The organism is Synechococcus sp. A15-60 (assembly GCF_014280095.1).
Lineage (GTDB): Bacteria > Cyanobacteriota > Cyanobacteriia > PCC-6307 > Cyanobiaceae > Synechococcus_C.
Map to the genome: position 1 here is coordinate 1,872,406 of NZ_CP047933.1, position 56,115 is coordinate 1,928,520.

Sequence of the window (56,115 nt, forward strand, 5' to 3'; positions counted from 1 at the left end):
CGACGTGCATGCGCTGACCGCGCGTCTGCTGCTCGATAAAGACACGGTGAGCGCCGACGAGCGACGACTGGGCAAGACGATCAACTTCGGTGTGATCTACGGCATGGGCGCCCAGCGGTTTGCCCGTGAGACCGGCGTCAGTCAGTTGGAAGCGAAGGAGTTCCTCAGCCGCTACAGGGAGCGCTACCCCAAGGTGTTTGCCTTCCTAGAACTGCAGGAGCGCCTGGCCTTGAGCCGTGGCTACGTGGAGACCATCCTGGGACGGCGACGGCCTTTCCACTTCGACCGCAACGGTCTGGGCCGTTTGCTGGGGAAAGACCCCATGGAGATCGAACTAGATGTGGCCAGGCGCGGCGGCATGGAGGCACAGCAGCTGCGCGCGGCCGCCAATGCCCCCATCCAGGGCTCCAGTGCCGACATCATCAAGCTGGCGATGATCCAGCTGCAGGCGGCGATCGAGCAACAGGGGCTACCTGCCCGTCTGTTGCTGCAGGTGCACGATGAGCTGGTGCTGGAGGTGGATCCTCAAGTGCTCGACACCACACGGGAGCTGGTGGTGTCCACCATGGAAAAGGCCGTTGAACTCAGCGTTCCGCTCGTGGCCGAAACCGGTGTCGGCGCGAACTGGATGGAAGCGAAATAAAGGTGTTGGGCTGATCTGTCGCACCCATGCGACATGCGATCCAGCCCCAAGCTCCTTGCCCCTCGCCAACAACCATGGGTAACGACCTTTCAGGCTGTGAGCGATTCATACGACAAGTTTGGAGGGACGGGCCGTAGTCTCCATTCAGTGTCTGACCAGGCCTGTGTCGCTGCGCCTCACCAACAGTCTGAGCAACCGGACGGAAGCGTTCAATCCACTGGAAGAAGGCAAGGCAACCATCTATTGCTGCGGTGTCACCGTTTATGACCTTTGCCACCTTGGGCATGCTCGCAGCTATATCAACTGGGATGTTCTTCGCCGCTATCTCATTTGGCGCGATTATGACGTCACATTTGTTCAGAACTACACGGACATTGACGACAAAATACTGAACAAAGCATCAGCAGAAGGAACCTCGATGGAAGAGGTCAGCGAGAAAAATATTGAGGCCTTTGAAATCGACATGGCCAGATTAAATATTCTCCCAGCCGATAAAATGCCACGAGCCACACGTTGCATCCCAGAGATTCATACATTGATCAAAGAACTTGAAGACAAAGGAGCTGCTTACGGATCCGATGGCGACGTCTACTTTGACGTCTCCAAAGCAAAAAACTATGGCCAGCTCAGTGGCCGAGACCCCAATGAGCAACAGCAGGGCGCTAGCGGTCGCACCAGCGGAAACGAAGAAGAGCGAAAACGCCATCCATTTGATTTTGCGCTATGGAAAAGCGCCAAAGATGGCGAACCCAGCTGGGAGTCACCATGGGGCCCTGGACGCCCCGGATGGCACATCGAATGCTCAGCGATGGTTCGCCAACAATTCGGCAAAACCATCGATATCCACCTCGGTGGCGGTGACTTGGTGTTCCCACACCATGAGAATGAAATTGCCCAATCAGAAACGGCCAATGATGCTCCTTTAGCACGTCTTTGGATGCACAACGGCATGGTCAACGTGGGCGGCACAAAGATGTCGAAATCGCTTGGCAACTTCACAACCATCCGTGCGCTTCTCGACAGCGGTGTGTCATCTATGACCCTGCGGTTGTTCGTGCTTCAGGCTCATTACCGCAAGCCCCTTGACTTCACAGCGGATGCCCTTGATGCCGCCAACACTGGCTGGAAAGGCCTCAACGCCGCACTTGGCCTTGGTGAGCTGTTCACACGACCCCTTGGATGGCCCCAATCGGAACCGTTGGCTTCAGGTGCCGTGAAATCTGAAGTTTCAGTCGATAGTGAAGTCTTGCTCAGCGCCAAGAACCGTTTCGTCGAAGCCATGGACCAGGACCTCAACACATCAGGTGCCCTGGCAGTGCTGTTCGATCTGGCCAAGCCTCTGAAAGCCCTCGCTAATCGTCTGGATCGTGGCGATCAGGTCGATCACACCAAGGACGATTTGGATGAACTCCTAAAGCGTTGGCGTTTATTGAGAGAACTTTCTGGAGTGTTAGGCCTCCAATTGGAAACCGCCGCTGCCGATACAGCGACCAACCAGATCGATGATGGTGGCGAAATCGAGGCTGCCATTGCTGCACGCAAGCAGGCCAAGCAGAACAAAGACTTTGCGACTGCAGACCGAATTCGTGATGACCTCACCGCCAAGGGCATCGAACTGATCGACAAGCCCGGCGGGATCACCGAGTGGCGACGCAGCTGAGCTCTAGCGCTGCTTTCCAGCCATCATCGCCTCGATCTTGCGAATGCGGACCAGGGTCGTGGTCCACACCTCGAGTCGGAAACGCTGATCACCCAGCGCGGGGTCTGCGGGATCGGCAGCGTCAATCCAAGCCTGGAGTTCAGCCAGCTTGGCGTCCGGATCCTCCCGGGCTTCAAAGGCATCCCAGAGCTCGCGCTCCAACTTGGCCCGCTCGATAAAATTCCAGCGCTTGAGCCAGAGCATCCTGTTGGTGTGCATCAGGGCCCTGTCTACCGGATTCTGCCGACACAAGGTCTAAGGTCCGCAGCGTTGGTGCTTCAGCGCATGCAACCGGAGAGTCTGTCCAAAGCCATCCAACTGGCCGTCGCGCCAGTGTTCCTGCTGGCGGGCATCGGCGCGCTCTTGAATGTGACCTCTGGTCGTCTCGTGCGGGTCGTTGAGAATGCATGCCGAGCCAAGGAGGAGCTCGAGTCTGGACAGACGGTGGATGACAGGGAACGCTCCAGCTACCGGAAACGAGCCCAACTGATCATTCGAGCGATTGAATTGCTCACGGCGGCCCCCCTGTTGATCTCCGGCGTGGTGGCCGTGATGTTCCTGAGCGTGATCAGCCGCCTAAACCTCACGCTTGTGGTGGTGCCCATGTTCATCGCGGCCATGATCTTGTTGATGGTGGCGTCGATCTGCTTCCTGCGTGAGGTGCGTCTTGCATCGGTGCACCTACGGCGCGTGCTCTGAATGCCGTTTGGGGATCAAGCCTGCCCCGTCCACTACCGGGGAACATACGTCCACTTGCCGATGAGATCCACAACACTGATCAACAAGCCTGCGGCGATCACCAGAGGCGACACCCAGCGCAGGAAAAACAGAATGATCCCAGCCCTCGCGGGAGGTGTGATCCCACTGTTCTTGAGATCCTCCAGGAAGCTTCGCGATGCAAACCAACCCATCAGCACCGCGATCAGCAAACCACCAGCAATCAACAGGACGCCCCCGAAGAGGTCATCCATCGTGCCGAGCACGTTGAGATCGGTGGCCGCCGGCAAACCGACGACAAAGATCACAGCCGCACTGACCCAGGCGGCGTTGCGACGACTCCAGTTGCAGCGGTCCATCAGGGCCGCCACGGGCACTTCAAGCAACGACACCGACGAGGTGATCGCAGCCAAATAGGCGAGGGAAAAGAACGTCACCGCCACAATCCTCCCGGTCAGACCGATGGACCCAAGCCCCGTGGGCAGAGATAGAAAGATGGTGCCGATCGTGGATCCACTGACGGCATCGCCCAGGCCGAAGCTGATCACCACCGGAAAGGTGAGCAGGCCAGCCAGCAGACCCACAGCAGTATCCAGTCCGACGACGGCGACCGCTTCCGAGGGAATCGGTGCTTTGCGATTCAGATAGGCCGAATAGGCCAGGATTGCGCCAATCCCTGTCCCCACCGAAAAGAACGCCTGTGTGAAGGCATTGCGGATGGTGGTGATGTTGAACAACTCCTGGCTGTCCCAACGCAACAGAAACGTGCGGTAACCCTCCGCCGCGCCGGGGAGAGAACTAGCCCAGACCGCCAGGACCACAAGCAGCAGAAACAACATCGGCAGAGCCATACGTGAGAGGCGCTCAATTCCTGCCTGCACACCGGCCGCCACCACCACCGCAGTGAGCAGCATGCTGACGGCCTGTCCGGCGATCGCACTCTGGCCGCCACTGATGCCCGCGAAGAACAGCTCCGCCTCCCCCATGCTGCTGGGAAGTCCCACCTGCAGCGCGTGAAGCAGGGTCTGACCCGTCCAGCCCATCAGCACGCCGTAGAAGGCCAAGATTCCGCAAGACACCACCACAAACAGCCAGCCCATGGGCTGCCAAGCGCGCCCAGCCGCTTGCACGGGCGCCAACAACGGACTGCGGCCCGTGCTGCGACCCAACACCATCTCGGCTACCAGCACTGGCAGACAAATGGTCATCACAATCAGCACGTAAAGCAGAACGAACGTGCCGCCCCCACCCTGTGACGCGCGGTAGGCAAATCCCCAAAGGTTGCCCAGGCCCACGGCACTGCCCGATGCAGCCAGCACAAAGCCCAAACCCGACTGCCAGGACTCCTTCTGCGCTGTGGCCATGTACCTAGAGACCGTGTTGGGGAAAGTTTGCCAGCAGCCGGAATTGAAATGGGAGGATGGCGGCACTTGCCGGATTCCGTGTGAAAGCCATCAGCGTGCTGGGCTCCACCGGCTCAATCGGCACCCAGACCCTCGAGATCGTTCAAGATTTTCCGGATCAGTTCCGGGTGGTAGCCCTTACGGCAGGCAGAAACCTGGCGCTGCTGGTGGAGCAAATCCAGCAGCACAATCCCGAAGTGGTGGCCTTGGCCGATGAGGCGCTCCTCCCTGAGCTCAAAGAGCGACTGAAGGCACTGCCAGCCGACCAGCAACCGCAACGACAGCCCCATCTGGTGGGTGGCCCTGACGGATTGAACACGGCTGCGGCCTGGGACACAGCAGATCTTGTGGTCACCGGCATCGTGGGCTGTGCAGGCCTTCTGCCCACACTGGCGGCCATCCGGGCTGGCAAAGATCTTGCACTGGCCAACAAAGAGACGCTGATTGCCGCGGGGCCCGTGGTGCTGCCGGAACTGAAAAAAAGCGGCAGTCGTCTGCTGCCTGCTGACTCCGAGCATTCCGCCATTTTTCAATGCCTTCAAGGCACGCCATGGGCCGAAAATGCCCGACTCTCCACGGGTGTGCCCACGCCCGGACTGCGCCGCATTCAGCTCACTGCATCAGGAGGAGCCTTTCGCGACTGGAAGGCCGCTGATCTCGAGAAGGCGACTGTCGCTGATGCAACCTCCCATCCCAATTGGAGCATGGGGCGAAAAATCACCGTCGATTCCGCTTCGTTGATGAACAAGGGTCTCGAGGTGATCGAGGCGCACTACCTCTTCGGGCTGGATTTTGACCGCATCGAAATCGTGATCCACCCCCAAAGCATCATCCACTCGATGATTGAACTGGCTGATTCTTCCGTGCTGGCCCAACTGGGCTGGCCCGACATGAAGTTGCCGATTCTCTACTGCATGAGCTGGCCCTCACGCCTGGAAACCCCCTGGAAGCGTTTGGATCTTGCCCAAGTTGGGCAGCTCACATTCCGCGCACCGGATCCCGCCAAATACCCCTGCATGAAGCTGGCCTACGCAGCGGGACGTGCCGGCGGAACCATGCCCGCGGTGCTGAATGCCGCCAATGAAGAAGCAGTAGCCCAGTTCCTCAACGAGAGGATTCACTTCCTCGACATTCCTGACCTGATCGAGGCCGCCTGTGAACGCCACAAGAACGATCGAGTGGATGCACCGCAGCTTGAGGATGTGCTGGCTGTTGACCAGTGGGCTCGGCAAGCCGTGCGCGAACAGGTGAGCCGTGGCACCCAGCGCATGACAACAGCCTTTGCTGCGTGACCACGACCCGCGCCATTCGACCGTTGGTCAGCCACCACCTGTTGCTCTGCGCGACACCCACCAAGGCCAAATGCTGTGACCCCAACGTGGGCGCGCAGAGCTGGGAAGCCCTGAAGCAAGGAGTGCGTGAGCTGAATTTGGAATCACCAGAGCGCCCACAGGGCATCGTGCTCCGCACCAAGGCCGACTGCCTGAGGATCTGTGAACAGGGCCCCGTACTCTTGGTCTGGCCCGATGGCATCTGGTACGGCGGTGTCACGCCCGAACGGGTACGCCACATCCTTGAGGAGCATGTGATCCAAGGCCAGCCCTGTGAAGACTGGGTGATCCGGCGTAGCCCCTTCAGCACTCCGGCATCGGACTGAGCTGTCTCAACCAAGACGCGGCGATGCGGTCTGACCAGCAGCCGGTGTTCAGAGCATCGCCAGGCGAATGAAACCCGTTGTGGCCACCCTGACGGGTCAGTAGCACCGACAGCGGCTCCGGCCCGCCCTGCATCAAAGGCTCGAGCACGGCGCTCACTTGTTCTGCAGCGGCAGCAGGCACCCATGGATCGTCGAGGGCCTGAAGCAGGAGTGTGGGGGGAAGCGTTCGTCGATCCTTGAGCAGTTGAGTCAGCGGCGAGGCTCCTTGGTAGTAAGCATCGACGCTAGAAAAGCCCCAACGCGGTGCTGTGATCGCCGCATCAAAGGCACGGATTGACCGGGGCGGTTCACCACTGAGTTGCCGCTGCTCCTGGGCACTGACGCCGAAGGGGTCCGCCAGCGTCTGGCGCACGAGACGCTGCAGAAGCCAACGCTGATACACGCGATTGCGCGGACGTTCGATCGAGGCGCTGCAGGCGGCAAGATCCAAGGGACTGCTAGCGCAGAACAGACCATCCAACAGCGGGGCATGGCTTTGCCAACCATGCGTTGCTCTCTCCTCAACGCTGGCCATGCAGGCGTTTAGCAGCATGGTGCCCCCCAGGGACACCCCGGCACCCAACAGGGGCACTGGCCGTGCTGGGGCAACCAATTCAGCACACAAGTGGCGCGCACGTTGGATCACTGGCAGAAGATCACTGTTGCAACGAGCTGCGTAGGTACCACCGGCAAGATGACGGCCGGGATCTGCGCCGCGCAGATTCAGCCTGAGCACGGCAAAGCCATTGGCCTGAAGGGTGAGGCCAAGACGCCTCAGGCCCTCACGCCGACTGGAGCCGCCAAGACCGTGTAACAGCAGCACCAGCCCTCGGGGCGGTGCACTTGGCAAGTCGGAGCTGGGATGCGGGCGATCCAGAAACGCCAGCAACGCGCCAGCGGCGGCAGCACCACTCGCTAACGCAGGAACAGGGATCGCGATGGGTTCGCCACGGTCAGGTGGAAGCGCTACCGGGCGGAGCGTGTCTCGCAGAGTCTGAAGGTCTCCACCGATCCAAGGAAAACGCTGTTGATAGGGAACAACCCCCAGCTGCCTCAACAGCTGGGGGTTGTCTGGACGATTCACGTGCGAAGCCTTCAAAAGCCGGATGGAATCGCGCTGATCACTTCTTGCTCACACCGAGCTCTTTGAGCTCACCAAGGAGATCACCGAGCACCTTCTTGGCATCACCAAACACCATGGAGGTGTTCCCCAGTTCAAACAAATCGTTCTTGATGCCGGAGTAACCGGCACTCATGCCCCGCTTCACCACAAACACCGTGCGGGCCTGCTGCACGTCGAGCACAGGCATGCCGTAGAGAGGCGAATCGGGATCGTTCTTGGCCTGGGGATTGACCACATCGTTGGCTCCGAGCACGAGCACCACATCGGTGGCCGGGAACTCCGGGTTGATCACGTCCATTTCCTTGAGCTGCTCGTAGGGCACATCAGCTTCTGCAAGCAACACGTTCATGTGACCCGGCATGCGACCTGCCACCGGGTGAATGGCGTAGTCCACCTGAATACCAGCCGCTTCAAGCGAACGAGTCACTTCCCGCAGCGTGTGCTGAGCCTGGGCCACTGCGAGGCCGTAACCAGGCACGATCACGACGCGCTCCGCCGCCTCGAGGGTGAGCGCACACTCCTCAACACTGCAGCTGGTGATATTGGTGTATTCACCACCACCGCCACCGGAGGACGCACTGGCGCCGAGTGCACCGCCGAACAGCACCGAGACCAACGAGCGGTTCATGCCGTTGCACATCACCTGCGTGAGGATCAGTCCCGCTGCACCGACCATGGCGCCCGCCACGATCAGCAGCTGACTGCCCACCACGAAACCGGCCGCAGCAGCGGCCACACCGGAGTAGCTGTTCAAGAGCGAAATCACCACGGGCATGTCAGCGCCGCCGATCGGCAAGGTGACTCCAACACCCAACAGACCCGAGGCCACCACAAGCAGGGTCAGCGCCTGGGTGCCGCTTCCATCGGCAATCAGCTTGATGGCAGCAACAAGAGACGCCACGGCGAGCGCGATGTTCACCGCATGACGGGCCTTGCTCTGCATCCAAGCTGGGGTGGACAACCAGCCCTGGAGCTTGGCCATCGCCACAATCGAGCCCGTGAATGTGATCGCACCCACGAACACAGAGATGGCGATGGACACCACGGCCACCAGCCCGAACGCATCCAATTGCTTGGGGTAAAAGGCAGCAGCGAGAGCCACCAGCAATGACGACATGCCCCCGCAGCCGTTAAACAAGGCCACCGTTTCGGGCATGGAGGTCATCGGCACCCGCTGCGCGGTGATGGCACCACAAACCCCACCAACGGCCGTGCCGATGATGATCCAGATCCAGGCCGCTGCACTGATGCCAGACGTCCCGAAGGAGTTGATCAACAACCCGAGAACAGCCAGGCCCATGGCCACCGCAGCCAATTGGTTGGCGCTGCGAGCCGAGCGAACTTTGGAGAGACCCTTGATCCCGAGAGCCAGCAGCAGAACCGCCACCAACTCAACGGCGTATTTCAGAAAATCCATCAGCGGTTCTCCTTGCGGGCGGGCTTACGGCTGAACATGGCGAGCATGCGATCGGTGACCAGGAAGCCGCCGATCACATTGAAAAGAGCAAATCCCAGTGACACCGAACCCAGAATCAACAGAACAGGGTTGTCACCGGAACGGATGATGGCGGTGAGTGCAGCCAGCACCGTGATGCCTGAGATGGCATTGGCGCCGCTCATCAGAGGTGTATGCAGGGTGGGAGGCACCTTGCCGATCAGTTCGAGGCCCAGGAGGCTGCCGAGCAGCAGCACCCAGAGGAACTCCACAAAGCTTGTATCCATCAGTTGGCTCCTGGGGTGAGAACGTCACTGCGACGGATGGTGCCGTCCTGACTGATCAGGCATCCGGCAATCAGCTCGTCCTCCGTGTCGAGGGTCAGCTGTCCATCGCTGAGGGTGGGCTGAAGCAGAGCCAGCAGATTGCGTGCGTAGAGAGCGCTGGCGTGATTGGGCACGGTGCAGGGCAGGTCATTGGCACCGATCAGCTTCACGCCATTGCGATTAACCGTCTCGGATGGAACCGTGTCGGCGCAGTTGCCGCCCTGGGCCACCGCAAGGTCCACCACGACCGATCCCGGACGCATGCGATCCAGCATGTCTTCACTGATCAGGCGCGGTGCACGGCGACCCGGCACCTGAGCTGTGCAGATGGCCACATCCGCTTCGGCCAGCTGATCCGAAAGCTGCTGACGTTGTGCAGCCAGGAACGCATCAGAGGCCTGCTTGGCGTAACCACCGGACTCAGCGGGCTTGTCCTCCATTTCCGGAGGATCGATGAAGCGGGCACCGAGGGACTCCACCTGCTCTTTCACAGCAGGTCGGATGTCGCTGACATACACAACAGCACCAAGTCGTCGTGCCGTAGCCACGGCCTGCAGACCGGCCACACCGGCGCCGAGCACCACGACCCGAGCAGGTTGCACGGTTCCCGCCGCTGTCATCAACATCGGGAAATAGCGGTCGAGCGCTGCCGAAGCGAGCAGCACCGATTTGTAACCAGCGATGTTGGCCTGGGATGACAACGCATCGGCGGACTGAGCCCGGCTGATGCGAGGTAACAGTTCGAGAGCCATAGCTGAAAGGCCACAGCGCTTCAGGGCTCCGTCTAGCTCGCTGTTGGCGTAAGGCGCCAGCAATCCCACCAGCAGTGCACCTGAGCGCAAACGCCCCAAGGCATCAGCTGTTGGGGATTGAACGCACAACAACGCATCCGCTTGAGACCAGGCAGATGCGTCTGCGACGGGCACCAGCTCGGCACCGCACTCGGAGTACGTTTCATCGAGATAACCGGAAGCCAGACCCGCACCCTGTTCGAGCACGACCCGGCAACCGAGCGCCGTGAATTTCTTGACGGTTTCCGGAGAAGCCGCAACGCGGGTTTCGCCCGCTGCGCTCTCCACCGGGATCAACAGATTGGGCAAGATTGGGATGCCGCCGACCCACGACAGATTACGAGGTCGCCTGAACAAGAGCCTGCATCTTTTCTGAAGATGCTTCTCCACCACTGAAGCTTTGGCTAAGGAGAGGGTCCTGTCTTCAGCAGCATGGGACTTACTGCAATCGAATGTCCGGACGGCGTCTGCCATAGCCACCACGGCGGTCATGCCGTGGAACGTCAAGCCATGGAACAACTGCTGGCCGACCACGGCCGCGAATGGTGCGAAAGATTGGCGGAACGCATCTACGAAATGTCGGTTGACACCTTTTCACAAACGGTGATGCCGAGCCTGCATGCGTCAGGCTGGCAGCGCCGTCATTTGGACTGGGAATTCAAGCTTCAGGAGCTGGATTCCGAACCGGATCGAACGCTGGTCGACGGGATCATCAATGCCACGGAAAGCTTTCTGCGCAGCAGTGAAGTGCATCGACTGTTCATCCAGGAGCTTGTTCAAGGGACTTTTGACGAAGCATCCGACGATCACCTGCGTAGTGAAGCAGTGCGTGAGTTGATCGAGCATGAGATTCTCACCTTGCTGGAGGAGAAGCGCGATGTGCTGACAGAACGTCTCAGCGCTCGGCTTCTGGAGCGGGCCGGAGGACGGATGGATCGCGCTCAGCAGGCCGCTCAAGACGGATTCATGGATGTGGAACGCCTGCTCTGCAATCACACGGAAGCTCTCTGAATTCCGCTCGCTGACGTCCACCCAAATCGTTGTCAAATCGAGGAGACGCTTCAGAAGATCGGCTGAAGCTCCTCCTCGATGGCGATTGCCTGCCCGGGCAGGTCCTGGCGACGCAGCCACCGAACGCGGAGAATCATGGGATCCAGGTCACAGTCAAGAGTCCAGCAACGCTCCAGGCATCGGTGGGACTCAGGTCCGGAGGATGATCGGGTCCGACATCTGGCCATGGCGGCACGGTCGCGAGACCAAGGGGCGATGGTCGGAAGGTAAAGGTGGCGCAGACGTTTGAAATGGTTAGAAAGACCTAACTTTCAGCGTCGCTATCGACACACCGTCTTTTGCCCTTGGCGCCAAGCCCCAAGGTCACTCCATTCGCCCCAGGGAATGGCAGCAGCAGCTGACTCAGCTGCTCCGCAGACGGCTGCAACCCGAGATACATGCAGCCCGGGATGTGCTGATCCATGCGGGTCCTGGAGCAGGCAAAACACTGGGGGCCTTGCTGGCGTTCCAGGCGATGCAACAGGAACAGCGACTCGAGCACATCCTGGTCTTCTGCCACCGCACCTCCATCCTCAGCCAGTGGCAAAGCGCCGCAGCTCGAGTGGGACTGACGCTCGAGCTGTGGTCGGGACCGAATCAGCTGAACAGTGAAGCTGATGGCTGGCTCGTCAGCTATCAGGGAGCCGGTCGACAGCAGCAGGCGTTGTCAGCCGAACTCCAACGATGGAACGCGGAAACACTTCTGGCCATCGCGGATGAAGCCCATCACCTTGGCGTCGACCCTGATGAACCGGATGGGCCCGTCTGGGGTCAAAGCTTTCTGGAACTGAGTAGCCGTGCGCGGTTGCGCCTCGGCTTGACCGGCACCCCCTTTCGCGCCGACAACCTGGCCTTCTGTGCAGCCCGACGGGTGCGCGTCGAGGAACAGGGACAACTGGTGGAACAGATTCATCCGGATCTTTCCGTTGAACCGAGGGAACTGATTGCAGCAGGAGATGTTCGACCCCTGGAGTTCCGCTTTCAGGACGGCTGGGTGGAGCACGGCCAGGAGGGCATCCCAGACCGAGAGGTCTCACCGTTGTCGGCCGAACAGCGTGAAAGCTGGCGAGCTCGCAATCTGCGCCGCGCCATTCGTTTATCCGATCGCAGCAGCATTGCGCTGCAACTGCTGCTGCGGGCCCGCAAACAACTCGAGAAGGTGCGCAACAAGCACCCACGCGCCGGCGGTCTCGTGATTGCACGCGATATCGAGCACGCGCGCGCCATCACCTTGCTGCTGGAGGAAGAGGGCGACCGGGTGGATTTCGTGCACTCGCAGGACCCCGATGCCGCTGCACGCTTAAGCGGCTTTCAGACCGGCCCGGCTGACTGGTTGGTGAGCATCGACATGTGCGCAGAGGGCTTTGATGCCTCTCGCATCAGAGTGGTGGCCTACCTCACCACAGTGGTGACCCGCAGCCGGTTCGTGCAGGGCATCACGCGTGCGGTGCGGATGTGCGGCGAACGGGCAGGCCTGGAATCCATTCCACGCGAACCCTCGTATGTGTTTGCGCCAGCAGATCCACTCCTCATGCAGTACGCGCGCAGCTGGTCGCTCTCTGAGCCTTATTGCATCGCCGTTCCGGCAGTGGGTGACGATCAAGACCGGACCGACAACGGAGGCTCCTGGCGAGGGCCGAGCTTGCCGATGGAGGCGGTTGAGGATGGAGCCGGAGCAGTCATTCGCATGAAAACTCCGGAATTACCCAGATTTTTGCAGCGTTGAAAACATTTGTGCGCCAAAAAAAATGCGACGTTTAGCGAATTCAGGGCTGATGACGACCCATCAGCAATCAACCTGGCCACCATCTGGGAGACCGTCATGGATGCAGCTCTTGAACGTCGCGTCAGCGTTGCCACCTGCTGGGCATCCACCCGGATCGCTGTTCTCGACAGCGCTGAGCGCTACGAGGATAGTTACGCGCTGACCGAAGAATTCCGAGAATGGATCACTTGCCTTGGGGAACATCCAGAGCTGCTTGAGGACTCAGTGATGAGCGTTCAACAGGCTCCTAACAAAAGCAAGCACCAATACTTCGGCACTGCATTTGAGGACAGCTAAGAATCTAAAGACAATATTAAGCGCTGGAAGTCGAAGCTCCACGCTCTTCGTTTACTTTTACTCACCAATAAGGTCTTTGCGGTTTCAAGGCCTTGGCTCCCGGAGCCGACCGTCGCGGCCTTAGAGTTAACTCATAGTCACTCCGCATAAGCCATGGCGGTCGAAAATCTGGTGATTGTGGGGTCTGGACCCGCCGGATACACCGCTGCGATCTACGCCGCACGAGCCAATCTGAGCCCCTTGCTGATTACAGGATTCCAGCGGGGAGGCATTCCTGGTGGACAGCTGATGACGACCACGCACGTGGAAAACTTTCCCGGCTTTCCGGACGGGGTGTTGGGTCCTGATCTGATGGATCTAATGAAAGCTCAGGCCAGTCGCTGGGGCACTCGCTTGCTGGAGGCCGACGCTGATGCCATTGATCTGAGCCAGCGCCCCTACCGCATCCAATGCGATGGCCAGACGATCGAAACCCATGCTCTGATCATCGCCACAGGCGCCAGCGCCAATCGCTTGGGACTTCCCAACGAGGAGCGCTTCTGGAGCCAGGGCATCAGTGCCTGCGCCATCTGCGACGGAGCCACCCCTCAGTTCCGCAACGAGGAACTGGCCGTTGTGGGCGGCGGTGACTCGGCCTGCGAAGAAGCTGTCTATCTCACCAAATACGGCAGCCACGTACACCTCTTGGTGCGCTCGGATCGACTGCGTGCAAGTGCCGCCATGGGTGATCGCGTCCAGGCAAACCCTCAGATCACGGTGCACTGGAACACCCAGGTGCTGGACGCGACCGGAGACGATTGGCTGAAAGGCTTAACGCTGCTTCGCCGCGATAGCGGCCTCGAAGAGCACCTTCCGGTGAGCGGCGTGTTTTACGCCATCGGCCACACGCCCAACACAGACATCCTGGAGGACCAGCTCAAGTGTGATTCCAAGGGTTATCTGATCACCCAGCCAGGTCGGCCTGAAACCTCGATGGAAGGCGTGTTCGCCGCTGGTGATGTGGCTGATGCTGAGTGGCGCCAAGGCATTACGGCTGCCGGGAGTGGCTGTCAGGCCGCCCTTGCAGCCGAACGGTGGCTCAGCCACAACAACCTGGCATCACTGGTGACACGGGAACAAACCGAACCCGCCTCGGCTGAGACACCGCAAGCAACGGTTGAAACCACCGAATCCACCTACGACCCTTCGGCCCTTTGGCAGAAGGGCAGCTACGCCCTGCGGAAGCTGTATCACGACAGCACCAAACCCTTGCTCGTGGTGTACACCTCTCCCAGCTGTGGTCCATGCCATGTGCTCAAGCCACAGCTCAAACGGGTGTTGGATGAACTCTCAGGCGCTGCACAAGGGATTGAAATCGACATCGAAGCCGACCAAGCGATCGCTGAACAGGCCGGTGTGAATGGAACTCCAACCGTGCAACTGTTCTACGACAAGGAACTGAAGCAGCAGTGGCGTGGCGTCAAGCAGCGCAGCGAATTCAAGGATTCGATCCAATCACTGCTGGTCGAGCGCTGAGGCTCAGCGACGGCGTGGACCACCGGGACGGTTGCCACCCGGACGACCACCGGGAGCGCCTGCATTGCGTTCCCGGTAAGTAATCCGACCACGGGTGAGGTCGTATGGGCTGATCTCAACCAACACCTTGTCGCCGGCTAGCAACTTGATGCGGAACTTGGTGAGCTTGCCAGCAGCACGGCAAAGGCATTGGTGACCTGCGGGCTGCTCCAGAGTCACTAGGTAGAACCCATTGCCCTGTTCTTTCTCGATCACACCCGAGGTTTCAATCATGCGCCGGCGTTGACCTGACAAAACACAGCAACATTTTAGAAGGCCATCCGCTCCCGAATCATCCCCATGCGCAAGGTCATCTCCCTAGGGTCACGCAGCGCAACGACACCGCGATGATTCTTCCTCCCCTTTCCATGGATCTGGGGCTTCTGATGATTTCCATCGGTGCTGTCAATCTCTGGCGAGCCCGTCAGAAATCCACCTAATCTTCGAAGAAACGCCTCATCACTGTGTCCGAGTCAGCCCTTGCCGCATTTGCTGCCCTTGTGCAGTCCGACTCCCAGGTTCGCGAACAGGTGCGTCAAGCTGCCACCCCAAAGCACGTGGTGGATCTCGCGAAAGAGCAAGGTCACGAGTTCACTCAGGCAACGATGATGAAAATGCAGGCTGATCGGATGCAGCACCTGCATGACGATCACATCAACGATGCCTCCAGCTGGGGTGAAGCTCTGTTGATTTGCTTCGGTGATCACTCCTGACGCTTCTTTTGCATAAGCCCTTCGGGGTTCTGAGCCAGTTCACATCAGAACCAAACAGTCGCTGGGATTCTCTGTCTGATTGGGTTGACGTCCCTGGGGTCTACCCGGCCGGCCGATTGGATGCAGACAGTGAGGGGCTTCTATTGCTCACAGCCAACGGCCGTCTTCAACAACGCTTGACGGATCCCCGGTTCGGTCATTGGCGCACGTATTGGGTGCAAGTGGAGGGAACACCGATTCCCTCTCAACTGGAGGCACTGCGCCAGGGCGTTGTTGTTCAGAAACAGCGCACGCGACCAGCGCGCGTTGAACCTCTGACCACCGCATGCTGGCAAGCATTGCCAGAACGCGAGCCCCCGATCCGCACACGGCGAAGCATTCCAACCACGTGGCTGAAGATCAGCCTCACCGAAGGACGCAATCGTCAGGTCCGGCGCATGACAGCCACCGTCGGGCTGCCCACCTTGCGGCTGATTCGCCACAGCGTGGACTTGATGGATGGCGGCCCACCACTCAGCCTGGACAACCTTGGTTCAGGAGAATGGCGAGCCGTCACTGCCAATGAACAGGATCGCCTGATGGCTCTGCTCAAGCGGCCGGCAAGGCACCGATCAACGTCACAGCCCTGAATTCAATCCCCTCCACAACCCGCCAGGGCTGATCGGAGCGATCGGCGTAGGTCACATCCTCAAAACCGAGTGCACGGAAATCAGCCAAGAACGCCTCTTCTTGCCAGGCACCACTAATGCAACCGCTCCAGAGCTCTGCATCCCGCTGCAAATGATCGGGGACGGGTCGATCGCAGACGATGTCGCTGATCGCAACACGACCACCCGGGCGCAGCACTCTGCGGATGTTGTGCAACAGGGATGTCCTCGCCGAAGGATTCACCAGGTTGAGCACACAGTTGCTCAACACGACATCGACACTGGCGGTGGCGATTAGCAGTTCGCCTGCAGCCGTGGGTGCATCCAATGACTCAATGGCCCCTTCAACAAAGCGAACATTGTCGTAACCCACCGTTTCGGCCACCACCGGAGCAGCTTGACGCGAAAGCGCCAGCATGTCGGCGTTGCGATCCACACCGATCACAGCACCGGATGGGCCCACAACCTGAGCACAAATAAAGGCATTCTTGCCACTGCCACTGCCGAGATCGAGAACGGTGTCACCGGGCTTGACCCATCGTGTCGGATCCCCGCAGCCGTAATCACGCTCCACTACCGCCTCAGGAATGACGGCAAGCAGAGAGGTGTCATAGGCAACAGGCGTGCAAAGACAAGCCTCCTGCTCTTGCGCTGCCGCGCCGTAACGCGCCTCGACAGCCTGCGTCTGATCCAGGGATGGACCACAACATCCTTCGCTCATCAGCTCAGTACCTCCTGCAATTCACGCACGGTCGACCATTGACCGTAGTAGTAGTTGGCGCTGGCACGGCGGTCGTTGTCCTCCAAGCTGTCGAAGGCATCGAAACCGATGCTGCGCCAGAGGTCATGACCACAGGCGCGATCGAGCTCGGTTTCCGCTTCACGAGCGAGGTTGTCGAGACGACGCTGCAGATTTTTGACTTGAGCGGCGGACATCAACAGGGAGCATCAGAACGCCACCTTAACGAAAACCAGTACAAATCAACTAGACGAATTGGCGAACGCTTGGATCAGAATGGCAATTTTTTCTTGGCGTCCTTGTCGAGATCGGCCTCCATGGCGCGTAGGCGCTTCAAGATCGTGTCGTAGTACTCGCGGATGTACTCCTCCAGGCCCGTGATCTCTTCCGGATCAATCTCAAAACTGGTGTAGGTCTCGTCCATCGGGGCACTCAAGCTTCCCCCGCCACCCGTCACGGCCGCGAAAGCCAAACGCTCTGCCACATTCACCGCAGGCTCAAAGAAGGAGCAGATCCCTGCCGTGAGATCCAGTAACGCGGGGGGAACACGAAACACGCGGGCTGATTTTCCGGAGGCCAGCTCACAGAGCTGAACCACCTCACCGGTGTTCCATGCCTTGGGCCCCACCACTGGAAAGGTTTTGCGAATGGTGTGGGGATGATCGAGAGCAGACACAGCAAATCGCGCCATGTCCTGGGTGTTCATGTAAGCAATTGAGGTGGGACTGCCGCTCACCCAAACGGTCTGGCTCTCGAGAACGGGGATCGCAAACTGACTGATGACGCCCTGCATGAAGGCAGCGCCTTGAAGCACGGTGTAGTCCAGCTCGGACTCCCGGAGCAGCTTCTCGGTGCAGTACTTGATGTCCATCAGAGGAACATCACGGTGCTTGTCCGCATCCAGCAGCGAAAGGAATACGAGGCGCTTCACGCCCGCGCGTTCACAGGCTCTCAGCAGATTCAGCTTTCCGTCCCAGTCCGTCTCGTAGATGCTCCTGGGGTCGTCCGGGCGACTGGTGGCTGCATCGATAACGGCGTCGACGCCATCCAGGGCGTAGTCAAGACTCGCCGGCTCTAACAGATCACCGCGGGTGAGCTCGACCCCCCATTCCTGAAGGAATGAAGCTTTCCTGGGGGTGCGCACCATGCAACGAACGTCGTGCCCCTGATCGAGAGCCCTGCGGGCGATCTGCCGACCCAGGGTTCCCGTTCCACCAACCACCAGGACCTGCATAGGCTCTCAAAGGCAAGGTGGGAGCTTAATGGTGCTCCCTGCACAAACGAGGATCAGTCTTTCTGAAGCTTGAGCAACAAGGCACCACCCGCTAAGCCCACGGGGATCAGCACCCAAAAAATTGCTGCTGTTCCGAAAATCTCCGAGGCCATTGAGCTGGGGTCACGATCGACACCCATTTAAGGCCCCTCAGCCGCCAGATCGACGCACTGCTGTAACAACACGGCCAATGGCGCATCCGTACGCAGCTGTCCTGCCATTACGCCACTCGCGTGGGCATGGTGCCCCTGGGTCCGCAAGGCCGCAACAAGCGCCGCCAGCGCAGGCGGTCCGCCGATGCCAAGACGCTTGGCCAGTTCTGCCGTGGACCAACAGCAAACAGGCTGCCCGGCATCCTGCTGGAGACGCTGCAGCAAGTTCCGGCCCGCTGGCGAGAGTGATCCAGGCAGCAGAGGATCAAGATCGAGCAACGCTTGCAACTGCAACGGTGACTGCAAAGGACCGGTCCAGAGCGGCCCCGTCACCGCCCAACGGCCCAAACCGTCCTCGCAGGCACAGGATCTCCAACCGGAGAGCTTGAGCAATGACTGCACTGACTGATCACCGCAGCGCTCGCACCGCGCCAGCAGACCCAATTGCTCCTCCTCCCGTGCTGAGGCCCGATGCCGCAAGCGCACCGCCAGTCGAAAGGTGCGGCCATCGCTGAAACAGGCAACTGGCTCAACACCGCGGCCCAGCAACCAAGCCTCCCGGGCAATCGCGGCCAGCTGCAGCCGCAGCGCCAGTTCCCAACTCGCAGGATGGGCACGCGCCGCTGCGCCAAAGCGTCGGATCGCGGCTGAGCGGTCATGACCGGTGGGTGAACGTCCATCCGTGCTGGCCACGATGAGCACACCGCCAAAGCGCAACACAGCCAGGGCCGACTGCAGCAGCACATTCGGGCAGCCAAAGGCGTCGAGATCGACCAGATCAAAGAAGCTCTGATCGAGGTAGGCCTGACGCAAGAGCCGTTCAGCAGCCAAGTGGCTCGTGCGCAACGTCAACCCTGACGCGCTGCGCAGTGGCTGAAGGTTTGCCGCCAGCAGAGAACCCCGGTCAGGATCAGCGTCATTGACCCACAGCTCCACCTGTTGTTGAGCGATCTGCAGGGCCTCCAGCCCCCAGCGCAGGCCTCGGATGCCGCAACCGGCCATCAAATCGAGCCACCGCAGGGGCCGCTGCGCTTGAGAGACCTGCAAGGCAGCCAGAAGCACCGAAAGATCCCTTGACGGACGCGATTCCCGACGAAAGAAGCCGTCGCCGATCTGCAGGCAGGCTGCCCCTTCGCGATAGTGAAGATCCGGTGATTTCAGCGCGTGCAAGCAACCGCTTTCCAGCCTGCCTCCATGGGTGCCGACTGGGGTGAAGCGGGGGAGTGGAACTGGATGGGCATGCGCTGCCACTGGCGCGTGCTGGGACCTGCGGATGCACCCGCGATGGTGCTGGTGCATGGGTTCGGGGCTAGCAGCAGCCATTGGCGCCACAACGCCCATCCGCTCATGGAGGCGGGCTACCGCGTGTTTAGCCTTGACCTCCTTGGTTTCGGTCGCTCCCATCAGCCTGGGCTCAGCGCCGGATGCACCCTCAACAACCGCCTCTGGGCGCTTCAACTCGCGGCCTTTCTGCGTGAGGTGGTCCAGAAACCTGCCGTACTGGTGGGTAACTCACTGGGAGGCCTAACAGCACTGACAACAGCAACCCTGGCTCCGCAGCTTGTCCAAGCGGTTGTGGCGGCACCGCTGCCAGACCCGGCCCTGGTTCAACCCGCTCGCCAGCGTCCACCTCGCTGGCTGCGACGCCTGCAAAGGGTGTTGGTGCGAACGACGTGTCGGTTGCTCCCCCTCGAACTGATTGTTCCCTTGATCAGTCGCACACCGCTGTTGCGTGTTGGACTCCAAGGTGCCTATCAACGCTCAATCCGCGACGACAAAGAGTTGCAGCGGTTGATTGCCCAACCCGCACGACGGCTATCAGCCCCACGCAGCCTGCGATCGATGAGTGTGGGCATGGCCCTACGCCCTCCACAGATGACAGCACCCAGGTTGCTGGAACGTTTGCGAAACCGACACGATGCCCCTCCAGTGCTGCTGCTGTGGGGACGCCAGGACCGTTTCATCCCTTTGCTGATTGGTGAAAGCGTCCAGCAGCAACACCCCTGGTTGGAGCTGAAGGTGCTCGAGAACACAGGCCATTGCCCCCATGACGAGACGCCGGACGCTTTCCATCAAGAGCTTTTGCACTGGCTGGACCGTAATTTGGGTGAGACACGACGCGCATCCGGGATCGAGCACCAGGCATGAAGCACACCTTGTCGGTCCTGGTCGAGGACGAATCTGGCGCTCTCAGCCGCATAGCCGGCCTGTTCGCCCGCCGAGGGTTCAACATCGACAGCCTGGCTGTCGGACCAGGCGAAGAGGCTGGACGCTCACGGCTAACCATGGTCGTCGAGGGCGACGAACAGACCGTCCAGCAAATGACCAAACAGCTGGACAAATTGGTCAACGTGCTTCAGGTGCTGGATCTGTCTCAACGGCCTGCCGTCGAGCGTGAACTGATGCTGATGAAGGTGTCAGCACCGGCACCGCAACGCAGCGGCATTCTTGAACTCGTTCAGGTGTTCCGCGCCAAGGTGGTGGATGTCGCCGACGACGCGCTCACATTGGAAGTGGTGGGTGACCCCGGAAAATTGGTGGCTCTGGAACGTCTGATGGCTCCTTACGGCATCATCGAGATTGCGCGGACCGGCAAGGTCGCGCTTGAGCGTGCCTCAGGGGTGAACACCGAATTGCTCAAAGCCTCCATCAGTGGCGGGCGCGTACCCGCCTGACGGACATCATCGCTGGGATCAGATTCAAAGACCGGGCGTCAGAACCGTCGCTTTGATGATCGTGTCGTCCTGTCGGATCGCATCCACCACATCAAGCCCCTCGGTGACGCGACCGAACACCGCATAACGGCCGTCCAACTCAGGAAGAGGCTTGAGTGCGATGTAGAACTGCGCACTCGCTGAATCCGGCGCCTGAGAACGCGCCATGGCCAGAGCTCCACGCTCATGGGTCAGGGTCAGCTGCAGCAGTTCACTGGGATTGCTCACCACACGGCTGTAGCGCGGACGCTCATCTCCGCTGAATGACAATTCCAGGGGAATGAAGCGGGCCTGACCGGAGGAAGGGTCGATGAAGCTTCCTGTGCCGTATTGGCTCTTGGGTGTGGAGGCGTCACTGGAGGCCGGATCGCCGCCTTGAACGACAAAAGGGACGGGTTCGCGCACGACGCGATGAAACACGGTGCCGTCGTAAACGCCCCGTTTGGCCAGATCCAGAAAGTTGCCCGCAGTGACTGGGGCTGCATCACCGTCGAGTTCCAGGGTGATCGCACCTTTGCTGGTGGTGATTTCCACGGTGGCCTTCCCTTGGAGGCAAGGAGTGGATGCCTGTTCACAGCCCACCGGGATGGAAGCCGTGGTCTCGGCGGCGCAGCTCACCAGCAACGGAAGGCAGAGCGCCAAAGAGAAAAGAGCTTGAAGCGATTGCCGAACCACGTTGCGATCAGAGTCCTTCAAGATTGACCCCCAGAAAACGTGCCAGTTCAGCACCGTCTTGCTCGAGCTGCGCCAAGGGGAGAGGCTCACCGACGCGGGTCAGCGGCATGTCACGACGGCCTTGGACTCGCAGGGACACCCGACGGCGGGTGTTGAAACCATCACGAACCTCCACCTTTACGGCCTGGATGTCCTTGATGGGGATTTCAACACTGATGGGGCGGCGGAACCCGCGACGCGAAATGGTCACCAGCCCGGCTGACTTATCAAAACGGTTGGAACCTGCGCCCACATCAATGGCGATCACAGACCATAAGTAAGTGGCCAACAAGGCAGCAGCGATGCTGTAGAGCCCCATCACCAGTCCTTGGGGAACGAACACCAAGCCCGCAGGGTGCCCCAGCGGGAGCAGATCACGCCCGAGGTAACTCGATAGAGAAGCGAACAGAAATCCAACACCGCCAATCGTGACCATGGCAGCCACTAAGACGTTGGAAAGTCGCCGGGAACCGACAACAGGTTGTTCGAGCAGATCAGCGGCCATCACAGCCCGGAAGCAGCGCCCATTGTGACCGCTGAAGCGTTGCGAGTGGCGATGTTGCGCAGCACTGCCACAAACCCTGTCAAAAAAGCGGAAGAAACCCCGAAGAAACGCTCGGATACAAGCGATTTCAGGTGAAGGAATTCAGCCCCGCAATGCCCGTCGAGATTGTTAAGGTCGCCGGGTATCCCACAGCCTGCGGGCAACCGCACCGTTCTCCTCTCATGACGATCGCTGTAGGACGCGCGCCACAGCGGGGATGGTTTGACGTCCTCGATGACTGGCTCAAGCGCGACCGCTTCGTTTTTGTCGGCTGGTCCGGCATCCTTCTCTTCCCGACGGCCTATCTGGCCATTGGTGGCTGGCTGACAGGCACCACCTTTGTCACCTCCTGGTACACCCACGGCATCGCCTCGTCGTACCTGGAAGGTTGCAACTTCCTGACTGCTGCTGTTTCAACCCCCGCTGATGCGATGGGTCACAGCCTCCTGCTGCTTTGGGGCCCTGAGGCCCAAGGCGATTTCGTGCGCTGGTGTCAGCTCGGCGGCCTCTGGGCCTTCGTGGCACTGCACGGTGCCTTCGCTCTGATCGGCTTCATGCTGCGTCAGTTCGAAATCGCACGTCTGGTCGGCATTCGTCCTTACAACGCCATCGCCTTCTCCGGTCCGATTGCGGTGTTCGTCAGTGTCTTCCTGATGTATCCCCTCGGCCAGAGCAGCTGGTTCTTCGCGCCCTCCTTTGGTGTGGCCGCGATCTTCCGCTTCCTCCTCTTCCTTCAGGGCTTCCACAACTGGACCCTGAATCCTTTCCACATGATGGGCGTCGCTGGCATTCTCGGCGGTGCATTGCTCTGCGCCATTCACGGCGCCACCGTGGAAAACACCTTGTTTGAGGATGGCGAGCAGGCCAACACCTTCAAGGCGTTCGAGCCCACCCAGGAAGAAGAGACCTATTCCATGGTCACCGCCAATCGCTTCTGGAGCCAGATCTTCGGGATCGCATTCTCCAACAAGCGCTGGCTGCACTTCTTCATGTTGTTCGTGCCTGTGATGGGCCTGTGGACCAGCTCCATCGGCATCATCGGTCTGGCTCTCAACCTGCGCGCCTATGACTTCGTGTCCCAGGAAATCCGCGCTGCAGAAGATCCCGAATTCGAGACCTTCTACACCAAGAACATCCTTCTGAATGAAGGTCTGCGTGCCTGGATGGCACCGGCTGATCAGCCGCACGAAAACTTCGTCTTCCCTGAAGAGGTTCTGCCCCGTGGAAACGCCCTTTAATTCCGGTCTTATCGCCACTGGCGGTAAAGACCTCGACTCCACCGGTTACGCCTGGTGGTCTGGTAACGCCCGTCTCATCAACCTGTCCGGCCGTCTGCTGGGTGCCCACGTGGCCCACGCTGGTCTGATGGTGTTCTGGGCCGGAGCGATGATGCTCTTCGAGGTGAGCCACTTCACCTTCGATAAGCCCATGTACGAACAGGGATTGATCCTGTTCCCCCACGTCGCAACCCTCGGTTACGGCGTTGGTCCCGGTGGTGAGGTCACCGATCTCTACCCCTTCTTCGTTGTCGGAGTTCTGCACCTGATCAGCTCCGCCGTGCTTGGCCTCGGCGGCTTGTATCACGCCCTGCGTGGTCCGGAGATTCTGGAGAATTACTCCACGTTCTTCTCGCAGGACTGGCGTGACAAAAACCAGATGACCAACATCATTGGTTATCACCTCATACTTCTGGGTGTCGGCTGCCTGCTGCTGGTCTTCAAGGCCATGTTCTTCGGCGGCGTTTATGACACTTGGGCCCCCGGTGGCGGTGACGTCCGCTTGATCACCAACCCGACTCTTGACCCGGGTGTGATCTTCGGTTACCTGTTCCGCGCCCCCTTCGGCGGCGAAGGCTGGATCATCGGTGTGAACTCCATGGAGGACATCATCGGTGGCCACATCTGGTTGGGCTTGACTCTGATCTTCGGTGGCATCTGGCACGTGATCACCAAGCCTTTCGGCTGGGTGCGTCGCGCCTTCATCTGGAACGGTGAGGCCTACCTGAGCTACAGCCTTGGTGCTCTGAGCTTCATGAGCTTCATTGCCTCGGCTTACATCTGGTTCAACAACACGGCCTACCCTTCGGAGTTCTACGGCCCCACCAACGCCGAAGCTTCCCAGGCTCAAAGTTTCACCTTCCTGGTGCGTGACCAACGCCTCGGCGCCAACATCGGCTCCGCCATGGGCCCCACAGGCCTCGGTAAGTATCTGATGCGCTCCCCTACCGGCGAGATCATCTTCGGTGGTGAAACCATGCGTTTCTGGGACTTCCGTGGCCCTTGGCTTGAGCCTCTGCGTGGTCCCAACGGTCTGAGCCTCGACAAGCTTCAGAACGACATTCAGCCCTGGCAGGTTCGTCGTGCTGCTGAGTACATGACCCACGCTCCCAACGCGTCGATCAACTCTGTGGGCGGCATCATCACCGAACCCAACTCGGTGAACTTCGTGAACATCCGCCAGTGGCTGGCTGCAACACAGTTCGTGCTTGCTTTCTTCTTCCTGGTGGGTCACCTCTGGCATGCCGGCCGCGCCCGTGCTGCTGCTGCCGGTTTCGAGAAAGGGATCGACCGCCAGGCCGAACCGACCCTCGCCATGCCCGACCTCGACTGATCATTCCGATCAGCCGATTCAGTTCCTCAAGCGATTGTCATTCACCCTCGCCTCAAGGCGGGGGTTTTTTATTGCAAGCCACGACCGCTGATCAGCGCACCCACTCCAGCCAACAGAAAATCGACTTGCTGCACAACGTGCTGGGGCGATGGCTGGAGTCCGGTGGTGTTTCCCTCAGAAACCCATATCCATGAGGGTGTGGCTCGCCGGTGGTTCATGGCGTTCTTGACCAGCCGAGGGCGGCGCCTGACCAGCATCAGCTCGACTCCGCTCTTCACTGGACTGCATGAAGTAATCCTGTTCAGCAGACAGATTCAATGCCGCTGAACTCGACTCTGTGGAATGCACCGACAACGGCTCCATTCCCGAAGCGTTGAGGGCCAGGGTTCCTGCGAGCAACAGTGCACCCGTGACCGGGAGAAGACAACGAAGCATGGCCAAAAGTGTGAGGAGGGGCCTGCCTTCGGATTAGCTACGGGCGTCAAAAAATGGCAATGCCGTTGCCGGCGGTGCGTCATGGCACAGACGACAACCATCGCCGCAACAGCGGAAGACTCAAACCGATCACATTGGAGTAGCAGCCATCAAGGCGCTCCACATAACTGCCACCACAGCCTTCAAGAGCGAAGCCTCCGGCACATTGCAGCGGCTCACCGCTGTTGACGTAAGCCTCAATCTCCTGATCGCTGAGGTCAGAAAACAGCACGCGGGTTGTCACGCAGGTCAGCTGCGGACTGAAGGAAGCGTTCGAGGCCGGTGCAAGCAGGCAATGCCCGGTGTGCAGCTCCCCCCAGCCGCCGCGCATGCGGCGCCAGCGCTCGGCCGCCTGTTGGGCATCCGCCGGCTTGCCGAACACCACACCGTTGAACACCAGCACCGAGTCGCACCCCAACACAACGGAGATGGCTGTGTCTGCCAGCTGCGTCGCCACCGCTTCCGCTTTCGCCTTGGCCAGCAGCTGAACCAACGTGGTGGGGTCCGAATTGTGGATGGTGGACTCATCCACACCGCTGACCTGCACCCGATGAGGGATGGCCGCTTGCTCGAGCAGACGACGTCGTGCCGGAGACGCAGAAGCCAACAGCAGCATGGAGCCCTCAATTCAGGAAGCTGACCACGAGAATGGCATTAACAGCCTTCACCAGGACCGGTCGCGTGATCCTTCAGGACCCCAGTGAGTTAACGCGGCACGCTCTGCAGAGAGCCCGTCAAGCCGTTCGTTGCTTGCCATTTCAGCGCAACTTTTACCGTCACCTGGAGTCGGGTGCCATGAGCAGTGGCGAACTGGTGGCTCTCGACGACTGGCCAGCCATGACGCGGCAACGGCTCAATGCCAGCCAGACCGAGGATCACCTGATCTGGCTGATTCAACTGGGGGTTCTGCGCAGGGAAGTGGATGGGCAGGGCCTGACCGAACGGGTGCGACTCACGCCGCTCGGCAGGGATGTGCTGATCAACTGGCCGGAGTCCATTCCCTCAGCTGGATTGACCCACCGACTGTTTCACTGGTGCCGCCGCCACCGCCCCAGATGGTGAGAGAAGTCCAATCGACAGCACGGACTGCAAACGATCATCACGAGTCACCTGATCGATCAAAGCAAGGCCGATTCCGGAGAGACCGGTGAAGCACCCCGGAAGCAACACGTTGCTGCCAGAGGTACCGAAGCATCGATACGATCCACCAAGACACCTTGCTCGAGCAATGGACTGATTTACCAGCCGCGACGAGCGCTCGATAGCCGCAGAGCGCAACGCCGCAGGCAACTGATCAGCCCAGGGCCCCTCCGCCACGATCCGCAACAGAGAGGCATTCCCCATCGTTCCGCAACAGAGGTGGTCCATCTCGGTAAAAGGGAACGCGGTCAAGGTTTGAAGGGCCGTGGTCATCTCGTCCAGGCAGATCGCATCCCAGAGAGGAGTACCAAACAAACAAGCGCGGCTGAGGGCAATGCCGGGTGCACCGTGGCACCAGGAGGTCATGAAGGTCGAGGGCTGGTCAGGTTTGTAGTCGCGATAATCGGGCCAATTGCCATGGTCGGCATCAAAACGCTCCCGCTCATAAGCCAAGGCGCGCGACGCCCCCTCGATGAAACGGGATTCACCCACACGCTGGCCAATCTTGACCAGCGCGGCGGCGAATCCGGCGGTGCCATGGGAGAACCCGAGCAGGGGGTGACGATCTAAACCACCCAAGGACCACCCCCCTTCCTCCTTTTGATGCAGCAGAAGCTGATCGCCACAGAGCAAAGCGCACTCCAAGGCTCGCGCCGAACCGTTCTCCAGAAGCGGGCCGATGAGACCAGCGACGCCTCCGATCACATCAAGGGTGAGATCAGACCGAATGTGATCTGGCAGCAGGGCAGAAATCAACGACGACTCCAGCTCTTGAAGCGACTCGCGAAGGTCTTGTTCGCTGGAGGCCGCCAGTTGCTGAAGACAAAGCAACGTGCCTCCACAGCCGCTCAACCCCAAGGCCTGATCGCGCCACCAACGCAAACGCATACCATCACGATTGGACTCCCCCATCTGCAGGAGGGGAGGCATCAAGGCCTTCAAGAGGTCAGACCGGGCAGCGTCTTCAGGGAAATGGGCCGCCAGCAGGGCGACTCCGGCCGTCCCGCCATAGAGCGAATTACCGACGGGGCCGAAGGAGAATTTTTCGCCATCACTACCGAGATCTATCCCCAACCAATCGACCAAGCCGTCGGCATCTCGGATGGCAATCTCTGCCAGACCATCCAGCAGGCGACCTGCTTCTAAACGCAACTGCTCAGGCGTCAAGACGGCAACATCAATCTCTTCGAGCGCGGGTGCCACCTCCTGCCAACCGTCCTCGCGGGTGACACGCGCGCGACTGGTGCCACGAATCAGCTGCTCCTGAAACTGAACCTCTACGGCATCCAACGTCTCAATCCGTTGCCGACTGGATTCAAGGCCACTGGTTTCAATGAAGTTTTCAACAGGTGCGAATCCATTGCTTAGGGGGAGGTCGTTGCCGTCGATTGCATGCACAAAAAAGGGAATATCAAGCCTTTCCATCTGGCGCACTTCCTCATCGAACACCGGCCAATGCTTGGGCTGATCGGTCGCCATCAGAAAACTGCGACTGAGCTGCTCCAGCACCAATCCCTGGCTCAATGGTGAACGCAGGGCCGCGGGCTCCAGTTGTTGACGCTGCAACGCGAAATAGACGCGGGTTGCCCTCAGCACGATGCGCCGCGGAAGACCACGGAAGCGTTCGAGCACACCGTTGGATCCGATCCAGTGATCACGGGTCTGTTCAAAAGCAAGGCACTGTTCACGAAAGCCTTCACAGAACACCTCGAGATGCCTGTTGAGCCCATTGGTTTCACCAAACCCCACCGGAAGGCTTGTGGGCACCTCAGAAGGGACCATGATGCGACCGGCCATCATTCCATCGCTGTTGAGACCCAACCAACCGGCGCTCTTCATGGTGGTGGAGGCGGGCGGAGCGATGCCAAGCGCACTGATATCAACAGCAGTCCGAGCCTGACCGATAAACATCCAGGTAGGCAGAAGACCAGAACGAAGAATGGAGTTCTGACAGCGTTTCTGGAGATCCGACTGATTCAGAGTGGTCTGATACTCCGACGCATCACTGATGTGATCCGTTAGTTCGGCCTCCAGGAGAGTTTCCGTGTCAATCAACAACAGCTGATCACCACAAGCGATCAGGTTCTCGTGATGACAATCGGTACAACCGAGGAGATGCAAGACGGCCGTCAGACGACCCGCATTGCGATAGAAAAGCTTGAGTTCATCCTCTCCACGACAGAGACGATGTTCCACAAACTCCATGTAGCCGTAGTCATCACCGCAGTGAATGCTCAGTCTCCTCAGGGGGGGCAACGCAGTGTTGCGATTGAGATGGTCAAGAGCTTGTTGATACGCAAGGTCAACCCCCATGTCCTTGGGTTTGTAGACCAAGCGTGATGTGCTGTCGCCATCCGGGGTCGCAAAGGTCAGAACACTGACCGCCTGCCCTCCGTTATGGGGGTCACTCAAGCCCTGCTTGATGTGGATGAGTGCAGCCGTGGGTGCAATGCCGAAGGTCTGCTGCAAGGGGGCGACATCCGCATCAATCCTGCGCAGCATCCCTTCGTTGGACTGGCGCCAAAACAGGCACACCAAACCGAGATACCGGCCCAGCACCGGGAAGGTCTTGAGCAAACCGTCCAATCCATCAGCACGATGGTGCCGAATGAAGCGCTCGTAGTACTCGCGCACCGGTGGTCCCTGACCATCGCCTCCCGCACCGAGGTGGGCCAGAAGCATCACACCAGGAGGTCGCAACAGGTTGAACTGCTCAAACAGCACCTGCTCAGAGACGCTGCAGAGTCGGCTCAAGAGTGATTGACCTAGAGCCTGAAAAGCGCCGTCGTTGAATGATCGCGTCTGCAAATCGGAAAGGCTGTCGCGCAGCCTGGCCACAGCATCGTCGACAACCGGCAGCCAGAGGTCTTGAAACGGAAGCTGCTGCGCGTCCGAATCCTCAGCGACGTAGGGATGCAGGGCACGATCGGGATCGGATCGCAACGCGGTCTGCAGCGCCTTCAGTTCATCCCACCAGGGTTCAATATCGGCTGCTTGTTCAGGCTTTGAGGCACGGGCCAAGACGCGAAGCAAGGTGTCCGCATCAAGGCCTGACCAAGCAAAGCGACGCGACAGCTTGTGGTCTTCTTGAGGTGCGATCGCGTCGAGCCAAGTTTGACCGAGGCCTTGCTGAAAGCCGTTGAGGTCATCACAGCTGACCGCTGAGTCGTTCGCTGGATTCTTCTCCGCTTGCAGTAGTTGATGCAAGGAAGGCCATATCTCCTTCTCGGATATCAGCGTCACTGACCTTTGGACATCATCTGCGCAAGGTAGCCGTACTCGCACAATTCATCCCAGGTGCCATTTTCGGAGATTTCACCGTCTCGGAGCACCAGAATTCGATCGGCATCTTTGATCGTCGCCAGCCGATGCGCAATGCTGATCCTGGTGATTCCAAGGGATTGAACAGTGGCATTGATGCGCTGCTGCGATGCAGGGTCAAGAGCACTGGTGGCCTCATCCATGATCAACACCTGAGGCTGATGGATCAGAGCTCTGGCGATGGCGATGCGCTGCGCCTGTCCTCCCGACACATTACCCGCACCGTCCATCAGAAGAGTCTCAAGTTTCATCGGCATGGCCTCCACCTCATCAGCCACGGAGGCCGCGCGTAATGCCTCCCAGATCGTGTCCTCATCGAGCGCAAGGCCTCCGCAGACAACGTCGTAGATCGAACCACCATTCAGATGTGCCGTCTGCAGCACAACGCCAAGTTGTCGTCTGTAGTGCCGAATCGAAAGCTGAGGCAGTGGAATGCCATCCACCAACACTTCACCGGCTTGGGGATCAACAAATCCCAGGAACATGCGCACCAACGTCGACTTGCCACAACCGCTGGGGCCGGTGATCACCGTGTGTTCACCCGGAGTGATCTCAAAGCTGAGATTGCGCAGAATGGGCCCAGACGCTCCTGGGAAGGTGTAAGTGACATCGCGAAATCGATAGTGCCCTTCCACCTGATGGTGCACTGCGTCAGGTTCATAACCGCGTTCCACCTCTGCATACAGAACGGGCTCTGCCCGTTTCCACAGAACGCTGGCACGTCCAAACGTGTTGGCCGTGAGGTTGGCCGCCTGGGACAGCGATGCATTGAACCCCGAAAAGGCAGCATTAAACGAAATAAAACTCACCAAAATAGCTTCGAATTCGGCCGAGCTACTGGCGTTGGCCAACAACCGATGGGTCACCACCGTGAACATCATCAGCGAGGCCAGAGGGCTGACCAAGGTTCCGAACATTTCAATCCCGTCGCTATAGATGTTGCTGCGCAGCTGCAATAGTGCATAACGATTCACTTCCTTTAACCAACGAAGCAGCACGAAGGGCTCGGCCGCGGCACTGCGGATCTGGGAGAGTCCGAACACAGACTGAAGCGAGAAATTAGTAATCTCTGCGCCTGTCTCCAAGAGTGGTTTTTGCAGTTCAATGTCACGAATGGTGAGAACCAGCAGCCCCAGCAGTGAGACCAGGGTGAACAATGCGGCCCAGATCGCCAACTTGCTGTCGTAAACAAGCATCAAAATGAAATAGCCGAGGCTGAAGACAGCTGACAGCAAGGTGGAAAGGACGCCGCTGCCCAGCACCTGACGCAATTGACTAATGGAGTTGGCACGTGATGCGAGGTCACCAGTGGTGTATTGCGAGACAAATCGCATCGGCAAACGCATCACGCGGTCGAACACAGCGGTTTGCAACCTGAGATCCGTGATGCTCTCGATCCGCAACATCATCATCGTCTGCAGATATTGCGCCGCGGCCACACCAAAGACCACCACAAGCACAATGGCCAACCCCTGCAATAACAGAGCGCTGTCGTTTTCCGGCAAGACACGATTCACCAGAAGATTGGTGAACACCGGGATGCTGAAGTGAAAACCCATCACCGCTGCCGATGCCAGCACCAAGGCCCAGATAGCCCTCAATTCGGTATCGAAAGCAAACGAAATCACGCGGAGAGGTCCGGTGACCTTGGCAGGCAACGACGGATAAATTTCGAAAGCATCACCATCGAGGCGCGCTGATTTCGGAACGGGCCAGCGTTGATCCCGATCAGCGGAATAAAACCAGTTGCGCCCTTGATCACGGAACAGCGCCAGCGCTTCTCCGGAGCTCTGATCGTGAACGATCAACATCGGGAATTCACTGCTCCAAGGCTCGCGCGGTGGATCCACACGGCGATGGTGAATGTCGTTGTGATCGAGCTGAACACTGATGTCGGCATCAGGGATGGCAATCAGAGGCCGCCATGGAGCCTGCAGATGGCGCAGACAGAAGCCAATCAGTCGCAGCTCGTGCTGCGGTAACAGATCCTCGCTGGACTGCAACAGGAGATCGCTCTCCAGAGCATCCACCTGCTGGAGCGCGCGCCGACGGGCCTCGCTCATGGGATCACCTCCATTGACTCGCGACGTTCGGCAGCCACGAGTTTTGAAAATTCACTCAGAGGATCCTCCAGAAGCCGCTCAGGATGACCACGCTCGATCACCTGGCCCTTGGCCAGAACAAGCACCTGGTCACTGGCCAGAGCAGCATCAAGCCTGTGCGCAACGCTCACCACCGTGATCCCCCGCTGCTGAACGGCATCAAGAACCCTTCGCTGACTGAGGTTGTCGAGGGAACTGGTGGCTTCGTCGAGCAACAGGATCGAAGGTCGGCGGATCAAGGCCCGGCAGATTTCCAGGCGCTGCCGTTCGCCACCACTGAGATCACTACCGTTGTCGCGCAACTGCCGCTGAAAGGCATCGGGATGACCAGTCACGGTCTCCAGGAACTGGGCATCAGCCGCGGCTTCTTGCAGATCTTGATCGGTGTACTCGGGGTTCCAAAGCGTGATGTTGTCGGCGATGGAGGCGTTAAACACGAACACCTGTTGAGGCACGTAGGCGATGCTGCCCCGCACGAGCTGATCATCCAACTGTTCCCACGTCTTGCCATCGAACAGAATTTGACCGTCCAACGGGTCCAAGAGCCCGGCAAGCATCCGGATCAAGGTGGTCTTGCCGGATCCACTTCCTCCCACAAGGGCCAGGCGTGACCCCGCAGGAACATCGAGATCCAGTGATGGGAGGAAGGGCGGATCAATCGCATTGAATCCATAGCTCACACCTTTGAGCGTGATCCGACCCTGAAGACGTTGATCGTGATCAAGCGTTGACTCAAGACCTATACGCGCTGATTGGAAGCTGCGCACATGGGGGTCATCGGCTGTGGACGTGAGATCCACCAGGCGGCCAAGATCACCGATCAGTCGCTGAAGCGTGGAGCTCAACTGCGGCAAGGTGGAAATCGGAGCAATCAACTGTGCCTGCAGGAACTGAAACGACACCAACAGGCCAAGGGACATGCGTCCCTGGATGATCAACACCCCGCCCAATGTGATCACCAGGGCCGACAGCAACAGGGTGGCGGTACTAGCACTGATGCTTGACCAGGCGAGCTGCGCGCCAAGCAACTGGTTTTGCTCGACGACCGAACCGAAATTGCCCTGCCACTGGCTGAGGAAATCAAACTCAAGTCCAGACGCCTTCAGCGTTTCAATCGTGTTGATACCTTGCAGCGCTCGGCCCTGAGCTTTGCCCTGTTCAATCGCGAGCTTGCGGTTGGCGTCGTAACGCTGAGCCGTCAGCCACCAGTTGAGCAGCAGATTGAGGGCGAGAACAACCGCCACCAACATGGTGAGCCAGAACGAGATCAAGCAGCTCACCACCAACAACAACAGCGCAGCCCAGGTGCTCACCAAGAACCGCAGCAACTGCGCCACTACCACCTGGGTGGTTTGCATGCCGAGCAGCATCCGCGACGACAATTCGCCGGCCATGCGCACCTGAAAAAAGGCCCACGGCACCGAGAACAGCTTTTCAAACAGTTCAGCGGTGAGCTTCTTGGAAAGCAGCAGCTCCAGGCGCCTCAGCACCACAAACTGCACTGCCATCAGGATCAGCCACATCAAGCAACTGAAGGCCAACAGCCACACAATGGGAATCCCGAAATAGAGCCGCTCCTCCTGGAGGAAATCCGTAATGAAGGATGCGGTGAGACCCGCCACCAGCAGATTGGGCACGAGGAGGGCCGAGGCCACCACCATCAATCGCAGCAGCTGGTTGCGGTAAGGAAACAGCAGGCCGGGCAGCATCCACAACGGCGAGCGATCTTGACCGCCTCGATGGAAATCCGAACCTGGTGAGAACTCCAGCACCACGCCGGTGAAATGATCGAGAAATTCCTCCATCAGAACGCGCACGCGTCCTTGCGCTGGATCGCTCAGAAACGCGTGCGTTTGGTCGAACCCCTCGACCACAAGGAAATGATTGAAACCCCAGAAGATCACGCAGGGAAACTGACCTTGAAGCATCAGCTGCTCACCGGAGCAGCGATAGGCCTTGGTTTGAAGCCCGTATTGACGGGCGGCTACCAAGACACGCTGGGCATTCGAACCGTCGCGATTGATGCCACAGGCACGACGCAGCTCCGTCAAGGGCACAATGCGGCCGTGATAGCGAAGGATCGTTGCCAAAGAGGCAGCTCCGCATTCGGCTGCCTCGTATTGCAGAACCGTTGTGGCCTTGACCCGTCTTGATGTTGCACTGGCCATCAACGGGCCCCTTGAGTCGCTGAACGGTTCGACGGTGAAGGCTGGCCCAAGATTTCCTCCGACCCATCTCGCGTTTCCGGCGGCACGATCCCGAACCAGCGGCGCAATCGTGGAATCACCAATGCGATGGGGGCGACCTGACGGGTCGTAATCGCCACGGTGAGCTGATCGGCTGTTTTAGGAGCAAAGGGGGGATCCCCTTTGGAATTCCAGACGTAACCAGCACGGTTATCGCGTTGATCGGTGACGGAGCGCTCGAGCTCCACCACGGCCAGTGTGGGACTGGGTTCACGCTTGCGGATCACGGTCGCTAGTTCACTCACACCCAGACGCGCTTCGAGCTCCTGATCGCCGCTGGGTAATTCAGCCAGCTGCACCACACGCCCTTGGATACCGCCCACCTCGGAGCGACGCATCCCCACCGGTGTCACCAACACCGACATCCCCACGGCGACCTGGGCTGATTCGCGAGCCGAAAGAAACACAGGCACGCGAGCAGGGTTAGCCAGCGATTCCCGGCTCAGCAGGAGGAGTGAATCACCTTTGGAGACTCCTTCACCATCATTGGGAACAACCTGACGGATGTAGACATCGTGATCAGCAAAAATCAAACCATTGGAGATCATTTGAGCCAATGACCGTCGCAGCTTGATAGACGACTGCTCCAATTGGGCTTGAAGATTGGCAAGCGAATCTTGATTGGAAAAAATCTGGGATTCGAGATTATCGACCTCAGCTTGATTTTGAAGAATGGTGGGTTTACTGACATATCCCTTTGCAGCAAGAGCTTGCATTGAATTAAAAAACGCCTGACGACTCTTCAATTCTTTCTCAAGAATCGTTTGCTTTTCTGCCAGGGTTTTTTGTTGAACTCGAGTGAGAACACCCACAGAGGTGAGGGTGTCGAGCTGTGACTGCAATGCCTCTTGCTCTTGAAGAGATTGCAACCACATCAGCAGCGTTCCTTGTGCATACGACGTCTGGCCAGGCACCACAGCATCGGAGCTCAATCGCTGCCGCGATTGTGAGGATGCATAGGAACGAAGAATGCTGCGAGACAGCTCCATCACTTCGGCATTGGACAGTGATTCCGGCTCACGTTGAAACCGCAAGGCGTCATCAGCCCAGTCATAGCTGGCATCTGCAAACGTCCATCGCGCTCTGCCATCGACGGCAGCACGAACACGATTGATCACACCAACGGGCAAAAGAACGCCCGTGCCAGTGACCTCGATCGGAATTCGTGCCAGCACCGACCAGAGCACACCAACGCATGCCAGAACCACCCCAAAACCAAGGGTGAGACGCAACGGTGGTGACAACACAACGATTGGATTTTGTTTGTCTCCCGACTGATGGCGTTTCCGCAGGGCGCGTGTTTCAAAAATCTGTCTCATCGCAACCGCTGCTCTTGTTCACGCACCAACGCACCACTGTCTCCAGGCCAGGTCGCCGAGAAGCGGTACAACTCGGCGACGGCCTTGTTGTAAGCCAGGGTTGCCTGTGAAAGTTGCTGCGATGACGTTCCCCACTGTTCAATTGTTTGCACGATGGTGGTGATGTCACCAACACCGATGTCAAAGCGTGCACGTGCAGCCTCTTGTGCCGTCAGAGCTGCTTGATACGCCATCCGTGCACTGTCAACAGCCACCTGAGACGCCTCATAGTCGCCGTAACTGGAACGGATTTGCTGAACGGTCTGCAGACGATTTGACTCAGCCACGGATCGCTTCTGCTCAGCTTGAGCGTATTCGGATTGGGCCTGGGCTGCATCAATGCCGCCATCGAACAATGTCCAGTTGAAGCCGATGCCAACAGCACCATTCCATGTTTTCAACCCCGACTGAGCAAACGTGGTGTCACGACCAGGGACCCCATTGATCACACCACTCTCCAGCCGAAGGCTTCCCGTGCCCACCACCTGAAAGACGGGAAGGTATTGATTCATTTGCGCGATCCCACTCCACTGCGCCGACTCCGCAGCAGCAAGGCTGGCGAGGATCTCCTCACGCAACCGCGTGGCACGGGCAATGGTTTCCGGGAGTGGAACCATCCAGCTGTTGTAAAGCTTGGCCTTCTCCGCGGGCAACACCAAGCTGTCGTCCGGCAACCCGAGCTGGCGGGCCAATTGAGCGGCTTCTGTGATGTACGACTGCGTGAACGAAACCAGCTGATTGAGTTGATTAAACAGCTGGGACTCCGTCTGGGCCAGATCCAAAACGGTGGCCAATTGAATTCCATAACGGGCTCTGATCACCTCCATCTGGCGACGGTTGATGTCGTAAATCTGCTGGAAATCAGTAATGAGCTGACGGGTACTCTGCAGGGTGTAATAAGCAGTCTGGATCTGCAGGATCAGATTTCTGGCGCTGACATCAAACAACAGCTTCTGTTGACGCAGTGCCTCTGAAGCGGCATTGATATTGGGCTGCCGCGTGGGATCGATGAAGCTCCAGGACGCGGTCGCACCCGGCTGCAAAACGGCCGTGGTGGTGAATTGCTTCACCTGGCTTGGTGCGTTCGGAGCACTACCGAGAGTCGAGATCACCTGCTCCTGTTGTGAGTTGTAGAAACGCTGGATGTAGGTATTCGCGTTTAAACCAACGAATGGCGAGCCATTGGAGAGCTCAAGCGTGGGATACCACTGACGTTGCGCGGCGATCAGTTGCCACTCGTAGTCCTGAATCGTGCGAAATGCAGCGACAAGATCAGGGTTATTGCGCAGTCCCAGCTCAATCGCCTCCTCAAGGGAGACCTTCCTTGAGGAGGCATCAACGCGAGCCCGCAGTTGCTGAAGCTTCTCGACTAAGGCATCAGCCTTCTGCTCGTTTGCTCGAGGGTCTCGCTGATCCAACGCATGCGGCTCCGCTTTCAGAGGCGTCAAAAAGCCTGTAAGCAAGGCGAGCACCAAAGGAAGCAGAGCCGCACGCTTCACCGGCATTGGTCAGCGTGCCCTCACTCGACAACTGCCCGTATCGAACCACAGGTTTTTCAGCTGTCGAGTCTGTGATCACGTGCCATTCACGACGACGCAAAGCGTCGATGGGTGGCTTGCGATGCTCAACATCAGCCGATCGCAGCAACCCATTCGAATGAGCAGCCCCTCGCCAGCCCCCCTGATGGTGCTTGGCACCAGCAGCGGTGCCGGCAAATCGTTGATGACAGCTGCCCTGTGTCGCGTGCTCAGGCGGCGCGGTGAACGTCCGCTGCCCTTCAAGGGCCAGAACATGAGCAACAACGCCTGGGTGGACCAAGGCGGTGGCGAAATGGCCTATTCCCAAGCACTCCAGGCCTGGGCCGCTGAGCTGGAACCCGATCATGCAATGAATCCCGTGTTGCTCAAACCGCAGGGCGACTCGACCAGTGAAGTCATTCACCTTGGGGCTTCGGTCGGGCAGTGCCGTGCTGAGCACTACTACCGCGACTGGTTTCGCCCAGGCTGGGTTGCGATTCGCAAGGGTCTGAGAACGCTTCAGGAGGCGCATCCAGGCGGACGCCTGGTGTTGGAGGGAGCTGGTAGTCCGGTGGAGGTGAACCTGCAGGCACGCGACCTGACCAATCTCCGCCTGGCGCAGTACCTCCGAGCCCATTGCCTGCTGGTGGCTGACATCGAACGAGGGGGCGTGTTCGCCCAGATTGTGGGAACGCTGCAGCTTCTGAGGCCAGTGGAACGTCCTCTGATCCGCGGGCTTTTGATCAATCGTTTTCGTGGCCGCCGGGAGCTCTTCGACGAAGGCCGCCGCTGGCTGGAAGCCAACACTGGCTTGCCGGTGGTGGGCGTGATGCCATGGCTCGATGAGCTGTTTCCCCCCGAAGATTCGCTTGATCTCCTGGAACGCCGCGGACGCAAACGCGCCGCTGAGCTGGACATCGCCGTGCTCAAGCTGCCATCACTGAGCAACTTTTCCGACCTGGACCCCCTAGAGGCGGAGCCGACGGTTCAACTGCGTTGGGTCTCCCCTGGGGACTCGCTTGGCACCCCCGACGCGGTGGTCATTCCAGGCAGCAAACAGACCTTGCGGGATCTAGCCAGCTTGCGCCGAACCGGCCTCGATGCCGCGTTGGTTGATTTCGCCATGCAGGGAGGAGAGGTGTTCGGTATTTGCGGCGGCATGCAGATGATGGGCGAATCTCTGCAGGATCCGGACGGGCTTGAGGGCGAGCCTCACAGCAACACGCCCAGCGGCCACGAACCAGGATTAGCGCTGCTGCCCATTCGGACCGTGTTCGGCGGAGCCAAAGCGCTGCGACAACGTCAGAGCCCTGCACTTTGGCCACCGCAGATGCCGCCGCTCCGATTGGAGGGATTCGAACTGCACCGGGGACTGACCGACGTCTGTGGTGACTGCACACCACTTTGCGGCGACGAAGAACTCGGGTGGATCAAGCACCACAACGGCCAGGCTGGAGCCGCCGCAGGAACGTACCTACACGGAATCTTCGACAACGGTGCCTGGCGTCGTCGTTGGCTGAACCGGTTGCGACGTCGACGCGATCTGCCCGAACTGAACGAGGATCAACCCCATCACAGCCGACAGCGTGAAGCACTGCTCGATCGTCTCGCCGATGCGTTCGAGCAGCATGTGAATCTGGACCCATTGCTGTAATCCCCCTTGAGCGCCAGGCCCCCAAAGGTGGAGATTCACTGGCCGAATGGCCGTCGCAGCGTCTGCTGCCAAGGAGAGGACTGGCTTCAGGCGGCGCAACAGGCGGGGATGCACATCCCAACCGGGTGCCTTGGTGGCAGCTGCGGTGCCTGCGAGATCGAAGTGAACGGAACCGTGGTGAGGTCCTGCATCAGCACCGTGCCTGCGCCAGCATCAGGCCAGCTGAGGGTGGAGTTGGCCACCGACCCCTACTGGTGATCACCTCCTCCACATCAAGGCCGCGTTCTCTCCTGTGGTGGAGTCTGCGCGCCCTGCTGGCCGGCGCTGCAGGAGGGGCGATGGCCGCCGTGGTGGTGAGTCTGGCCCTCACCGTGCAGCATTGGATCTGGGGTGCTGCTGTGCTGCAAGGTCTCCCCAGTGAGCGTCCGTTGCTCTGGTGCCTGCTTTGGGCGGGCGGGATCGGCCTGATGTTGAGCCTTTTGCAACGGCAACAGCTGGACCGCGGCTTGCCTGAAATGAAAGAGACCCTGGCCCAGTTGCGAGCACCTGAAGGACTGAACACGCAAAACGGACTCACCCAACTGCTTGGAGGAGCGCTGGTGCTCGCAGGTGGCGGCACTTTGGGCCCGGAAGCACTGATGACCCGTCTGGTGGCCGTGGGCAGCCATCAGATCTGGAAGGGTGCCGATCGCACTCTGGTGGCAGCCGCGATGGCGGGCTCTCTGGGCCTGTTCCACTCACCCCTGGTGGGAGGAGCCGCCCTGGCCGGAAAGAAATGGCAGCTGATCTGGCGCTGGCTGCCGGGCACAATCGGCGGCGTTGCCGGTTTCGTGGCCTTTCACGGTCTGAATGATTTCGGCGGTGGCATGCGCGGTGTTCCCTACCTCTGGCCCACCGGCCAGGAGCAACGCCTTGGTGCCATGGTCGCTGCCGTGCTGGCTGGCCTGGTGGGCTGGCTTGCGGGCCAGATGATGCGGCGCTGGCGTCAGTGGCTGCGCCAGTTCCACTTGCTAGAGCGGTTCTGGTGGGCTCCGATCGCCACCGGCCTGGTCGTGGGACTCTGCCTTTGGGGGCTGCCCTTGGCGGCCTTCTCTGGCGAAAACCAACTGAAACCGCTCGTGCTCGGCGCCTGGACGCTGAGCACGGAAATGCTGGTGCTCTCAGCCATCGGCAAGTTGCTGATGGTGGGGCTGTGCCTCGAGACCGGATGGCGTGGCGGGCAGTTTTTTCCAGTGATCCTGGCCAGCAGCGCCCTGGGCATGGGGCTGCACCAATGGATTCCCTGGATTGGCGGTCTCGACAGTTGGAGCGCAGGGGTGGTCGGGGGCAGCCTCTCGGTTCTGCTGTCCTCTCCTTTGCTGGGACTGGTTCTAGGTCTAACCCTGCTGCAAGGCCACGGTGCCGGAGCGCTGGTCATCGGGCTCTTGGTGGGACAACTGCTGCAGCGCGTCCATTGACCGGATTGATCGCCGGCCTGGTTGCGGCCCTGGCCTGGACCCTGGCCAGCAGCCTCTGGCGCAGTTTGTCCACGTCGTTGAACGCCATTCAACTGAATGGTCTGAAAAATGCTTTAGCCAGCCTGGTGCTGCTCCCGGTGTTGATCACACTGCCTTGGGTGCAGCAGTCCCAGGCACTGTTCTGGCTTCTGATCAGTGGAGGGTTGGGGATCGCCTTGGGAGACAGCCTGTATCTCGCCGCACTGAGGCGTCTTGGCACCCGCCGCACCCTGACGATGGAATCCCTGTCGCCCCTCATTGCAGCGAGCAGCGGTTGGTTGACCCTGGGAGAACAACTTCCCGCAGGAGCTTGGGGTGGCGCTCTGTTGGTCACGGCATCCGTGATGATCGTCGCCCTGCAGCAACCGCCTGAAACCACCGTCCAACGCGACCGCCAGAGCAGAGTTCAACGTCAGGGCGTTCTGATGGCACTGCTAGCGGTGGCCTGCAGCGTGGCCGGTGCCGGCGTCTCGCGCAGCGTGCTGATCAGTGCCGATCTAACCCCGCTGCAGAGTGCCGCCTGTCGGCTGCTGGGGGGGTTGGTATTGCTTTTGCCATGGATGCGCATCCGATGGCGACGCATGACGATGCCTTGGCCACAGCCGCATCCCCGCAAACGGCGTTGGCCGACTGTGCTGATGGCCACCCTGCTGGGCACGGTGCTGGGCATTTTGCTTCAGCAAATTGCGCTGCAGAAGCTGCCTCTGGGGATTGCGACCACCGTGCTGAGTACAGCGCCAGTCATGGCGATTCTGGTCGCCCGCGCCGAGCAAGACCGCCTCGGCTGGAAGGGTCTGATGGCCTCTCTGCTGGCAGTCAGCGGCGTAGCACTGGCCGTGCTGAGTTGACTACGGTCTGCGGGTTTAATGCAACCGAGATGTCCGATCAAGCCACGTACTACGGCGCCAACGGGTGGTTGTTGGAGTTGGGTGATCGACGCATCCTCGTCGACCCATGGTTGACCGGTCCATTGGTGTTTCCACCGGGCGCTTGGCTGCTGAAAGGAGAGCTGCCCCAGGATCAACCCGTCCCTGAGGAGCTCGATCTGATCCTGCTCACTCAAGGGCTACCGGACCACAGCCACCCCGAAACCCTGCGGATGCTGGACAAAACAGTGCCCGTTCTGGGCTCCCCTGCTGCAGGGAAGGTCGTGCAGCGATTGGGCTTCGAACGCATCAACACCCTTCGCCCCGGTGAGACCCACTGCATCGGTGATCTCAGCGTGCGCGCCACCGCTGGCGCGGCCGTTCCAATGGTGGAAAACGGATACCTCTTGGATTGGCCCGGAGGCTCGCTCTACCTGGAGCCCCATGGGGTGCTCGATCCTGAACTGCTGTCGCGCAGGGTCGACACCGTGATCACGCCGGTGGTCGACCTTGGTTTGCCGCTCGTTGGATCGTTCATCACGGGTGCCACGGTGATGCCTGAGCTGATCAAGCGATTTCAACCCAAAACCGTGTTGGCTAGCACCACCGGTGGGGATGTGCGCTTTAGTGGTTTGATCAGTCGTCTCCTCGATGGAGGCGATGCGGCACAATCCGCACCCCAGCCAGCGAATGACTTGGGTTTTGTAACCCCCAGGGTGGGAAAACCAATCCCATTGTCCTCCGAACAGCGCTAGAGAGACATCAGAACGTGGAGCCCTGGTGATGGCGCTGGATCAGCTGCTCACGCAACTGGAGGTCTGCACCGACGGCCCAGGATTCACACCACTCAATCATCAACTCAACCAGCTGATCAGCGATGCAGGATTGGGGCATGGCGTGATCCATCTCACTTGCCTGCACACCAGCTGCAGCCTCACGATCAACGAGAACGCCGACCCAAGGGTGCTGAAGGATCTGGCGGCATGGATGGACGCTGTCGTTCCACAGGATGGTTCCGGCCCTACGGATCCGGATGGGCGACGACGACGCTACTTGCATGATGACGAAGGTGATGACGACATGCCGGCTCATATCCGCACGGCTCTCACCACACAAACGATGAGCTTGAGTGTGGTGGAAGGACGACTGCTGCTGGGCACGTGGCAAGCGATTTACTTGTGGGAGCACCGTGCATCCCCCCATCGGCGGCGTCTGTCCTGTCATCTGATCGGTGACCTCGATGGCGACACCACGCCGGCAGAGCCGAGCGCAGTGGCCATGCGAAGCAACACAGCCGCAATGCTGCAACGCCGAAATGCGTCCAAACTCAACGACCTGGTGCAGGCACGCCATGTGCCTGAAGCCTGGGCGGAAGACGGCGGCATCGACACGGATGTCGACCTGCTGATCGACCGCCTGCATGAGATTTCTGATCAGCCGCAGTAATGCTTCAGGCCTGCCTTCTCCCTGATCTGCGCCAGGCGATGACAAGCCTTTCAACGCCACGAAACACCACCCGTATGTACTTGACCGGTCTGCTCAGCAACGTCATGGAGTGGTAGGACTTCGCGGTGTAGGGCGACGTCACCACAGCGATCGGACGACTGTTGTTCCCCTCGTCCTGTCCAACGACATCACTGACTGGCGCTTTCGGCGCATTTGCCGAAGTTGTTCTGGTGCGCAACGGCGCAAAGCGAAGCTGCCGGGAGCCTGAGTGGCTGCCAGTGGATTGATCACCTTGATCACCATCGCAGGATGCACAAGGCAAACCGCCTTTCGACCGATCGATGCATGACGTGCTGGTGGGGCGACACGGCTACAACGTGGTGAGTGATCGGACTGCACTGATGTGTCTTGTTGGACTCCTCGGCCTGATCACACCGCGCCTGATCTTGATCTTGATGTGGCTGTTCAGCCCGGAATTCGTCCTTCAGCCGTTTGCCGATCTACCCATCCCCAATCCGATCATGCTGGTGCTGGGACTGGTGGTGCTACCCACCACCACGCTGGGCTATTGCTGGGCCGTCGCTTCATTAGACGGCATTGCATCACTTAGCGGTTTGCTGGTGGTATTAATCGGACTTTTGATTGATGTGGGGTTGATTGGCAATGGCCGAGGAAAGGGCCGACGCTGATCTCAATCGCTCTGGCCGTCGTCCATGCCGAGGCGCACCAGCATTTGAGTGAGCAACAGGAAGGCCAGAAAACCCGCAACAACAATCAGGAGTTTCACCAACGCCAGAAATCACGATCGATCTTGGATCAGCCTATTGAGGCGCTGACGCATGCGATTCACGCGTGCACGCTCTTGTTCAGCTTGATCGGTTCGTCTGGCTGCAACCCACAACACGGTCAGTGTGCTGAGCATCCCGACCATGAACAGAACCAAGCTGACCGGCTGGAAAGGCTCCATGGCTGGACCCTGGCATTGGGATGCCCTGCCAACTTAGAGGGGACGCAAAACAGCTCCACGGCCAGGTGAACGCGCAACCACCAGCAGCAAACGACTGTGGATCCGAGGGCAATTCGCCATGTTCATGGCCTTGCGAGGCAATTAAGCCCCTCCGGCAGAATGTCCAAATCAGTGGTTCCCCATGGCTGCCGAACATGTCATCAATGGCCAGACCCTTCGGCTGAAGGCGAAAAGTGACGTGCTGGTTGCTCAGCGTGTCGCCAGGCACATGCAACGACGGATCGACGAAAACGACTGGCGGCCCTACAGCTCAAAAGAGCAAGCGCTCCAGGCCTGGAAAAGACTTGGAGGGATCCGACTACAGGTGATGCAGGCTTTAGGGCTGGTTTAAGTGCCACGAGCAGTGGATCTCAGCCTTCAGCTGCCATCACACCAATCACTCACGCCCAGGACGAGCTCAGTCCTGGCTTTCTCGACGTGACGAGATCTTCAAGATGCATCAAAACCCACCCTGTGACCAAGATCACAGAAGCGTGTGACGCTGATCATCAGGTTTGCTGTTGATCGCTGGGATTGTGTGTGCATTGACAGGGAAGTCTTCAACGACTACATCCCTGAACCTCATGCTCATGCCAATCAATCTTTCCGACTCTCTTGAAAGCGTTGTTGAACGTCCTGCTGATCAGTCAACCCGAGGTGACTGTCCTTGCAGTGCCTGTCGATTTGGCAACGAGAACATTGAATTTCAGAACACATCGCAGCGCTCTAACACGAGGGGAGGAGGTGCTCTAACAACCGACATGTTGACGGAGCCAGCCTTCGTCGATCACACCCAGAGCGCTGTAATGAGAAGTGGAGAAACCCTGGAGTACTACATTCATAACCCACAGGGAGATTTGTTTTTCGACGACGCGTCTTCAGGTTTTTCCCTTGGACACTCCCAGGAAGAAGCTGATTTTATCCGTTCAATCTTCCAGACGCTAGATCCATTAATCGACCTTGATTTCAACGAGGTCCAAGATTTCAGCAACAGTGATCTGGACATTTACTGCCTTGAATCTCAAAGCACCTGGAGCGAAGACGTTGTGGGTAGCGTCAATCCGCAAGGGAGTGGAGGCGGAGCTTATTGGGATATCTATTGGAAAGACACAGACAACCTGGCTTCCCTAAGCGAATTTGATGCCAGCACAATCGTGCATGAGATCGGCCACATGCTTGGTCTTTCGCACCCCAACGATGATCCAAGCAACCCCGCCTGGACAACGGATGACACCATCATGTCCTACAACATCAGTCCTGATGGATGGGACATCTGGTTCTCTGATGCCGACTTGATAGCACTGCAATCAATCTGGGGCGCCGAAAACGATCCAACACCAAAAAATCGTGAATTCAGCGAATTTCAAACCACTACGAATATCAATCAAGCACTGATGAGCACCTCCAGGGGCATCAACTTTCAACTCTTTGAAACTCTTCCAATGCTCATCAGCGAGGCTACAAATGAGACTCTTCAAGCATCGAGCAACAACAGTTATTCACAACGCACTGAAAAATTTCTTTTCTTCGATAGCTGGGAACTGACCTTTGGAATCCAAACTGATCTCCCTAGCTTTGTCTAATCCAAAGGGACCCATGGCTTGTTGAGCCTTTGACCAGCCCTGAGTGGCTGGCATTCCCAGGCCAATGCAGCGACAAGCAGCTGGATCCAACGGTAAGCGAGAGAAAGGCTTGAGTCGCGCTCTCCCACCACGTTTTCTTCCAAAGCGTCCGCTTGAAGCGTGACAAAGCGACCTCAGGGATGCCATGACAAAGGAATCCGGCTTTTCTCAACTTGAAGACCACCCAGTTGCTGACTCAGCGACCCAAAGAAGACACCCTCATCGATGCCTTGAGGGGTTGCAGAACCGTGCGGGAGCTGAAGACCATCGAGCAGCGTCTCACCACCACTGACTCAATCCCGCTCTTTGACTGGATCTGTGACCTGCTGGTGCAGCGCAGAATTTCGCGTGGTCTCGCCGCACGACTGTTGAGCCAACTGCACAACAGCTAATCGCATAAAAAAGGAGGGCGACGCACCCTCCTGGCTTCCCCAAGGTCAGAACGCCGACGCAACGGTGTTCATGGCTCAATTTTGGTATCTCATTGATACAAACTGCATGCGTCGAAATACCTGTCCTGCTTGATGTCGCTCGAAGAGATCAATCAGAGATGCCGCCCTCATCAAGCGACGAGGAGTCATCACAAGCGCCCTCGGCACGAAACGCCCGTTCAAGCGCGCTGACCTGTTGGGCACGTTCCGGGGTTTCGATAATCACAGTCGCCTGACGCATCGCCACAAACTTGCGCCACAACAACACCACCAACCAAGCAGCGGTAAAAACAACAGCCCCGAAATACAGCAAGTGCACGATGTCGGCGAATTCTTGTCAATCCATTTCTAATCGAGGTGAGGCCTGAACGGACGAGACCCTTGCATATCGCCACCCATCCGTTCATCAGCCATCACTCCAGCTGGCGAAGCAACACCCAGCTGGATCAAGCCGACACCGTTGACCGACAATCAGTGACTGCAACGCCAGCCCATGATCGTTGCGACGGTCAACCCATCGCAAATCGCAACTGAACGAAAACAAGAACACATTCAGCACCAACACAGAGGCTCCAAAGCTGAAGGCATTAAATTTTGACTTTGCAATCGTGAGCCAATAGACCGGAGTAATTAAAGTTCAAATCACCATCGAGGAGTCGTCTACGCATTGTCGAGCGTGGTACGTGTTCGGGGGGACATGCCTTAAAGGTGGCGGGACAACGTCACTAGTGCTGAGCACAAGGATGCATCACTCGTGCATTTAGATCGCCCCTGGACGAGGCAACAACTCCCATTCGCCTTCGTCTTTCACTGCCTGGGCACACGTTTTATAGAACTCTGAATAATCCTCACCATCCTGATGCTCATCCCAACGATCCATAATCACCGTCCAATTATTGCGATCACTTTCTGCATCTTGATATTTAATGGAAACAATGGATTCGACAAATTCTTGCTTGGTTATAGTGCCATTGACGTAGTGAATACAATTTGCAAAAGCACGAGCCTTATCGTATCCATAGGAATACCCGGCATCCCAACCTTCTTCATAAGCCACCTTTTGTGAATGGGCATTGACAGGCAATACAACGAAGCTTGTTGCAGCAAAAAAACTCAAAAGTTGACGCATTGATTGTGTTCGAACGAAGAACATGACAGCCTGGTCGGATGATAGCCAAAGACCTGCGATTATTTTGAACAAAGCAAATAAGGCTGGCGACGCTGAAAGTGCACGGCTGGCTTGCATCAATCAGTCAACTGCGAAACGAGGGACAACTCATGAAACAGGCGTCTTTGAGCCATCGGACTTGGTCCAATCCATTCCGGTGACACAACGCCTGGGACGCGCCATCAAGAACGGACATTGCCATCGCGGTAGAGGCTGATCCAAACATTGAGTGATGAGAGAGATAGGGATTGGATGAGTCGTCGATCGGGAGAGAAGGTCACGATCAGACTTGACTAAAGAGATGCACTCGATGGTGCGAAAGGATGGTGCCGACGTCCAACACAAGCCTCTCAGACCTTGAAAACGGGATGCTGACGATCAAGCGACATCCACTGCTAACACAAAGAATCTGGATTGATGGAATGATCTCTTGATCATTCGATCAGTGCCCTCTTGATCCGTCAACGCAAGCCCCGATTGAAGGGAGAGCGCCAAATGAGTGCGACTGACAAAAGATCTCAGCAAGGGCAGAGGCTAGAGAATGGCTCTGGAGGGCTCGGAGAGTTCAGAACGATGCTGAAAAAGCTGGCCATGGGCATAATCAACATCGTTTCGTTTGATTAGTTTTATACTTTTTAGCTTGCAAATTCTATCAAAATTTTATGTTGTACAACTATTTTCTAGCTAAGATATGTTCACGAGTCAATTTTTTGACCCTCGCTATCCTGCCAAATTTTTTTAGGACTGAAGCAATGTCACCCAAATCAGCCAGGAGAAAAAGACCGTCATTCAAAAGAACTGTCCACGCGCATTCGCCAACAGCAGCTGAAGAGATCGTTGCACTTGATGCACTTGTCAACGCCTCCGGGATGCACAGTGAACACTTCGACGTTCATTACCATGAAGGAAAATGGTCTGCATTTGCCAAGCATGACGGTCTTCATCTCGCCGAAGTATTCACAAATATTGAAGAGGACAAATCAAATCAATTCACTATTCATTGCGATCCTCACGCATTGAATCACCTCGACGGTCGACTCGACGATATCGAGCCAGACCCAGAGCTGATGGCTCGAAAGCCGCTGGATGGCTTGAAAGTCTATGTGCTCATGGAAAGTCAGTTTGTTCCCCAGGAAATCGATCTTTATGAGCACAGATTCGCCCAATATGGGGCAACTGTGGAACTTGTTTCCCATTTGTGGGGGACAAAAAGCCTGTGCTTTCACAGTCATTATGATCAAGGCCTAATTCCAAAGATTAGGCACGCAGTCGTTCACATTGATATCTCTGAAGTTGATATAAATTCTTCAGAAACAGCCGCTGTTATTGCACCAATCGACGTGCACCAACGCCTTTTGTATGATCCTAATATCGTTGCTTCGAAGGATCCCGTGAAGGCAGCACGCTCGGCTCCTGCTGTCGATTTAATGAAGAGAGCACTTGAACAGCCAAAAGTTGTTGTAGGGGCTTTTGGTCATGGTGTTGAACTTCTTTCCCCTCTGACAGACCTGATTAAGGACGCTGCCATCACCGCAAGTCCTGGAAGTTTATGTGCTCTTTGTAATGCTGGAGCTCAATGGTCTCCACCAGAGAACCCTGACGAGTGGGCTACACATGTCGTCAAACAGATTTCCACAAAACACCACAAAAATTTAAATTTAATCACTGGCACTTCTGTATTGTCAGGGGGCGTACAGGCCTTTGTTGACGAAATGACGCGCTTTATCATTGAGATTAGATGAAGTACCGATGGTGATTTAATTTAAGAACTATTCCCCATGTCAATCAATACATTCTCCATTTAACATTTTAGACTTTGGCAATCCACACACGCGCTTACATTTTGGTTGGTGGTGAAGGATGTGTCTTGCGATCAGCGTGCCTGCAACAGCTCCCGTCAAGGGACCAACAAGATAAACAAATAAATTCGTGTAATTACCAGAGTAGACCGCAGGTCCGATGCTGCGAGCAGGATTAACGCTTGTACCTGTTAGAGGCGCCACCAACGGAACAAAGATCATTAAATAAATCAACACTGCCAAACCGGTGTATCGAGATCTGTCATGACAAGCCGTCATCCAGAAAATCATGATGATCAAGATCATGACTAGCAAAGCTTCAAGGAGAATCGCAACACCAGACGAAATACCTTCGGCAACACTAGTCACTCCATGGCCGACTGATGATGACAAAGTTGGCAACATCATGGCGACAATCCACGTCCCAGCCAAAGAACCCAAGCATTGGCTTGCGATATAAGGAGCCAGCTTTTTTGTTTCTATTTTTCCTTGCATCCAAAATGCAATCGTTAGAGCTGGATTTAAATGTCCACCACTGGTTTGGCCAAGTGCAGAGTAAACAACAACCACAACACCGAGGCCAAAGCCAGCACCCGCCAATGCAAGGCGAACTGTTTCATTGGGGATTAATGAAGCGAGATATGCCTGCTCTCCAAAATTAAGACTGACCGCTGAAATCCCAGCAATCATCAAGATTGCAGTACCGAAAAACTCAGACGCGTATGCCTTAAGGTCCTCAGTCATACTGAAGTCATTCTTGGTTGATCTTCAACCTATCAATTCTGGATTCATTCGTCGACCTTTTTGTGTGTTCGGCATCAAGGAGCCGTGTATCAAGAGTCATCATGTGTTTTCACTTGCCAATTCGATCCCACTCCTCACTTGATGGTGACGCGTTAATGGATGAGTTCTGTTGCAGCACAGTGCTTCTCCCTGTTCTAAATCAGTGCAAGAGAAGGGTCCGAACAACAGTTACAGCATCGAGATAATTCAGGGCGTAGCAGAAAAAACGTGATCAAGAAAAAGCTCTAGGGGCCAGATCGTCGACTATTGGGTTCTCCAACCAAAGCAAATCCATAAAGCCAAAGAAACCAGCATTGTCGAGCAAACCATGAGAGGCGCCACCAGAGCAGTCGCTACTCAATCAGCAGGGTGCTGAACGGTTGCCGTATCGCAGCTACTACGGAGTCACGTGCAGTTCCCCAAATGGCAACGCTGGACGCATTCAAGGCAATGCATGATGCGGTGCCGAGAGTGTGCAAGGAGAGCTGTTCAAGCTGATGACCTCAGACCCCTGATGCCTCTATTCAGCGCATGGTGGAGATTGCGACAGAGCAAGGGACGACAGTAACCGCCGATGAGGTGCGTGGGGTCCTTAGACAGATGGATGACGATGACGAGTTTGATGATTTCGAACTCGATGCCTTCGCTCTCGCTGCCATTGCTGATGAGGTTAGGAGTTGGGGCGGGTGCTGACACGAGGAAGCGCATGACAAGTCTCAGGGCGACGCTCTGGGATGCGATCCATGCGCAAGTGGCTGTTTGGTGGCTCATCCATGACCGTTTGAGTCGTTGAAGCCGACCGTGTCTACAAAAGAGCTGTAGCTCCACGCCCTCCATTGTCAGAAGAGCAACTCAAAGCGTTCCTTGAGAAGGTCAAAGGCAACACCAGCCTTCAAGACCGACTTAACGCAGCTAAGTCAGCAGAGGATGTGGTGTCTATTGGTGAGGGGCACGGTCACGAATTTGGAACCGAGCACATCAGCCGACTCAGTGAAAAGGAGCTTGAAGGTGTATCAGGCGGCACTACGATGACAATTGTTACTCCAGTCATTGCTGCAAGCAATGCATTGAAAGCCGCTGGCAGAAATTGCTCACCTTCAGCCTTAATCAAATAAAACCATGTCCCTAGAGCAACTCAAGGCGTTCCTCGCCAAGATCAAAGTTGATACCAGTCTTCAGGAGAAACTAAAAGCAGCCAAGTCGTCTGATGAAATTGTTTGCATTGCCAAAGAGCATGGTCATGAGTTCACCGCCGACAGAATTACTGAACTCAACATGGATGAGCTAGAAGGCTTGAGCGGAGGAGGCGGTACCAACGCAAAATACAATGGGGCCTGTGGAGCGACCCATGGTTTTGGAATCTTTTGCCGAGGGTAAAGTCGAACAAAGTCATATTAAAATCTAAATTTTCCGGCTTGTCGGGTGGTTTTTATTTCTTCAGCACCACCATTAAGACTGGAATGCTCCCATTAACAGTCACTATCAATTGTCTGTCAGCCACTGCGCATCCACCAGATCTGAGCAGAAATCAGGCTTACGTTAGAAACCTAATGCCTTATTTGGTAGGGGACAACCAGCAAATAATTGGCCGTCAAATGCCATTGCATCATCCTCTTGAAAATAATCAGCCATCGCTTGAGGTCCACCTTCTAGAAGCTCCATAAGCTTTGAGAAAGTTTTATCCGCCTCAGGAGTGGGGTTTTCAAGGCCATAGTTTTTGTAGAGCGTGCGATAAGCCTCTGGCAATTCAGACTCAGCAAAGAATCCCTTCTTATAGAGATCACATGCAGCCCCTAGTCGCGGTAGCCAAACCATCATTGCGAAGGCCACTGCAACTTGTTCGAAAGCCTCCTGTTCAAGAACCTCTTCTTCCAACGCATCTTGCACAGACGCCGTTTCAGCTGAAACGCGAAATGGCGATGCAATCGAAACAAAGCTGGAAATCGCTAATGCAGCAGTGATGCTGAGGCAAAGACGGTTGAGAGGGACCAAGGCTCCAATCCAGACATCGAGGGTCATGCCAATGATGACAGCGCTCACAGTCTTTGAGAACGGTGTGAGACACCAAGTCAATCAACGTTGATCCACGCAATAACGCCGGTCTCAAAGTATTCCAAGTCAAAACGGAAATGGCGGCTGAGTAACGGCGGCACCATCAGGCTGATCCACCTGGACGCTGGCGATGCGTTCAACAAGATCCAGGGTGAAGACCTGAGCCATATCTTCTGGGATGAGCTGGGTCAGGAAGCTGATCCGCAGGTGGTGCTGCGCGCCCGATCGTCGATGCGGACCACCGATCCGACGATGGTGCCAAAATTCACCGCGACAGTTCACCCGCTGGGTCCTGGCAGCTGGTGGATCAGGGATTATCTGATCATCAAGTCGATGCCAGACCGCATTGTTAACGGTGAGTTCTTCGGTGCGCAGCCTGCAGTTTGGGTGAAGTCAACGCTGCGGGACAACCCGTATCTGAGCAACCCTGATCAGTACGAGCAGGAGCTACGCGCCAGCTGCTTTGGCGATGAGAGCAAGATTGCGGCGGAGGTATTGGGTGAATGGGGTCAGATCACTGCAGGATTCTTTGGCTCATGCCTGAGTGTCGAGCGATCGATGCTGCCAGGTGATTTTGAGATCCCGTGGTATTCCGACAAGAGCAGAAGTTTTACCGAGAAGACCAAAGCTGATTGGTGTTGGATCGGTGGGGACTGGGGCACTGCAAGCCCTGCGTGCATAGTGCTGATCAGTCAGCTGCATGAGGACATGATCGTGGCGAGGCGTCGTTTACCGCAAGCCAGCTGTGTGTGTGGATGAGGAGTACGTCTGCAGCACTCAACCCGAGGTTCAAATGAGTGGTCGCCTCGAGAAGCTGGTTTTTGCGCCGAGAGGAAGAGCAAGTTATGTGAAAGCAGGATAAAGCCAGAATCGATTCAGTCTTGAGACAAACTCAGACGAAAGCTCTAGATTTAGAAGTAGAATTACTAGTTGCAAATGCCGTTGGTCAGAAAGTGCCTCCAAGCATTTGCTTTGGCTGCTTGTCTTGCAACGAGTTCACAAGTACAAGCACAACCCATACCAGCACAACAACCCATCGGAGATCTCGAAACGGTTGCTGAGATTCATGGTGCGATGCCCACAGGGATTGCGGTCTCAAGCTCAGGTCGCATCTTTATCAATTACCCACGCTGGGGTGATGACGTTCCGTTCACGGTTGCAGAAATTGTCGATGGCAAACCTATTGCATTTCCGAATACTGTGTGGAACCAACTGGGAAGTGTATCCACTCAGGACAAGCGAATCGTATCGGCCCAAAGTGTGGTAATTGATCCAAGCGGAAATCACTTGTGGATTGTTGATACTGGAAGTCTGCGCCCGCACCCTATTTCTTATGGAGGTCCAAAGCTCATACAGGTCAGCCTAGAGAATAATAAGGTTCTAAGAACCATCTTGATAGAGCCAGCAGCTCTCAATCCTGAGACCTATCTCAATGACGTAAGATTTTTATTCAAAACCAAGGCGGCGAGCTACGCCTTCATTAGCGACTCATCGCCCGATGGAGGAATTATTGTTGTGAACCTCGTTTCGGGCGAAAGTTGGAGGCGCTTGAGCGGCACTAGATTTACACGCTCAGATCCGAGCTTTATACCGATTGTAGAAGCTGAGGTGTTGATGATCCGTGAGCCTGGCGAAAGTGCGAAACGTTTCAATGTTGGTACTGATGGAATCGCAGTTTCTGCGGATGGTGAAACCATATTTTTCCGCTCATTAACCAGCAGGCATCTCTACAGCGTCCCAACAGAGGCACTGATCAACAGAACCATCCAAGAGGAAAATTTAAAGAAGATGGTTGTTGATCATGGGCAAGTGGCAGGGGCATCCGATGGTCTTGAGGCCGACGAAAGTGGCGGGATTTTTCTCACAGACTATGAGCACAATGCCATTCACCGCTTTACAGGCTCTGTTTCAACTCTAAAAACACTGATGTACTCCCCTAAAGCGATATGGCCAGATAGCCTGGCACTAGCCGATGATGGATATCTCTATTTCACCGCAAACCAGATCAATCGACAATCACAGTTTCACCAAGGCGTTGATAAGCGGGTTCAGCCTTATATGGTTTTTCGGATCAAAACGCCTTACAGACCAATCAGGCATGGACAGCAGCCGAACATTCAGGAGTAGAGATGAAGTGAGTCATGGATATGAAAGGGTCTAAAACACATCAATTAAGTAAGGCCGAGCTTGTCTCGTTAGCTCTTCTAAGCCTCGGTGGCCTGATCATCACACTTGCCGCTCCCAGCGTCTTTCTTGGGATGAGGCTGCTGCTTGGCCCATCTTTTTCCCTTCTCGCTTTCTTGCTCTACCGCTCCTATTGGGGGCTTGCCGTTGCACTTCCGTCATCACTGGCAACTGTTTGGCTGTTTGGTGATGGTCTTACCGCATGCCGTCTATTGGCCGAGATTGGAGTGATCACTTGGCTGAACCGTAAGAAAAGCTGTGATCAAGCCATCAGAGGCGGGCGCCTTATTCGCGATGTAGCCATTTTTGCTGTGCTGATTGGCTGCCCGTTTCTCTATTTGACCGAGGTCTACCACTTCGGGATTCCACACAACGTTGCATTGACGCTGTCCTATAAAAATTTCATCACAAGTGTTTTTAATATCTTGGTCGCCTATGCAATCTACTCCTGGATTGAACTAAAGCGTAATCGGAGGTTTGAGGGTAGTCACCACAGAATTTCTCTTAAAACACTTACCAGTGTTGTGCTGATGCTGACTTGCATTCTGCTCAGCTTAAGTTTGATCGCAAGAGGATTTACGATTGCATCCGATCGATCCCAAATGCTGATAATTCAACGGAATGCCAGCCTAGCCTTGCTGATACAACAAATCCATCGTACAGATCCAATCAGCAATCTAGGCGATCTCGAGGGATTAATTGTCGAGCCACTCCGATCTAGTAAAAATAACACAAAAGAACAAGATCTTGATGCAACAAATGAGTACGATATCATTTCAAGAGATGGTAAGTACGTGATCGTTAAGCCGGAAGGCGAATCAACAGTATGGTTCAAATTCAGACTGGGACAAGATGGACAAACGTTTGAATATAAACCAGACTTTTTTGCAAATACTTTACCAGAGCTCGAGGTTTATAGACACGGACAAATGATCAGCAAGCAACTCAGAGTTCTGGCGCCAAGTGATGGATCCAAACTCGATCGTTTGATTGGTGGGTATTGGGCTTATTCTTATCCAAATAACCAATATTCGGAGCTCAAAGACATTGAAATTTTCACGCCTCTTGAAGCCTATGTTCGTGGATTAGCAAAATCTACGAATATAGCACTTCAACTGCTTACTCAAGTCGTCGTTGTCTCTCTTTTGGTTAGTAATTTTCTAGCCAAAAAACTCACAAATGAATGGATCGCAATCCTGCCCAGGAAAAGCACCGATGTGCAGAAATACGATCTCGAAGAACTTTATAAGCAGTCTCCAATTTCTGAGATCAGTTCATCGGTCGATACCATCAATGAACGTACATCTGAAATTATAAGTGCAAAAAAACAAATTGAATATCTCAATGCAATTACGCAGCGTCAGCTCAGTACTGCTTCTGAAATACAAAGGTTCTTTCTCACCAAAATATTTCCTGATGGATTGAGTTACGAGGTCATTGCTCTGACGCGTCCAGCCTACGACGTGGGAGGCGACTGGTATGACACCTTCAGTGTCGGGAAACATTCATTTTTTGTTGTTGCCGATGTCTGCGATAAAGGTGTTGGCTCCGCATTGTTCATGTCAGTATTCCGGACTCTAATCCGATACAGCACGCGCTTTAGTTTTCGAGAGGAGAACGTTGGTGATATCGGGCGAGCAATGGTCGACGTAATCAGCGACGTTAATCAATATATGAGTGCAAATCACGGCGACTCTGCTTATTTCGCCACAGTATTCTTTGGACATCTCCACGAAGATACCTCGCAATTGTCTTATGTGTCAGCTGGGCATGAAGCAGTTTTGATCAGAAAAACGGCTGAAATTTTTGCAGAGCTCAAGGCAACGGGTCCAGCACTGGGGATTTTTGATGACGCTATCTACAATGGTTCTACTACATCTTTTTGTGAAGGAGAAAAATTGCTTGCTTATAGCGATGGTGTGATCGATGCGAGAAATCCCATAGGCGAAGGTTATGGGATTTCTCGATTAAAAAACTACTTTGATCGATTTGGGGATTGCGAGATTGTTGAGATGCAGGATGCTCTGCTCCATGAGTTGGATGAATACATGGAGGAGTCTGAGCAATTTGATGACATCACAATGATGTTTATAAAGCGACTTGATGTCATTAAATAAGTACATTCCTGCGCCTTTGCAGCTCAATTTATTACGAGCAGATTTCGAATATATTTTGCCTCCCTCAGCTCCAACTTTCTTTTCAGATCTGTCAAGATTTAGAGTAGCGATCCTCCTGATTAATCACCTCACAAAGAACAGCAACCACAAAGCAGTCACCAAATAAGCCGTCTTCGGCCGCGCCTTCATCTACGCCGCTACAGCGGATTGCTGGGGTTACTGGCGGTGCGATGAAGACGGCAAACCGTAGTTCAAATTGCATGTACTGAAGGCTCGTTCCAACACCGTTGATCTGGGCACCGTCTACGTCTTCAGCGGCAATGAGGAAGACCACCGCTTGAGCTTCAAAAGGGCAGTGGTCAGTCAAGGCTTTTCATTACAGAGCAGTGCGAGAACATATGGACGACGCTGCCATATTGCATCAGTGATGATAAAAATCCTGAGGATATGGAGAAAGCAGCACCTGGCCATTCAGGAGATGCCATGCGATATGTGTTGACTGCTGGGAATCAGGGTCAACATAATTTCAGAGCTTCAACAAAGCCTAGACCGCATCCATTGATGTGGGCAAAGAGAGAGAAGCCAGGTGTTTATGCCAATGGCGTGAGGGTATGCGATAGCAGATTGCGGATCTAAGGCATTCATTCGAACTGGTGGTGTTGAACACCGCTGCCACCGTGTTCGATCCGGGTGGCTGAACTGTTGCCGCATCAGGGCTACAACGGAGT

At 57.0% G+C, this 56,115-nt stretch carries 59 protein-coding genes (1 of these 59 only partly in view); 32 read left to right on the forward strand and 27 right to left on the reverse strand.

Annotation, left to right across the window (positions count from 1 at the left end):
* Both polA and cysS read left to right on the forward strand, forming a co-directional pair.
* Positions 1 to 643: the final stretch of a DNA polymerase I gene (gene polA / locus SynA1560_RS10265; RefSeq protein ID WP_186500438.1), read on the forward strand. 2,363 nt of this gene lie to the left of the window's left edge; the window shows 643 of its 3,006 coding nt (coding positions 2,364-3,006); the start codon falls outside the window, past its left edge; the stop codon is at positions 641 to 643.
* 163 nt (positions 644 to 806) lie between these two features.
* On the forward strand, positions 807 to 2,303 hold the full coding sequence (gene cysS / locus SynA1560_RS10270) for a cysteine--tRNA ligase (RefSeq protein ID WP_186500439.1): 1,497 nt from the start codon (positions 807 to 809) through the stop codon (positions 2,301 to 2,303).
* 3 nt (positions 2,304 to 2,306) lie between these two features.
* On the opposite strand, the gene SynA1560_RS10275 is transcribed toward cysS, so the two are convergent.
* A complete protein-coding gene (locus tag SynA1560_RS10275; protein WP_186501653.1) occupies positions 2,307 to 2,546 on the reverse strand; it encodes a hypothetical protein in 240 nt (79 codons plus the stop codon).
* An 81-nt stretch (positions 2,547 to 2,627) separates the two neighbouring features.
* Between SynA1560_RS10275 and SynA1560_RS10280 the strand changes: the two genes are divergently transcribed.
* On the forward strand, positions 2,628 to 3,041 hold the full coding sequence (locus SynA1560_RS10280) for a DUF2721 domain-containing protein (protein ID WP_186500440.1): 414 nt from the start codon (positions 2,628 to 2,630) through the stop codon (positions 3,039 to 3,041).
* 32 nt (positions 3,042 to 3,073) lie between these two features.
* On the opposite strand, the gene SynA1560_RS10285 is transcribed toward SynA1560_RS10280, so the two are convergent.
* Positions 3,074 to 4,423, reverse strand: coding sequence for a sodium-dependent transporter (locus SynA1560_RS10285; RefSeq protein WP_186500441.1), 1,350 nt, complete (start codon positions 4,421 to 4,423; stop codon positions 3,074 to 3,076).
* Positions 4,424 to 4,503: 80 nt separating this feature from the next.
* Between SynA1560_RS10285 and SynA1560_RS10290 the strand changes: the two genes are divergently transcribed.
* Entirely contained in the window at positions 4,504 to 5,754 is a 1,251-nt protein-coding gene (locus SynA1560_RS10290; RefSeq protein ID WP_186501654.1) for a 1-deoxy-D-xylulose-5-phosphate reductoisomerase, read from the forward strand.
* A complete protein-coding gene (locus SynA1560_RS10295; RefSeq protein WP_255476925.1) occupies positions 5,751 to 6,119 on the forward strand; it encodes a ferredoxin in 369 nt (122 codons plus the stop codon). Before SynA1560_RS10290 ends, SynA1560_RS10295 begins: the two co-directional genes overlap by 4 nt.
* Here the strand turns inward: SynA1560_RS10295 and SynA1560_RS10300 are convergent.
* The 4 genes from SynA1560_RS10300 to SynA1560_RS10315 are packed head-to-tail and all read right to left on the reverse strand — an operon-like array spanning position 6,097 to position 10,121.
* Positions 6,097 to 7,242 carry an alpha/beta hydrolase gene (locus SynA1560_RS10300; protein WP_186500442.1) on the reverse strand — a complete coding sequence of 382 codons (1,146 nt, stop codon included), beginning with the start codon at positions 7,240 to 7,242 and terminating at the stop codon, positions 6,097 to 6,099. The two genes, SynA1560_RS10295 and SynA1560_RS10300, sit on opposite strands and share 23 nt — an antisense overlap.
* Before the next feature lie 37 nt (positions 7,243 to 7,279).
* Entirely contained in the window at positions 7,280 to 8,698 is a 1,419-nt protein-coding gene (locus SynA1560_RS10305) for an NAD(P)(+) transhydrogenase (Re/Si-specific) subunit beta (RefSeq protein ID WP_186500443.1), read from the reverse strand.
* Positions 8,698 to 9,003, reverse strand: coding sequence for an NAD(P) transhydrogenase subunit alpha (locus SynA1560_RS10310; RefSeq protein ID WP_186469189.1), 306 nt, complete (start codon positions 9,001 to 9,003; stop codon positions 8,698 to 8,700). The genes SynA1560_RS10305 and SynA1560_RS10310 overlap by 1 nt, the downstream gene beginning before the upstream one ends.
* Entirely contained in the window at positions 9,003 to 10,121 is a 1,119-nt protein-coding gene (locus tag SynA1560_RS10315; protein WP_255476926.1) for a Re/Si-specific NAD(P)(+) transhydrogenase subunit alpha, read from the reverse strand. The genes SynA1560_RS10310 and SynA1560_RS10315 overlap by 1 nt, the downstream gene beginning before the upstream one ends.
* A 144-nt stretch (positions 10,122 to 10,265) precedes the next feature.
* Here SynA1560_RS10315 and SynA1560_RS10320 point away from each other — a divergent pair, with 144 nt between their 5' ends.
* Entirely contained in the window at positions 10,266 to 10,844 is a 579-nt protein-coding gene (locus SynA1560_RS10320) for an EF-1 guanine nucleotide exchange domain-containing protein (protein WP_186469191.1), read from the forward strand.
* Between the two features lie 304 nt (positions 10,845 to 11,148).
* Here the strand turns inward: SynA1560_RS10320 and SynA1560_RS13990 are convergent, their stop codons facing one another.
* The gene (locus SynA1560_RS13990; protein WP_370523156.1) at positions 11,149 to 11,307 is read right to left on the reverse strand and encodes a hypothetical protein; all 159 of its coding nucleotides are present in this window, start codon (positions 11,305 to 11,307) and stop codon (positions 11,149 to 11,151) included.
* Between SynA1560_RS13990 and SynA1560_RS10325 the strand changes: the two genes are divergently transcribed.
* The 3 genes from SynA1560_RS10325 to trxB all read left to right on the forward strand — a co-directional run bounded on the left by SynA1560_RS10325 (position 11,251) and on the right by trxB (position 14,460).
* Positions 11,251 to 12,609, forward strand: a complete 1,359-nt coding sequence (locus SynA1560_RS10325; RefSeq protein ID WP_370523240.1) for a DEAD/DEAH box helicase — start codon at positions 11,251 to 11,253, stop codon at positions 12,607 to 12,609. The two genes, SynA1560_RS13990 and SynA1560_RS10325, sit on opposite strands and share 57 nt — an antisense overlap.
* 96 nt (positions 12,610 to 12,705) lie before the next feature.
* The gene (locus SynA1560_RS10330) at positions 12,706 to 12,945 is read left to right on the forward strand and encodes a hypothetical protein (RefSeq protein WP_186500445.1); all 240 of its coding nucleotides are present in this window, start codon (positions 12,706 to 12,708) and stop codon (positions 12,943 to 12,945) included.
* Between the two features lie 153 nt (positions 12,946 to 13,098).
* On the forward strand, positions 13,099 to 14,460 hold the full coding sequence (trxB, locus tag SynA1560_RS10335; RefSeq protein WP_186500446.1) for a thioredoxin-disulfide reductase: 1,362 nt from the start codon (positions 13,099 to 13,101) through the stop codon (positions 14,458 to 14,460).
* A gap of 3 nt (positions 14,461 to 14,463) precedes the next feature.
* Here the strand turns inward: trxB and infA are convergent, their stop codons facing one another.
* Positions 14,464 to 14,733: a translation initiation factor IF-1 gene (infA, locus tag SynA1560_RS10340; protein WP_006041809.1), complete on the reverse strand. Its 270-nt coding sequence runs from the start codon at positions 14,731 to 14,733 to the stop codon at positions 14,464 to 14,466.
* A gap of 266 nt (positions 14,734 to 14,999) precedes the next feature.
* Here infA and SynA1560_RS10345 point away from each other — a divergent pair, with 266 nt between their 5' ends.
* Complete coding sequence (locus SynA1560_RS10345; RefSeq protein WP_255477147.1) at positions 15,000 to 15,212, forward strand: Nif11-like leader peptide family natural product precursor; 213 nt, start codon at positions 15,000 to 15,002, stop codon at positions 15,210 to 15,212.
* 8 nt (positions 15,213 to 15,220) lie between these two features.
* A complete protein-coding gene (locus SynA1560_RS10350; RefSeq protein WP_186500448.1) occupies positions 15,221 to 15,841 on the forward strand; it encodes a pseudouridine synthase in 621 nt (206 codons plus the stop codon).
* Here the strand turns inward: SynA1560_RS10350 and SynA1560_RS10355 are convergent.
* The 5 genes from SynA1560_RS10355 to SynA1560_RS10375 form a co-directional block, all read right to left on the reverse strand.
* Positions 15,801 to 16,580: a methyltransferase domain-containing protein gene (locus SynA1560_RS10355; protein ID WP_186500449.1), complete on the reverse strand. Its 780-nt coding sequence runs from the start codon at positions 16,578 to 16,580 to the stop codon at positions 15,801 to 15,803. The two genes, SynA1560_RS10350 and SynA1560_RS10355, sit on opposite strands and share 41 nt — an antisense overlap.
* Entirely contained in the window at positions 16,580 to 16,795 is a 216-nt protein-coding gene (locus tag SynA1560_RS10360) for a hypothetical protein (protein ID WP_186469197.1), read from the reverse strand. The genes SynA1560_RS10355 and SynA1560_RS10360 overlap by 1 nt, the downstream gene beginning before the upstream one ends.
* A 74-nt stretch (positions 16,796 to 16,869) precedes the next feature.
* Complete coding sequence (locus tag SynA1560_RS10365; protein WP_186469198.1) at positions 16,870 to 17,832, reverse strand: NAD(P)H-binding protein; 963 nt, start codon at positions 17,830 to 17,832, stop codon at positions 16,870 to 16,872.
* A 53-nt stretch (positions 17,833 to 17,885) separates the two neighbouring features.
* Complete coding sequence (gene petM / locus SynA1560_RS10370) at positions 17,886 to 17,984, reverse strand: cytochrome b6-f complex subunit PetM (RefSeq protein WP_007100308.1); 99 nt, start codon at positions 17,982 to 17,984, stop codon at positions 17,886 to 17,888.
* A gap of 27 nt (positions 17,985 to 18,011) precedes the next feature.
* The gene (locus tag SynA1560_RS10375; RefSeq protein WP_255476927.1) at positions 18,012 to 19,193 is read right to left on the reverse strand and encodes a N2,N2-dimethylguanosine tRNA methyltransferase; all 1,182 of its coding nucleotides are present in this window, start codon (positions 19,191 to 19,193) and stop codon (positions 18,012 to 18,014) included.
* Here SynA1560_RS10375 and SynA1560_RS10380 point away from each other — a divergent pair.
* On the forward strand, positions 19,188 to 20,171 hold the full coding sequence (locus SynA1560_RS10380) for an alpha/beta fold hydrolase (protein WP_255476928.1): 984 nt from the start codon (positions 19,188 to 19,190) through the stop codon (positions 20,169 to 20,171). The genes SynA1560_RS10375 and SynA1560_RS10380 overlap by 6 nt on opposite strands.
* On the forward strand, positions 20,168 to 20,698 hold the full coding sequence (gene ilvN / locus SynA1560_RS10385; RefSeq protein ID WP_186469201.1) for an acetolactate synthase small subunit: 531 nt from the start codon (positions 20,168 to 20,170) through the stop codon (positions 20,696 to 20,698). The genes SynA1560_RS10380 and ilvN overlap by 4 nt, the downstream gene beginning before the upstream one ends.
* A 24-nt stretch (positions 20,699 to 20,722) precedes the next feature.
* Here the strand turns inward: ilvN and SynA1560_RS10390 are convergent, their stop codons facing one another.
* Together SynA1560_RS10390 and SynA1560_RS10395 are read right to left on the reverse strand one after the other, a co-directional pair.
* The gene (locus SynA1560_RS10390) at positions 20,723 to 21,412 is read right to left on the reverse strand and encodes a peptidylprolyl isomerase (RefSeq protein WP_186469202.1); all 690 of its coding nucleotides are present in this window, start codon (positions 21,410 to 21,412) and stop codon (positions 20,723 to 20,725) included.
* A 7-nt stretch (positions 21,413 to 21,419) separates the two neighbouring features.
* Complete coding sequence (locus tag SynA1560_RS10395) at positions 21,420 to 21,956, reverse strand: photosystem I assembly protein Ycf4 (RefSeq protein WP_186500451.1); 537 nt, start codon at positions 21,954 to 21,956, stop codon at positions 21,420 to 21,422.
* A 221-nt stretch (positions 21,957 to 22,177) separates the two neighbouring features.
* Here SynA1560_RS10395 and psbD point away from each other — a divergent pair, with 221 nt between their 5' ends.
* Both psbD and psbC read left to right on the forward strand, forming a co-directional pair.
* Positions 22,178 to 23,233: a photosystem II D2 protein (photosystem q(a) protein) gene (gene psbD, locus SynA1560_RS10400; RefSeq protein ID WP_006041823.1), complete on the forward strand. Its 1,056-nt coding sequence runs from the start codon at positions 22,178 to 22,180 to the stop codon at positions 23,231 to 23,233.
* Positions 23,217 to 24,605 carry a photosystem II reaction center protein CP43 gene (psbC, locus tag SynA1560_RS10405; protein WP_186469204.1) on the forward strand — a complete coding sequence of 463 codons (1,389 nt, stop codon included), beginning with the start codon at positions 23,217 to 23,219 and terminating at the stop codon, positions 24,603 to 24,605. Before psbD ends, psbC begins: the two co-directional genes overlap by 17 nt.
* A gap of 174 nt (positions 24,606 to 24,779) precedes the next feature.
* Here the strand turns inward: psbC and SynA1560_RS10410 are convergent, their stop codons facing one another.
* Positions 24,780 to 25,040, reverse strand: a complete 261-nt coding sequence (locus SynA1560_RS10410; protein ID WP_186469205.1) for a hypothetical protein — start codon at positions 25,038 to 25,040, stop codon at positions 24,780 to 24,782.
* A gap of 79 nt (positions 25,041 to 25,119) precedes the next feature.
* Positions 25,120 to 25,695: a nucleoside triphosphate pyrophosphatase gene (locus tag SynA1560_RS10415; RefSeq protein ID WP_186500452.1), complete on the reverse strand. Its 576-nt coding sequence runs from the start codon at positions 25,693 to 25,695 to the stop codon at positions 25,120 to 25,122.
* Positions 25,696 to 25,727: 32 nt separating this feature from the next.
* On the opposite strand from SynA1560_RS10415, the gene SynA1560_RS10420 reads away from it, so the two are divergent.
* Positions 25,728 to 26,141 carry an Npun_F0494 family protein gene (locus tag SynA1560_RS10420; RefSeq protein WP_186469207.1) on the forward strand — a complete coding sequence of 138 codons (414 nt, stop codon included), beginning with the start codon at positions 25,728 to 25,730 and terminating at the stop codon, positions 26,139 to 26,141.
* Here the strand turns inward: SynA1560_RS10420 and SynA1560_RS10425 are convergent.
* From SynA1560_RS10425 to SynA1560_RS10445, 5 genes are all read right to left on the reverse strand, one after another.
* Positions 26,082 to 29,462 (reverse strand): type 2 lanthipeptide synthetase LanM family protein, encoded by a 3,381-nt coding sequence (locus tag SynA1560_RS10425; RefSeq protein WP_186500453.1) that lies wholly within the window; start codon positions 29,460 to 29,462, stop codon positions 26,082 to 26,084. The two genes, SynA1560_RS10420 and SynA1560_RS10425, sit on opposite strands and share 60 nt — an antisense overlap.
* On the reverse strand, positions 29,459 to 31,603 hold the full coding sequence (locus SynA1560_RS10430; protein ID WP_186500454.1) for a peptidase domain-containing ABC transporter: 2,145 nt from the start codon (positions 31,601 to 31,603) through the stop codon (positions 29,459 to 29,461). Before SynA1560_RS10430 ends, SynA1560_RS10425 begins: the two co-directional genes overlap by 4 nt.
* Positions 31,600 to 33,810 carry an ATP-binding cassette domain-containing protein gene (locus tag SynA1560_RS10435; protein WP_186500455.1) on the reverse strand — a complete coding sequence of 737 codons (2,211 nt, stop codon included), beginning with the start codon at positions 33,808 to 33,810 and terminating at the stop codon, positions 31,600 to 31,602. Before SynA1560_RS10435 ends, SynA1560_RS10430 begins: the two co-directional genes overlap by 4 nt.
* The gene (locus tag SynA1560_RS10440; protein ID WP_186500456.1) at positions 33,810 to 35,120 is read right to left on the reverse strand and encodes a hypothetical protein; all 1,311 of its coding nucleotides are present in this window, start codon (positions 35,118 to 35,120) and stop codon (positions 33,810 to 33,812) included. The genes SynA1560_RS10435 and SynA1560_RS10440 overlap by 1 nt, the downstream gene beginning before the upstream one ends.
* Before the next feature lie 83 nt (positions 35,121 to 35,203).
* The gene (locus SynA1560_RS10445) at positions 35,204 to 36,751 is read right to left on the reverse strand and encodes a TolC family protein (protein WP_186500457.1); all 1,548 of its coding nucleotides are present in this window, start codon (positions 36,749 to 36,751) and stop codon (positions 35,204 to 35,206) included.
* Positions 36,752 to 36,929: 178 nt separating this feature from the next.
* Between SynA1560_RS10445 and SynA1560_RS10450 the strand changes: the two genes are divergently transcribed.
* The 10 genes from SynA1560_RS10450 to SynA1560_RS10495 all read left to right on the forward strand — a co-directional run bounded on the left by SynA1560_RS10450 (position 36,930) and on the right by SynA1560_RS10495 (position 45,245).
* Entirely contained in the window at positions 36,930 to 38,417 is a 1,488-nt protein-coding gene (locus SynA1560_RS10450; RefSeq protein WP_186501656.1) for a cobyric acid synthase, read from the forward strand.
* A gap of 6 nt (positions 38,418 to 38,423) precedes the next feature.
* The gene (locus SynA1560_RS10455; protein ID WP_255476929.1) at positions 38,424 to 38,675 is read left to right on the forward strand and encodes a 2Fe-2S iron-sulfur cluster binding domain-containing protein; all 252 of its coding nucleotides are present in this window, start codon (positions 38,424 to 38,426) and stop codon (positions 38,673 to 38,675) included.
* The gene (locus SynA1560_RS10460; protein WP_255476930.1) at positions 38,672 to 39,874 is read left to right on the forward strand and encodes a chloride channel protein; all 1,203 of its coding nucleotides are present in this window, start codon (positions 38,672 to 38,674) and stop codon (positions 39,872 to 39,874) included. Before SynA1560_RS10455 ends, SynA1560_RS10460 begins: the two co-directional genes overlap by 4 nt.
* Positions 39,871 to 40,761 (forward strand): DMT family transporter, encoded by an 891-nt coding sequence (locus tag SynA1560_RS10465; protein ID WP_186500458.1) that lies wholly within the window; start codon positions 39,871 to 39,873, stop codon positions 40,759 to 40,761. Before SynA1560_RS10460 ends, SynA1560_RS10465 begins: the two co-directional genes overlap by 4 nt.
* A 29-nt stretch (positions 40,762 to 40,790) precedes the next feature.
* Positions 40,791 to 41,534: an MBL fold metallo-hydrolase gene (locus SynA1560_RS10470; protein WP_186500459.1), complete on the forward strand. Its 744-nt coding sequence runs from the start codon at positions 40,791 to 40,793 to the stop codon at positions 41,532 to 41,534.
* A gap of 28 nt (positions 41,535 to 41,562) precedes the next feature.
* A complete protein-coding gene (locus SynA1560_RS10475; RefSeq protein WP_186469215.1) occupies positions 41,563 to 42,225 on the forward strand; it encodes a secondary thiamine-phosphate synthase enzyme YjbQ in 663 nt (220 codons plus the stop codon).
* Between the two features lie 401 nt (positions 42,226 to 42,626).
* A complete protein-coding gene (locus tag SynA1560_RS10480; RefSeq protein ID WP_186471173.1) occupies positions 42,627 to 42,914 on the forward strand; it encodes a hypothetical protein in 288 nt (95 codons plus the stop codon).
* Between the two features lie 459 nt (positions 42,915 to 43,373).
* A complete protein-coding gene (locus tag SynA1560_RS10485; RefSeq protein ID WP_186469216.1) occupies positions 43,374 to 43,583 on the forward strand; it encodes a hypothetical protein in 210 nt (69 codons plus the stop codon).
* Between the two features lie 232 nt (positions 43,584 to 43,815).
* On the forward strand, positions 43,816 to 44,814 hold the full coding sequence (locus SynA1560_RS10490) for a hypothetical protein (RefSeq protein ID WP_186500460.1): 999 nt from the start codon (positions 43,816 to 43,818) through the stop codon (positions 44,812 to 44,814).
* A 212-nt stretch (positions 44,815 to 45,026) separates the two neighbouring features.
* On the forward strand, positions 45,027 to 45,245 hold the full coding sequence (locus tag SynA1560_RS10495) for a hypothetical protein (RefSeq protein ID WP_186469218.1): 219 nt from the start codon (positions 45,027 to 45,029) through the stop codon (positions 45,243 to 45,245).
* A 148-nt stretch (positions 45,246 to 45,393) separates the two neighbouring features.
* On the opposite strand, the gene SynA1560_RS10500 is transcribed toward SynA1560_RS10495, so the two are convergent.
* Both SynA1560_RS10500 and SynA1560_RS10505 read right to left on the reverse strand, forming a co-directional pair.
* The gene (locus SynA1560_RS10500; RefSeq protein WP_186469219.1) at positions 45,394 to 45,603 is read right to left on the reverse strand and encodes a hypothetical protein; all 210 of its coding nucleotides are present in this window, start codon (positions 45,601 to 45,603) and stop codon (positions 45,394 to 45,396) included.
* Positions 45,604 to 46,044: 441 nt separating this feature from the next.
* On the reverse strand, positions 46,045 to 46,530 hold the full coding sequence (locus SynA1560_RS10505; protein WP_186500461.1) for a hypothetical protein: 486 nt from the start codon (positions 46,528 to 46,530) through the stop codon (positions 46,045 to 46,047).
* Positions 46,531 to 47,204: 674 nt separating this feature from the next.
* On the opposite strand from SynA1560_RS10505, the gene SynA1560_RS10510 reads away from it, so the two are divergent.
* On the forward strand, positions 47,205 to 48,194 hold the full coding sequence (locus SynA1560_RS10510; protein WP_186500462.1) for a hypothetical protein: 990 nt from the start codon (positions 47,205 to 47,207) through the stop codon (positions 48,192 to 48,194).
* A 39-nt stretch (positions 48,195 to 48,233) separates the two neighbouring features.
* Here the strand turns inward: SynA1560_RS10510 and SynA1560_RS10515 are convergent, their stop codons facing one another.
* A complete protein-coding gene (locus tag SynA1560_RS10515; RefSeq protein ID WP_186469222.1) occupies positions 48,234 to 48,995 on the reverse strand; it encodes an MIP/aquaporin family protein in 762 nt (253 codons plus the stop codon).
* An 875-nt stretch (positions 48,996 to 49,870) separates the two neighbouring features.
* Here SynA1560_RS10515 and SynA1560_RS10520 point away from each other — a divergent pair.
* Both SynA1560_RS10520 and SynA1560_RS10525 read left to right on the forward strand, forming a co-directional pair.
* Positions 49,871 to 50,149, forward strand: a complete 279-nt coding sequence (locus tag SynA1560_RS10520; RefSeq protein WP_186500463.1) for a Nif11-like leader peptide family natural product precursor — start codon at positions 49,871 to 49,873, stop codon at positions 50,147 to 50,149.
* A 4-nt stretch (positions 50,150 to 50,153) separates the two neighbouring features.
* Positions 50,154 to 50,411 carry a Nif11-like leader peptide family natural product precursor gene (locus tag SynA1560_RS10525; protein ID WP_186469225.1) on the forward strand — a complete coding sequence of 86 codons (258 nt, stop codon included), beginning with the start codon at positions 50,154 to 50,156 and terminating at the stop codon, positions 50,409 to 50,411.
* Positions 50,412 to 50,573: 162 nt separating this feature from the next.
* Here SynA1560_RS10525 and SynA1560_RS10530 read toward each other — a convergent pair whose 3' ends face one another.
* The gene (locus SynA1560_RS10530; protein WP_186500464.1) at positions 50,574 to 51,053 is read right to left on the reverse strand and encodes a hypothetical protein; all 480 of its coding nucleotides are present in this window, start codon (positions 51,051 to 51,053) and stop codon (positions 50,574 to 50,576) included.
* Between the two features lie 60 nt (positions 51,054 to 51,113).
* Between SynA1560_RS10530 and SynA1560_RS10535 the strand changes: the two genes are divergently transcribed.
* The 3 genes from SynA1560_RS10535 (at position 51,114) to SynA1560_RS10545 (ending at position 55,387) form a co-directional block, all read left to right on the forward strand.
* A complete protein-coding gene (locus tag SynA1560_RS10535; protein WP_186500465.1) occupies positions 51,114 to 51,845 on the forward strand; it encodes a hypothetical protein in 732 nt (243 codons plus the stop codon).
* Between the two features lie 177 nt (positions 51,846 to 52,022).
* Entirely contained in the window at positions 52,023 to 53,213 is a 1,191-nt protein-coding gene (locus SynA1560_RS10540; protein WP_186500466.1) for an L-dopachrome tautomerase-related protein, read from the forward strand.
* 14 nt (positions 53,214 to 53,227) lie between these two features.
* Positions 53,228 to 55,387: a PP2C family protein-serine/threonine phosphatase gene (locus SynA1560_RS10545; RefSeq protein ID WP_186500467.1), complete on the forward strand. Its 2,160-nt coding sequence runs from the start codon at positions 53,228 to 53,230 to the stop codon at positions 55,385 to 55,387.
* 91 nt (positions 55,388 to 55,478) lie between these two features.
* Here the strand turns inward: SynA1560_RS10545 and SynA1560_RS10550 are convergent, their stop codons facing one another.
* Complete coding sequence (locus SynA1560_RS10550; RefSeq protein ID WP_186500468.1) at positions 55,479 to 55,754, reverse strand: hypothetical protein; 276 nt, start codon at positions 55,752 to 55,754, stop codon at positions 55,479 to 55,481.
* Between the last annotated feature and the right edge of the window lie 361 nt (positions 55,755 to 56,115).

Bases quoted from the DNA above. Each gene is read 5' to 3' on its own strand.
- SynA1560_RS10545 (WP_186500467.1), top strand. From the start codon at position 53,228: ATGGATATGAAAGGGTCTAAAACACATCAATTAAGTAAGGCCGAGCTT.
- SynA1560_RS10515 (WP_186469222.1), bottom strand. From the start codon at position 48,995: ATGACTGAGGACCTTAAGGCATACGCGTCTGAGTTTTTCGGTACTGCA.
- SynA1560_RS10285 (WP_186500441.1), bottom strand. From the start codon at position 4,423: ATGGCCACAGCGCAGAAGGAGTCCTGGCAGTCGGGTTTGGGCTTTGTG.
- SynA1560_RS10470 (WP_186500459.1), top strand. From the start codon at position 40,791: ATGTCCGATCAAGCCACGTACTACGGCGCCAACGGGTGGTTGTTGGAG.
- SynA1560_RS10510 (WP_186500462.1), top strand. From the start codon at position 47,205: ATGTCACCCAAATCAGCCAGGAGAAAAAGACCGTCATTCAAAAGAACT.
- SynA1560_RS10310 (WP_186469189.1), bottom strand. From the start codon at position 9,003: ATGGATACAAGCTTTGTGGAGTTCCTCTGGGTGCTGCTGCTCGGCAGC.
- SynA1560_RS10445 (WP_186500457.1), bottom strand. From the start codon at position 36,751: ATGCCGGTGAAGCGTGCGGCTCTGCTTCCTTTGGTGCTCGCCTTGCTT.
- SynA1560_RS10355 (WP_186500449.1), bottom strand. From the start codon at position 16,580: ATGAGCGAAGGATGTTGTGGTCCATCCCTGGATCAGACGCAGGCTGTC.
- SynA1560_RS10480 (WP_186471173.1), top strand. From the start codon at position 42,627: ATGTGTCTTGTTGGACTCCTCGGCCTGATCACACCGCGCCTGATCTTG.
- SynA1560_RS10490 (WP_186500460.1), top strand. From the start codon at position 43,816: ATGCTCATGCCAATCAATCTTTCCGACTCTCTTGAAAGCGTTGTTGAA.
- SynA1560_RS10330 (WP_186500445.1), top strand. From the start codon at position 12,706: ATGGATGCAGCTCTTGAACGTCGCGTCAGCGTTGCCACCTGCTGGGCA.
- SynA1560_RS10305 (WP_186500443.1), bottom strand. From the start codon at position 8,698: ATGGATTTTCTGAAATACGCCGTTGAGTTGGTGGCGGTTCTGCTGCTG.
- SynA1560_RS10395 (WP_186500451.1), bottom strand. From the start codon at position 21,956: ATGGCCGCTGATCTGCTCGAACAACCTGTTGTCGGTTCCCGGCGACTT.
- SynA1560_RS10540 (WP_186500466.1), top strand. From the start codon at position 52,023: ATGCCGTTGGTCAGAAAGTGCCTCCAAGCATTTGCTTTGGCTGCTTGT.
- SynA1560_RS10420 (WP_186469207.1), top strand. From the start codon at position 25,728: ATGGCATTAACAGCCTTCACCAGGACCGGTCGCGTGATCCTTCAGGAC.
- SynA1560_RS10530 (WP_186500464.1), bottom strand. From the start codon at position 51,053: ATGACCCTCGATGTCTGGATTGGAGCCTTGGTCCCTCTCAACCGTCTT.
- SynA1560_RS10505 (WP_186500461.1), bottom strand. From the start codon at position 46,530: ATGCAAGCCAGCCGTGCACTTTCAGCGTCGCCAGCCTTATTTGCTTTG.
- SynA1560_RS10435 (WP_186500455.1), bottom strand. From the start codon at position 33,810: ATGGCCAGTGCAACATCAAGACGGGTCAAGGCCACAACGGTTCTGCAA.
- SynA1560_RS10430 (WP_186500454.1), bottom strand. From the start codon at position 31,603: ATGAGCGAGGCCCGTCGGCGCGCGCTCCAGCAGGTGGATGCTCTGGAG.
- SynA1560_RS13990 (WP_370523156.1), bottom strand. From the start codon at position 11,307: ATGGATCAGCACATCCCGGGCTGCATGTATCTCGGGTTGCAGCCGTCT.
- psbD (WP_006041823.1), top strand. From the start codon at position 22,178: ATGACGATCGCTGTAGGACGCGCGCCACAGCGGGGATGGTTTGACGTC.
- SynA1560_RS10365 (WP_186469198.1), bottom strand. From the start codon at position 17,832: ATGCAGGTCCTGGTGGTTGGTGGAACGGGAACCCTGGGTCGGCAGATC.
- SynA1560_RS10475 (WP_186469215.1), top strand. From the start codon at position 41,563: ATGGCGCTGGATCAGCTGCTCACGCAACTGGAGGTCTGCACCGACGGC.
- SynA1560_RS10485 (WP_186469216.1), top strand. From the start codon at position 43,374: ATGGCTGCCGAACATGTCATCAATGGCCAGACCCTTCGGCTGAAGGCG.
- SynA1560_RS10525 (WP_186469225.1), top strand. From the start codon at position 50,154: ATGTCCCTAGAGCAACTCAAGGCGTTCCTCGCCAAGATCAAAGTTGAT.
- infA (WP_006041809.1), bottom strand. From the start codon at position 14,733: ATGATTGAAACCTCGGGTGTGATCGAGAAAGAACAGGGCAATGGGTTC.
- SynA1560_RS10280 (WP_186500440.1), top strand. From the start codon at position 2,628: ATGCAACCGGAGAGTCTGTCCAAAGCCATCCAACTGGCCGTCGCGCCA.
- petM (WP_007100308.1), bottom strand. From the start codon at position 17,984: ATGGCCTCGGAGATTTTCGGAACAGCAGCAATTTTTTGGGTGCTGATC.
- SynA1560_RS10275 (WP_186501653.1), bottom strand. From the start codon at position 2,546: ATGCTCTGGCTCAAGCGCTGGAATTTTATCGAGCGGGCCAAGTTGGAG.
- SynA1560_RS10320 (WP_186469191.1), top strand. From the start codon at position 10,266: ATGGGACTTACTGCAATCGAATGTCCGGACGGCGTCTGCCATAGCCAC.
- SynA1560_RS10415 (WP_186500452.1), bottom strand. From the start codon at position 25,695: ATGCTGCTGTTGGCTTCTGCGTCTCCGGCACGACGTCGTCTGCTCGAG.
- SynA1560_RS10410 (WP_186469205.1), bottom strand. From the start codon at position 25,040: ATGCTTCGTTGTCTTCTCCCGGTCACGGGTGCACTGTTGCTCGCAGGA.
- ilvN (WP_186469201.1), top strand. From the start codon at position 20,168: ATGAAGCACACCTTGTCGGTCCTGGTCGAGGACGAATCTGGCGCTCTC.
- trxB (WP_186500446.1), top strand. From the start codon at position 13,099: ATGGCGGTCGAAAATCTGGTGATTGTGGGGTCTGGACCCGCCGGATAC.
- SynA1560_RS10450 (WP_186501656.1), top strand. From the start codon at position 36,930: ATGGTGCTTGGCACCAGCAGCGGTGCCGGCAAATCGTTGATGACAGCT.
- SynA1560_RS10360 (WP_186469197.1), bottom strand. From the start codon at position 16,795: ATGTCCGCCGCTCAAGTCAAAAATCTGCAGCGTCGTCTCGACAACCTC.